The following is a 57,671-nucleotide window of genomic DNA, read 5'->3' as shown; positions in this document are numbered from 1 at the left end:
TAAAAACGATTATAAAAAAGTAATCGTAATTGAATTAGAGAAAACTGACGAAGGTTGGAAAATTAGTAAATCATAAAAAAACGGTCTAGAATTCTAGGCCGTTTTTTAGTTCCCTCAATCTTCTTCTTCGAAATCACGTAGACTTGCAAGCAATTCTGTAAATGTTGAGCAAACAGGATATAATGCTTCCTCTATGTTTTCCTCCTCATGCTCCCAAAATACTACTGTTGGTGATTCGGGATTGCTACGGTAATCAAAACACAGATGATTCCCAAATGAATCCTTACCAAAGGGATATACTTTATTTGCTAATCTATCTTTTATATCATCATAAACTTGAATGATTGAATTTCTACTTTCTAAATCAAAAGTTAAAAGTTTACTAAATACATTCTCATCCTGTCCAGGTACATCGAATATTTTTGGTCTTGGATAACCACTATCATATTTTTTTACACATTCTACAAAATCCATAGGGAATTTAATATTGAAATATTGTTCTACTTTCTGAATGTTTTCATCTGTAATTTCTTTTTTATTTACTCCAATCCAAGTAACGTTGCTCATATATACTCCTCCTTACTTATCGCTGTCTTTTCCCCAAATTTTATATCCACCAGTGTGACCTGTTTTCCTATGTGTTTCATAATCAACAAGTTGCATTCGTCCTGCTTCTTGATAATGATGCCATGTATAATTTTCTGGTACCTCGCCTAGCTTAAATAACTCTATTTCTTCTTCTGTGAATTTTGCAGCTAACTTAGGGTCTTTCATTATTTGTTCGTATAATGCTTTACTACATATTCTATCATGTGTTGGTCTAGATTTTTTAAAATCAGCTTCTTTTAATTTAACTTCAGAAACGGGTTTAAAAATAGGGAAACCATCTAAATCATACGGAATGCCTGTAACTGGATGTTTATTTCCCGCTAACTCACCCAATCTTAATCTTATTGTTTTCGGACCATTTGGACCCTCATAAGTATATGGAGCTGCTTTCCGCAAGTACTGTTGAATACTTCCGACTCCCGCATATGAAAGATGATTTCCAGCTTTGAATTCATAGTTGTTTAATATATGTAATGCATTTCTGTATGCCGGAGAATTAATTACAAGTGATTTTCCTTTAGTAAAACCTGTAATAGCAGCTACCTTCCCAACTTGTCCTGCTTTACTAAAACCCTTATCACCCAGAAGTCCGAGTCCTAACGTTGCTATACCATAAGCTACATAATGCTCTCTACTTTCCATATCTCCATTCCAAAGATTGTTTACAAATGAATCTGATAGAGCATTCAATGCAGCAGGAATAGTTTCCTCATAGTTTACAATCGCATCTCGCATATTCAGCCAGGTTTCTTTATCACCTAAGGATATCAGTCCTTCCCACGCATCCACTGCACCATCTATAAAACCGGTAGAAATACCAGTCCATGCAGCATTTAAATCCTTTGTATTCAAAAATGACTCTTCTGATTTTGGAGGAAGTTTTCCACACATGGCTCCTTCTTGAATATCAGAGTCAACTAAATTTCCGCCATACAACTCATCGGCTTCTCTGAACTTAACAGCTGCACGTTCTAATTCTACTGCAATTTTCTCTAATTCTTGTAAAACATTAAACATCATTGACTTCGTGTCATTAAACATATAATAGAATCGATCACTCGTTGCACCACTCCACTGAGAGGCTATGTATTCTGTTTGGTTATATAAATCTTTATGTATATACTCTAGCGCTGATCTCGCATCTCTTACGGTTCTTGCCGATTGTTCTAATTGTTCCGGTGTTACCTTAATTTGTGTGCTCATTCCATCCCTTCTTTGCAGATATATTATGAAAATTATAACATATCTAATATCAATACTAGTTTATCTTTTAAATATTGCTGTGGCTTTATAAAAAAGATTGATAATTTGTAATAAAGTTCGATAATTTTAAAAAAAGTTTGATAAAAATAGTTTAAATGCGATGTATGTTCCTATTTCATTTTGTCTAGACTATGAAAAAATTGTACTTTTCCAAATCAAAAGTAAAAACTTAAGCGTCAAATATTCCCCACCAAAAATTTGTAAATAACCTATGAGATAATCTCCTTACATATTACGTGTGGAGTTTTTTATATGAAAAGACACCTATTAATCTTTTGTAACAAAACAGATTTTTGACTGTTTTAATTTTATCAATTTATGTTCGAATATTTAAACAATAAATTTTTATACTTTTTTTGTATAAATTTTTGCATTATATATATATATATCAATTGTAAAATTGTTGCATTTTTGTAAATGGCGAATTATTATGCGGAAAATGAATATTTTGTATTTTTTTGTCTATAATTATATGTTGAACTCTTTATATACAAAATATACAATTTAAATTGATAAGAGAGAACTCTACAATAATATTGAAGGGGATGTTTAATATGAGAAAAATGAAAAGAATTAAAGGGGCAGCTTTAGCTTGTGCAATCGGTTTAAGTTCATTTAGTTTTATTAACGTAACAAGCGCTAGTGCGGCAGAAAACACCTATGCCACATCAAATAAAACAGCTAAGGGTCTTGCAGTCTGTAACGCACAATATGAAAATACTAAAGTACGAACTGAAGCAAGTACGAGTTCAAAAATAGCGTATAATGTTGCTAATGGAACTAGATTTACTGGTGAATGGGTAAAAGGACAAACTGTCAATGGAACTAATCAATGGTTAAAATTTTACGACTCAAACTGGAAAACCCATTTATACGTTTCAAAATCAGTATGTAACTAAGTACAAAATATAAGAAAAGGCACTTCATCAAGTTCCCCCAATAATTTTTTGGGGGTCTTCGTATATGCTTTAAATGGAAGTATGATCAGCTTGTTTATTGACCAAAAAATAAAAATATGGTATGTTTACTGTAGATTAGATATATATTGAGTGCATACTCAATATATATAAAGTATAGTACTTAACTGAATTGCATAAACTAAAAAAGACGAGATGCTGTAACATCCCGTCTGCTATGTAACTGCTGCTGTAAGGTGGTTGGTTGCAAATTTTTAGTTATTTTCTTTTTGAACCACCTTTTGTCTTGCCTGACGCGGTGGTTCTTTTACGTTTATTATTACTTTTAACCAACCTATTTGCATAAGCGGTTGCATAAGTTGTTACGAATACTGTTATGAATAGCTTCGTAGCATCTTGTAATAATTGAAGTAAAAAATCCATATCGGTTACACCTCCTTCCCCTCTTATATTAAGAGAAAGAAAGGGCGCAACCTCCCACCACACGTCTTCAGTTACTAACTATATTATACCATAATCCCTATAGTATTAGGATATTATCAAAGTAACACTTTTAATTTTGACAGTAGCTTTGTAGAATAACCTTTAATAAATCAATTAAATTATATATACCATTAAATAGTTTTTAATTTTAGTAAAATAATAGAAAGGAATATATATCATGAAATTCGAAAAAATGAAACTGCTATTGAAAACATACAGGTTATTAATTTTAAAAAGATACTATATTCTTCAATTTAAAAGAGAAAAACAAGATAAGTATGAACGTATATCCCCTGCACTTGTAATATCTAAAGAAAAGAAGATCTATATGAAATTTAAGCCTGATGCTTTAGCTGAGTTTCATAAGGATATAAACCTCGTAAAAGATGGAAAAATAGCAAACGACCTTGTTCAATTATTTTTATATGAACTAGATTTAGAGAAGATAAAAGTTAATAAAACTAGATACACAGATTATTCCATGCAAGTAAGTCGAATAGTGCTATTAAAGGTAATTAGGGTATTAAGAAAGGAAATGAAGATTCAATATATTGATTCGAAGACATATGGTCGTATGTCCCTAGAACAATTAGAGCATCTAAAGGAAAAAGTTAATAACAGCCATTTAGATGTACTTATAATAGAAAAACAAGTGAAAATAAAGAGACAAATAAAAGCAAGATTACGCTTAATACCACTAGATAAACTCCAAACTCTACATGAACAATTAAAAAGTGGTAAAGCTGAAGAGAAAAAGAAAGCAGCAAATATTATTAATAGAACCCATAAAAAAGTGGAAGTGGCAACAACAAGTATATACATGTAAAAATGATATTAAAGTAAAAAAGAACTAAGGTGTATACATAATTATGATACCTGAGTTCTTTTTAATATGTTGTTTCTTAAGGTGTATGCTGATGCTATACATCAATTAGTTTACTATAATTATATTATGACAAATTATTTCTTGGATCATGATATACATTTAAGAAATACATATTATGGTCCTCTTTCGAACAGACAAACTTAATTAAGTCATTTTTATGTTCCAAGATTTATTTTTGGGATTTTTACGATATGGCCTTGTATGTATAAGGGAAATGAAATTTTTATAGGCTATAACTAAAAAAAGGCTTTTCAGATTTGTATTTAAGAGAGATAAACGGACAAGTTAATGTGTTTGTATGCATTTTGATAAAACGCGTCATATAATCCTTTTAAATGCCTCAAAATAAAAACGCATAATTTAAAGAAAAAACCACATGAAAATATGCAGTTTTTAAAGTAACTATTATTCTATTTCTGATTTCACTTCTTTATGGATAATGTCTTCTAAAAATTTCTTGTATCCCTTGTACCCTTTTTTGCCTGCTTTCTTCTTAGCGGCTTCTACCACCTCTGCATTCAAATATAAACTTACATGTTCTTTGTTATCTGTTAGTTTTATTGCGTCATTTTTATGTTGTAGAACACCACAGATTAAACAGCTATTGAGGACCCTAAACATATAGGATTCATAAGGAATAGTGCCTAGCTTACATTTCATAAAGTACCCCTCATTTTTCTTAGAAACAAGGACATTTGACATACCTAAATGCGAGATTACATACAACATCACATCATATGCCGTATACAAAGGGAATAAGAAAGATAGATCACCTGGTCGCGTAATCTTCTTTTTTTGAATAGCGTCCTCAGAGAAATGATTCGACATTACCTCTTCCGGAATAGTAATCTGCTCTTTATGTGAGTTAATACCGAGTCGTTTTTCAGCATCAATCACTCTTGCTTCCTGGTCGTTAAATTCAACCATATCAAATAAAAGAAGATTCTTGGAATGTAACTGTAAATGGTTATATAATCTTTTATTTACCATTCCTACCTCATTCATTTTTCTTTTAAACTCTTCTAAATCTTTAAGGTGATATAGTCTTTCAGTTGTTTTACCTTTTGCTACTTCTTTAAATGGCAAGGAACCTTCTTTCGCAGCATTATGTACGTAAGTTCTGGATTTTTGTAAATATGCAGCTGCATCTTTTAGAGATAAGTAGTCCTTATATTCCTCCGCAAGTTGTTGCGCATCTTCCTGTTCAAAGCGATATCCCCCGTCAGCTTTCCAGGTATCTCGATTGATAGGTTCAATTTTCTTGTACTTAATTAGGTATCTCAATTGATTCCTACTTAAGTTTGCTTGTTCGCATACTTCTTCAAATGTCTTATAACCCAAATTAACACCTCATTTTCACGTGCTGTCTACCTTCGTTTGATTCCTTCTTCGCAATTCATATTTCGTTATACCTAGTTCCTCTACGATTAATTCTATAGGATATTCTTTATACTGCAAATACTCATAAGGATTATCAAGGTATAATTCCCTTACTTTATTAAAAGTATGCTGCTGTGATAAGGATTCTAATTTGTTGCCCCATGCCCGAATTGCATCATTTACGGGACAACCTACACATTGTATATTATTTCTTTGCTTTCTGCATCCACCTTTTCTTTTTTTATTAATATTTTCATTGAGTAGCGGACAATTCATACAGTATGTTGATTCAAGATAGGAAATTTCGTTAATAATTGCTTTTCGCTTATATTTCATAAGTGGCCCTCCTTTACTTTAAATTCAGAAAGTGCAATTAATATAAAATAGTTAAATAAACCATTTAACCAATAAGGTAATTATAATAAATAGTAAATGAATAGTAAAATAATTAATTTAACAATATAACTACATACCACAATAAATAACCTGTTTATTGTGGTATAATAAGAATCATAAAAATTTATATAAAATATAAGTGTGTCATTTCATTCTATTAAAGGGTGTGTTTAGATTTGAATATTATAAATTACGAACATAATAATCAACTTGTAAAATCCAAATCTGATTTTTTTGATAGCAGTCATTTTGAAAAAATTATGGGTATGGGTATCCGCAATATTGACTACTCCCAATTGAGTGAAGAATCTTTGGTTTACTTATTTTTACATGATGAACCTTCTTTAACGAAAAAAAGAAGTGACCGTACAAAAAAGATTTATCTGCATGATCTTTCTCATTTTCTACGCTACATAAAAGAAAAAACAGGAACCATTCAGGAGTTATCTCATAATGAGATGGAAATCTACTTCTATGAACTAAGTAAGAAGTATGCTGCCACTACATTACGTCGAAAGAAAACGGTAGTCCAGCAGTTTCTAAAGTACGTTTATGATAACAATGGTCTCTCAGATGACTATAGTAGTCGTCTCAAAAAAGTATCTGTAAAAAAAGAAGAGCTGGTCAACCGTGACCTCTTTCCTGAAGAAGTGAATGAAATTCTAGATACACTCAAGAAAACAAATTTCTTTATGTATTCCTTGTTTTTCCTTCTTACGACTACTGGACTCCGGATTGAAGAAGTTGCAAATGCAAAATGGGCAGACCTTGTATTCCATGCCTCTTTAAATGCTTATCTCTTACGTGTAGTTGGAAAAGGAAATAAAACTAGAGAAGTTCGTATCTTTGAAGATGTACTCGACGATATCTGTCGCCTTCGTCAATTGCGTAAACAAACAAGTGAATTGGATGTCTCAAGTACATCTGCTTTTCTACCCAAAGCAGATGGCTCACACTATCGAGCAGACTACTTATCAAAATACGTGGCAGAAAAAATTGTAGAAACCAATTTACCGTTTCTACGCCACCGAAAAGATAGAATTACACCCCATACCTGTAGACATTTCTTTGCGAATTATTTAATGGGCAAAGGTGTTGAACTTAAGAAAATACGTGACTACTTAGGGCATGAATCTATTATGACGACAGAACGTTATTTAAGAGAGCGTACAAGGCGTCAAAATCTGGCTACAATAGATATTGGGGATTCATTGTTTTAGCATCTATATAATAGGAAGATTCTCGATTTATCTTATCGATATCTTCCTATTTTTTTGCTGGTTCTGGTGCAAATATATGAAGAAGAATATGGATGATAGTAGATTCCTGACGGAATTACACCATAACTTACAAGTTATAGACGTAGAAGAACTTTCTACACATAGCACGCCTTACGATTATTTATAAAGTATATAAATAAAAATATAAAAATCAGTTCAAACGTTACGAAATTAATTCAAAAAGAAACAAATCATGAACTGCATAAATTAGATCGCTATCTTCTTTTTTCTAAACAAGTAGAACAATTGAAAATAGATATTCTGAAATTTTTCATTGAGGCAAAATCTTTAAATAAACAAATTATCGACTATAGTGCTCCAGCTAAAGGAAATACTCTTTTAAATTTTTGCAGGATTGGAAAAGAATTTCTTCCTTATACAGTAGATAAAAATCCTCATAAACAAGGTTTTCACTTGCCAGAAACTCGCATACCAGTTAAATCTCCTGAAGAAATTAAACAAACAAAACCTGATTATATTCTCATCATACCTTGGAACTTAAAAGAAGAAATTATAGAGGAATGCTCCTTCATTCGTGAATGGGGCGGGCAATTTTTAATTGTTATTCCGAAAGTAGAAGTGATTGAAGCATGAAGAAGGTCCTTATAACAGAAGGGAATGGTGGGATTGGTAAATACGTAGTACGTTCATTAATGCAAATGGGCTATGAAGTATATGCCACTTATAATAGAAATAAACCTTCTCACATTTTATGTCATTGGCATAAAGTAAACTTATTCATCATATCAAAGCATCTCACCTCTAATTCAGCAGTTTGTACCGTATGGTGGTCAAAGAATTGTCGTAGCTGGTACAAGTGCAGAGTACGAATGGATTAACAGTATGCTATCTGAAGAGTTTCCACTCCTTTCCTATAAAAATCCGTATTCATTATGTAAAAACACTTTACACTCTTGGCTACAATCTTATTCTGAGCAAACAGGACTCAGCATGTGCTGGGGAAGAATTTTTCATTTATACGGACCTTACGAACATGGCAATCGCCTTATTTCTAATATTAGTATTACTTCATTATTAAAAAATAAGGAGGCTTTATGTACACATAGGAAACAACATCGAAACTTCCTCCATGTAAGCGATGTTGCAGATGCTCTTTCTTCATTATAAAACAGTGATGTAATAGTTACTGTAAATGTCGCCTCTGGTCATTCTATTTAAATTAAAGAACTAACCTCTATTATCGTAAAAAGAATAGGGAAAGAACAATTAATCGAATTAGGTGCTTCCCTTCCCTAATAATGAACCTTTATTTGTTGGCGCGAATGTTGAACGGTTAAAAAATGAAGTACATTCGGAACTAAAATACGATATAAATACAGGAATCGAAGCAACTATTTTGTGGTGGGAAACATTTTTTAAGAATTCAAATTAGTACTTTATAAAAAAGCATAGCCATATGCATCGCTTAAACGTAGATCTTGTGTACCCGCTGCTAATTCTCTATACCATTCCTGCGGCTTTACCACCTTCAGAAAGCGTTGAACCAATCTGTAATTTTCTCTTTCGTATCGCATCATTCCAAGGACTAAATCCAAACCATAAAACACAAGCAAAATGTGGATAATTCTTACATTCATTCGCGGTTAAATGCCTGCCAACCCTATAACTTCAATGTTCATGATTATGAACAAATCTGCCTCTTCTCCATAATATCCAATTTTCTGGTAAGTATCCGTGAAATCTTTGTTTCATTAATGGGATAGAAGAGAATTCTTAATTACATTATAATCTTCTATTGTATCCACATCATAAAATAATTTAGCATCACTATATACAGTAATCTTACCTTGAAAAGACTTGTCAAAGAAAATGGAACGAGCTCCTTGGTCTCCTTTTAGTTTTTTCAAAACCGGAAAAATCCTCTTAGAAAATAAAATAGGTGGTTGCGGTATATCTTTATAGCTAGCAGCTATATAATCAAGCTGTGGGAAGTGCTGATAGTCATCTATTAGTGAATTTATAAGTTCAACTGTAACAAATGGCTGATCTGCAAGCATTACTAGCACTCCATCTGCATTCATGTTTTCTGCCTTCTCTAAACCGCAGCGAAGAGAATAAGACTGCCCAAAACATGCTTTTTTACAAGAAAGAATATGGATTCTTTCAACCTGGGTATACTGTAACAGCCAAGGCGTTTCATTAGAAACTATAACAATATCACTTAGATTTGAAGTAAGTGATGTATTCAATGCTATACTTCCAAGCGATGTATTTCGAATTGGAAGACACAGCTTATGTATCCCTGGACCTGTTCTTCGGCTCCTACCTGCTGCTAGATATATCCCTATTATTTTCATCATTTTTTCATCCTTATCATTTGTATCATTTCTGCCATAATGCTAACAGCAATTTCGCTTGGTCCCTCAGCTCCAATAGATAGTCCAGCCGGCGAACAAATCCAATTAGGTTTATCTATGCCCCCTAATAAACGTGAGGTTCGATGCCGGGACCCTAAAACTCCCAGGTAACGACAAGGACAGTTCTGCAAAATTTCCAGCAGTTCTTGGTCCCGTTTGAAATGATGCGTCATTATCATTATAAAATCCTGTTTCTTTATGGATATACTGGACATAATCTCTTTTGGAAATCCAATTATACATCTATCTGCTTCAGGAAACCGCACTGGTGTGCATAATCCCTCTCGCCAATCACAAACCGTAACAAAAAATCCTGTTTCTTTCGCTAAGGAGACAAGTGGTTTTGCGTCTTCTCCTGCCCCAAAAATAAACAAGGTGGGGCGTGGTTCGAAGCAATGTACATACAGATGGTCATACCAACCACTCTTCAAATTCGAGATATCTGGAATTTCTCCTATCCAATCCCCAAACGTATGTCCCTCTTCACTAAAAAAAAGAGTCTTTGACTTTGATAAGTCTTTAATCATCCATACAAGTAACCCTTTTTCTGTATACACTCTTACCTTCCGCAAATACTCCTGATATATATAATTCACTTGTTCCAATAATATATATATAATTCCGTTACATCCTACTCCCCATGATAAATCGTCTTCTTCTCTCATATCAAATTCATGTATGCTCCACTTTTCAATACTTACATCTTTAGTATAAAAATAAAGTTCCTCCTCAATGCACCCTGCGCTAAGCGTTCCAACCCTTATTCCATCCTCTCCAAACATCATCATTGAGCCTTCCTTCCGATATGACGAACCAGATACTCGAATGATAGTCGCAAGCGTGCAATTTTGTGGGATTGATATTGTCGCTTCTAAAATATCATGTATAGTAGACATCACAATTCACCTTACCTTTGATTTTGAAGTACTGATTTTACCGCTTCTCTAATTTCTTGATAACTTGTACATCGGCAAATGTTCGATTCTAACCATTCTTCAATTATTTCGTCAGTTGCTTTTGGATGGTTTGCTATGAGCGCATGGCAGTTTACAATAAATCCTGACGTGCAATATCCACACTGAAATGCCCACTTTTCTATAAATGCTTTTTGTACAGGCGATCCATGTAAACCTTCAATTGTTGTTATCCTTTTTTCTATTGCTTCTACTGCAAGCATAATACAAGATTTTATCGGCACCCCATCCACTAAAACCGTGCAAGCTCCACAGTCCCCATTTTCACATCCGCGTTTTGCTCCAGTTAAATCAAACTGATCTCGCAATGTATCTAAAAGCGTATCAGCTGTCCTCACTATTCCATGCCGATTTTCCTCGTTTATATGAAGAGTAACTTTTGTAATCAAAATCTCCCTCCTTCAAAATGCTCTAACATATCTCGTAATATATTTCTTAATACAAACAAACGGTAGTCTCTAGATCCACGAATATCATCTAGTACAGGTGCTGGAATATACAGTACCGTATTTTCTATCTTATCTTCAACTGACAACTGATTATTATTAATTGCTGTTTCCATAGCAGTAGAACGAAAAGGAAAAGCGCATAATCCACTAAAGGCCATACGAATTTTATTCCCTTTTTTCAAAGCAGCAAGCGTAATAACTGGATAATCAATTTTTTCAATTTTTCTCTTTTTCACACTATAAAAAGGTAATCCCACATACTCTATATCAGTTACAACTTGCAGAAGAAATTCTCCCTTGTTTAATCGTAGTCTTTCTATAAATAAGGAATGAATGGAAACGTAACGTATTCCTTTCATTCCTGCAATTACAAAAATGCTGTCCGCCAACAAAAAAGGAAGCACAGCTTCTCGATAAGGGATTTCACCTGCAATATTTCCGCCTAATGTAATTTTGTTTCTTGCTGTATGATCGGCCACTCTTGACGCTGTTTTACTTAGAAGCGGAAACACATTTGATTCTGAAACGCGAGTCAAGGTAAGTGCTGCACCGAAAATCACATAATTTTGATTTCTCACAATCACGTTGCATTCAGGGATTTCCTTTATATCGATTATAGAATTCGCAAAAAACTCTTCAAATCTACCTAGGGTAATAATCTCAGTTCCACCACCGTAATATAGTGAATTTTTCCCTTGTTGATAAAAATTAGAATATAACTGTAAAGCTTCTGTTATAAAATGAGGACGATAATATTCAAAGTCATTTGGAATCATGATAAAGGCTCCTTCTTTTTCAATTTTGTTCTCCAAATCAATTCTGGAGTAACTGGTAATTGATGCAAAGAAACCTGGGCTGCAACTGATAAACTATTAGCAAGAGCGGCTGGCATTCCAAGAATGCCATGTTCACCAAGAGCTCGGGAACCAAACGGAGAATCGTCATGAGGAGTTTCTATAAACTCTACTTTATATTCTGGTTGTTGACCGTAATGAGTTACTTTATATGAACGAAATTGATTATTTAATACTCTCCCTTTTTTGTCATAATTGAATGCTTCTCTTGTTGCAAAGCTAAGCCCCATACTCATTGCACCCATCATTTGAGTCTCGGCTCCTTTCAAATTTAACACCTTTCCAGCATCTATTACGCTGAAAGCACGAATTAATTTATACGTATAATCCCGCGTATCAAATTCAACTTCCACTGCTTGCGCTGCAATTCCCCATTCCGGGCCTGATTTTCCCTTCCCAGTTTCCTTATCAGGTTCTGTGATTCCTTCAAACGTATATGCTCCTCTTCCTACAATCTGTTGGTTAATTACTTGTCCGTTTGGAGCAACATATCCTAACGCAATCTGAGATATATCTATAGAAAGGTTTGGAGATTCTTTAACATATACTTGTTTGTTGGCAATTTCCAAATCCTCTATCGGATATCCTAATAAAATAGAGGCAGATTCTTTTAACTGTCTACTGATATCTTCTGTTGCAGCTAGCACTGCGTTCCCAACTAGGTACGTAGTTCTGCTTGCAGCTGTTTTCCAATGCTTTGGTGCAACCTGTGTATCTACTTCCATTTTGATATGTACATCTTCCATTTTCATCTTCATTTTTTCTGCTACCATTTGTGCAAGTACAGTTTTTGTACCTGTTCCAATTTCCACTGCACCACAATGAACATTTACACTTCCATTTTCATGAAACGTTATTACCGCACCCGCTCCTGCATCTGGTGGTGTTGTGGAGTTCTTCCATGCGAAGGAAATTCCCTTTGCATGAACTTTCCTATCTGAAATTTGGATATACTGCCCTTCATTCCAACTGATTAATTTTTTCAATCTTTCTAAACATTTTTTCGGATCTCCCATATTGCTTCTGGTTACCGGAACTTGTGTAGGTGTCGTATCTCCTGGTTTGATTGCATTTTTTAATCGAAATTCAAGTGGACACATTCCTAGTTTGTTTGCCATAATATCTACTGTCCGCTCCACAACGAAAGTATATTCAGAATGTCCAAATCCGCGGAATGCTGTAGCGTAAGGATGGTTCGTATACATACAGAGCGAATCGCACCATACATGTTCAATTGAATAAGGTCCTGTACAATCTAGACCCGCAGCTTTACTGACAACAACGGCTCGATCCGCATAAGCTCCACCATCAAATAAAAAGAGGAATTCCGCAGCCTTTAAGCTCCCATCTTTCGCACAACCCAGTTTGACTTTTGCTTGCAAACCAATATGAACGGGTGAAGTAATAAAATCTTCTTCCCTGCTATTACGAATTTTCACTCTTCTTCCACCTACAGCTTTAGAAGCAAGATAAGCTAATATTTCAATTTGTACCATAGTTTTTCCGCCATATGCTCCACCTACTAAAGGTACGCAAACATGTATGTTTCCTTTATCTATATCAAATGCTTCACTCAGCTGTTTCCTAATCTCGAATGGTGCTTGAGATGTAGAAGTAACAAGAACGACTCCGTTCGGCTTAATTTCTACTTTTGTACATCTCATTTCCATTGCCGCATGATCGGATTGTGGGAATGAAAAAAATTCTTCCACAATTATATCGCTCTCGTTAAACCCTTTCTTAACATCACCCTTCCGAACTTTTGTCCGCGTGGCAATATTTGTATTGGGCTCTGGTTGTGCTTCCTCTATGATTCTATATTCTCCTAACCGCTCATGAACAAGAGGAGTATTTTTTTGATATGCCTGTATAGGAGAATTGACAACAGGAATTTCTTTATACGTTACATGTATTGAAAAAACAGCTATTTGAGCAGCTGCTTCACTATCTGCGATTACCATGGCAATTGGCTCACCAAAGTATCTTACCTTCTCAAAAGCCAGAGGCGGTCGGTCAACTATACTACTGCCAACTAGATAAGGATAATCTTTACCTGTGATAATATTCCGTACACCTGTTACTTTCCAAGCTTTACTTATATCAATGTTCTCTATATATGCATGTGCATATTTACTAGTTACAAGCTTTACATGCAATGTTCCTATTTCATTTTCGTCGTCAATATACTTTGCTTTTCCCGTTACTTTATCCATCGCTTCTTTTCTTGGAATACTTTTTCCAATGATACGATATTGACTCATAAGCCCCCTCCTTTTGTTCCTACTCTATAGTATTAGTTTTATCCTACCTTTAGTACATGAAAAAACTCGCTCTATAGGGGGAATTTCAACATTTTTATACGTTAAGCAATTCTCAAAACGCATTACTAATAATTCCAATTGAGACTATAATTTAGAGATAAGTTAAGGGACATATTTCAAGTTATTTTATATATTCCTAAATACAATAGACCCTCCAAATCCACTCATCTCTTCTCCTCCTTATCATCCAAACGAATATCCATCAAATCAATATTCTTGATTACATCATCTAATGTTTTGATTTTCTTCGCATCAACCTTATACGGATGTGTAGTTCTAAAATATATACTATCTGTCTTTTTCACCGTTAATTCCTGTTCATCCATTATTCATCATCCTCCCCTTTTTAGGTGTCCAATTTTCCCCAAAAATAATAAAACTCCTTTCAATAGCACATGCTATATCTAAAAGGAGAACTCATGAAAATATTTAAATACATCTCACATACAATTGGATGGCTTGCGTTATTCTCAATTTGGTATGTAATGTTCCTATATCGCATTTTTTAGGTGTCCAGTTTTTCCAATAAAAAGAGAGCATCTATTAGCGCAGGTGGTTCTGTTGCAAAGTTTGAAAAAAGCATAAACAGGTTGGTAAATGAGGAACAATGTTTAGGAAGTAGCTAGTAATTGTTGAAGTTCATTGTACGTTGAAAAGGCGGAGTCTCTTTGAAGACTTCGCCTTTGTTTATATAGGGCATGAATGGTCTCAATACCTTTAATCGTACGTGAAGCATGACGAAGATTTTGAAATCCTGCGGATTTGGCAAAACATCTCTTTACATGCCTATGATCCTGTTCAATAAGATTGTTTAAATATTTGATTGTACAATGGATTGTAGTTTGATAAAATCCTTGTCTTCTTAATTTGTTAAATGCGCAAAGTAATGCTGGCGCTTTGTCTGTAGTGAGAACCGTTGGTTCTCCAAAATGTTTTACTAATCTTTTCATGAAGGCATAGGCAGCCTGATGATCCCGTTTTTTACGAAGTTGAATATCCAATGTGTGTCCATCTTTATTAATTGCACGATAGAGATAACGTCATTCTCCCTTAACTTTGATATAAGTCTCATCCAAATGCCAAGATAAGCATGCAGATTTATTTTTCACTTTCCAAATTTGATAGATGAGATTGCCATATTCATGAACCCATCGCATGATGGTTGTTGGGTGAACTGAAATACCACGTTCTTTCAGGATTTCAGACACATCGCGATAACTTAAAGAAAAACGGCAGTAGTAGCCGACAGCTACTAAAATAACATCTTTCTTGAATTGTTTTCCTTTAAAATATCTCATGTCTGATTCTCCTAGATTCTGTTTTCTAGAGTGTAGCTTCATGTAGAAAACTTTGCAACAGAACCCTTATAGCGATTCATTTTCATAACTATAGCCTAGTACCGCAATCGACGCTAGTTGATCTGAACTTTCTTGCCATGGATCCATTATACGATTACCTCCTATTAATGCAGGATAAATACCCGGGTTTTTCTGCTGCCAAATATGCCATAAGCGATCAACCTCAGCATGATGTAACCAAAAAAATGGATCTGTAGGGGAATATTGAATGTTATCCATGATTCCCCCTACCCATGCATGTACTTGATTATGGGCGGGAAGGTCAGAGCCATCTAATTTTTGACCATTACCTTCTAAGCCAATAGTGAATCTAGAATAATCGTCAAGGTTAAGGATAGGAAGTTGCTGTCGGAAATCATTAATGATAAAGTCAACATCACTACTTGAGGGCTTTAAACTCGAACCTGACAATGTACGAGGAGGCACTGAATTACCTGTTTGTGGATCCTGTGCAGGTAAAAAACCTTGTAACCATGCTGGGAATGGATCTACCCATCGCCAATAAGGAATGGTGACGAGTGTTTGTGCTTGTGGACGCAATGTTCGATCAGCCTTTTGTAACGCTTCTTCGAATGCTAGTAGGTAACGCCGATGCCATGACAAAAATCTTAGTGTACCATTTGGATTATCATTCATCGTATGCATATTATGTGACATATCGGCATGTATTTCTATTGTTGATTTATAAATCCCATCTCGAATCAACTTATTTACTGCATTTTTAAATGCTGTTTTTTCTTCATCATTAAAATTCTTTTGATCTTTACGTATAATTTGAACAGTTTTCTTAGTAGTAACAGTTATATTTTCAAACCTTTCTTCTTTCATGAAATTACTGCTAGTAATTAAAGCCTCTAGCTCACGTCCTACTTTGTCCATATCTACATTGGTTTCAGAAAATAAATTAAAGCGATGATACACTATTCTTCCCCCTTCAATTTAAAGTTTTCTTTCATTTCCCCCTTCACTCTATCCATTCAACAGAAAAATAGAAATCCTGTAAAACGAAAAATCTCTCTCCTCTATTAAAATCCCAATAGCATTAAAACATTCATGATAAGGGAGTCTTCTTTTGAAAAGAGACTCCCTTTTTATTATTGATAGCTATTTTAGTTAAAACTTCAGAGGCAATTCTTCTAATGACCTCATTAAGTAGTTTTCTTTCCATCTCACTTGCTCTTTATCGCCTTGTAGTTGAATAGTTGGCATACGTCGTAATAATGTAGGAATTGCAATTTTTGCTTCTAAACGAGCGAGTGGTGCACCAAGACAAAAGTGAATACCATGACCGAAAGCGATGTGACGATTGTTTTTTCTTGTAATATCAAATACATCAGCATTTGGAAATATTTTTTCATCGCGATTAGCAGATGCTACTGAAATAATAATCCTATCTTTTGGTTGAATATCTTGACCATGCAATGTGAATGGTTCTGCTGTCCAACGTAAAGTAGTTAACTCAACAGGGCTATAAAATCGTAATGCCTCTTCTATTGCTAAATTGATTAAATCAGGATTTTGACGAAGTTTTTGTAATTGAATTGGGTGTTCCAGTAATGCTAAAGTCATATTTGTAATTAAATTTACAGTTGTTTCATGTCCGGCAACGATAAGCAACGTAATTGTTGAATATAATTCTGATGCATTTAATTTCGTTCCTTCACTTTCTGCCTTTATGAGTGCACTTATTAAATCATCAGCAGGATTTGTTCTCTTTTTATGAACTAAATGCTGTATATACTCAGCAAATTCTCCTAATTTTTGATTGTTTTTTTTCATGTCTTCTAACGTATGTGGAGTAGCAATAATTGCTTGTGACCAAACTCTAAATTTATGTTGATCTTCAAGAGGAATACCTAACATTTCACTAATTACCATAATTGGTAGGGGGAAAGCATAATCACTTACAAGGTTTATAGATTGATTATGTTCCACTTTACTTAATAAAGTATCAGCAATATGTTGAATTCGGCCTTCAAGTTGTAAAACCATCTGAGGAGTAAATGCCTTTTGAGCAAGTGATCGTAAACGGCTATGATCAGGGGGATCTGAATTCAGCATATGATTTCTTAAGAGTTCTCTATTCTCTAGTGAGATAGGAACGTCCACTTCTTCTTTGTTACTGAACACGTTTTCAATATTTTTCATTAATTTTGCATCTTTTAATAAAGAGATTGCATCCTCATATCTTGTAATAAGCCAACTTTGACTCTGTTCCCCCGAAGATAAAGGATAAACAGGATGAAATGCGCGTAATTCTTCATAAATATCATATGCTTCCTGTTTAAATATAGGAGAAGATAATTGTGTTTCTAATAATAGCTTGAGATTTAGCTCATTTTTTGAAATCATTCATATAACCTCCATTATTCTTATTCAGATATTTGCACCAGAACCGTCCAAAGAGTATCTTTTTTATAACTATATTTTATATTAACGTAGAGTGGTAATATTGAATTATTTTATAATTAACCAGTTATGGAATCATAAGATTCTGTGATTTCTTTTATGGTGTCTTCATCCACTTTTCGAAGTGTAGCAAGTTTCTTAATATTGACCTTATTTGCGCCAATTTGTTGCGGTGAAATAAGTTTTTCAGATACTTCGGGCAAGTCTTTCCCTGCATAGATATAGAGTCCTACCCCATGAAAAGCAATCGCTTTTACTAACCAGCGTTGAATACTCGTATTAATATCAAAACTGTTCGGTTCAGCTATTGGATTGTTTTGGTTATTAAGTATCGGATGAATCTGGCTTAGTGGTAATCCATGTACAGTCACCTTAACTTCTACAAAGTAACCTATTCCCTAAAATTGATTCGCCATATCGGCTGCTGTTCCGCACGCTTATGCCAGAATTCCTCCATCAATGACATAATAGCTTCCTGTGATAAAAGAAGCATTATCTGAAGCTAAAAACAAAACAAGTTCTGCAATTTCTTCCGGCTGAGCATAGCGATTCATTGGTACCTTCGCTAACGCTCTTTCTCTCATCAGATTCACATGCTCTGGTCCTTTCCCCCCCTCGATGGCCTGCATCATTCGGGTGTCGACATATCCGGGGCAGATTGCGTTCACGCGAATCCCCATTCCTGCTGATTCTAAGGCAGCTGTTTTGGTCAACCCAAGCACTGCATGCTTAGAGGTAGCATAGGGAGCCAAACCAATGGAGCCTCTTAGCCCTGTAATGGATGCCGAATTGATGATACTTCCTGATCTTTGCTCCATCATGATAGCCATCACATGCTTTAAACCAAAAAAGACACCCTTGATATTGACATTCAGAACCTTATCTAAATCCTCGGAAGATGTTTCTGTAATCGGAGCAACCTTCCCTTCTATTCCCGCATTATTAAAGAAAACGTCAATTTTTCCGTACTTCTTCTTAGTTTGTTGAACAAAATTCTCAACTTGGTCCTCACTTGTCACATCAGCAGTTTGAAGTAAATAATCCTCTAATTCTAGTTCCTTAGCAAGTGACTCTAGTGCTTGATCATCCAAATCGACTAACGCAAGTTTCGCTCCTTGCTTGGCAAATAAACGCGCCGTCTCCTTGCCAATTCCTCCCGTAGCCCCTGTGATTAATACGACTTTCCCTGTAAGATCCATCTTTCTTCCTCCTCTTCCAAAGCTGATTTCTATTGCATATATCAAATCCATATTTTTAAGAACTGGATGGTACTTTGACCATATTAGGCATATTGGATTTTTCCTTCTTTCGATCTGGATTAACAAAGATCATAAATAGCAACCCAACAGTCAGAATGATGACTGAAATCATCAAAAATGAATAATTAAACCCTTGGGCCACATTATCTTTCCCAGCATATTGAATAATAAATCCAGTCACAATCGGACTGATCATCGCTGCCACATTCTGAAAAGCAACGATTATCCCAGAGAGAGTAGACGTCCGTTCAGGGAGCTGATGGCTCATAATAATATGAGAGGTCGAAAGAATTAGGTACGAAAGTCCATATGCCATAGTAATTGCGATGATCGACCATGCATGTGAGTGAATGACAAAGAGAGAACCTAAAAACAACGCGCCAACTACCATTCCAATTCCTGTTAGGCTTACTCGTGCTATACGAAAATTCTGTGTTTTTTTAAATATACGGTCGGAAATAGTTGCCATGATAAGGGAGAGAACAACCGATGATCCCCCAATTATTAATATGGAATTCGCCATCTGCATTTCTGAAAGTTTAACTACTTGTACGAAGTAAACAGGCATCCATATTTGCATCCAAGCAGCTAGGAAACAAAATCCAAATGAGGCGAATAAAGTAAATATGCAAGCTCGTGACAACAACACAGGATAGATTTCCGCCCAAGTAATTTTTGTTTTTGGCGTAGTAACGAGCTCTTGTTGCTTAATTTCTTGAAGCACTGGACTTTTCTTAGGAACAAATACTCCCCACAAAACTAACAGAAACAAGCTGAATAGTCCCATGATGGCAAATGTATGCCTCCAGCCAACCATTTGAGTTAGGAAGATAACCAAAGGAGCCACTCCATAAGCTCCAATTGTTGAACCAGCAATGAAAATAGTTGTCACTCGTGCTCGCATATCGCTAGGGAAGTAAGAAAACAAAAGCCTTAGAGATGCTGGAGCGTATCCTCCTTCAGAAACGCCAAGGAGCAAACGATACACTAAAATCGTAGAAAATCCAGAAATCACATAGCCTCCAACCAATTGAAGAATTGACCATACCAAAAGCATATAACTGATCATTTTCTTGGAACTGAATTTATCTGTAAGGGTTCCTACAACGATTGCGGCTACTGGGAAAATCCAAAAAAAGCTACTCCCAATAATCCCCCATTGTGCATACGATAAACCCAATTCTTTCATTATTGGAGCAGCAGCAATCCCAACAACACTCTTATCAGCAAAGTTAATTAAGAATCCAAAAAATAGGGTGATCAGCACAAACCAACGCATAAGCATTCCCCCAAATAATTGATTTAGACGTTTAAACTTACAATGATTTCCACTCCTGATAAGATATCAATGCTATATTTCACCTGAATCGATAATCCATTAAATCTGTACGGAAATCATTTTTATATTTAAATAATCGTCCAAGCCATACTTTCCGCCTTCACGTCCCATCCCGCTCTCTTTTACGCCGCCAAATGGAACTTGGACTGAAAAGGGAATAGCGTCATTTACTCCTACCATACCGTAATCCAATTGTTCGGAAACGCGGTACTTACGGGAAAGGTCATTAGTAAAGAAATATGAGGCAAGTCCATATTCAATGTCATTCGCTCTTTTAATCACTTCTTCCTCGCTTTGGAACCTTAAAAGCGGAATGACAGGTCCAAAAGTTTCTTCTCTGGTAATCAGCATATCATCCGTTACATCAGACAAAACAGTCGGGTCGTAAAAATTCCCATTGGAGTAAGCTCCATCTGATAGCCTTTTCCCACCGTTAAGGATACATGCCCCGAGGCGTACAGCATTATCCACCTGCTCTTGTATTTTTACGATAGCTTCTTCATTTGTCAGTGGCCCCATTTCATTTTGTTCATCTAATCCGTTACCTACTTTGATGTTTTGAACTTTTTCTTTCAACTTTTCAGCAAATTCCGAGTAAATACTTTCCTGGACATAAATGCGATTTGGACATATGCATTGTTGGCCATTGGAGCCAAATTTACTTCTTAACAAGCCCTCAATAGCTAAGTCGATATCCGCATCTTCAAAAACAATAAAAGGAGCATGTCCTCCTAATTCCATCGAGACGCGTTTAACAGTATGTGCAGATTGAGCAATAAGAACTTTTCCTACTTCCGTAGAACCGGTAAAGGAGATCTTTCTCACGATTTTGCTGTTCATGAGTGCGTTGGCTATGGGACCGGAACTTCCGATGACGAGATTAGCCACTCCTTTGGGCAAACCTATTTCATCAAAAATTTGAAATAAAGCAATCGAAGACAACGGGGCTTCTTTCGAAGGCTTCAGGACCACTGTGCAACCGGTAGCCAAAGCTGGTCCCAACTTTCTAGCTGCCATGGATAACGGAAAATTCCAGGGAGTAATGGCTCCTACAACACCGATGGGCTGCCGAATCGCCTGGATACGTTTGTTAGCTATTGATGGAGGAATGATATCTCCATAAATTCTGCGCGCCTCTTCGGCGTACCATTGAAAGAAGGCAATAGTCGACCCTACCTCTTGCCGGGCATGGTGAATTGTTTTTCCCATTTCTTTTGTAATGATTTGAGCCAATTCTTCCTTCTTTTCTTGTAGCTTCTCGACAATTCTCCATAAATAGGAACTGCGCTGTTCTGCTGTGAATGCAGCCCATTGAGGGAACGCCTCCTCTGCGGCTTCAATGGCTCGGTTTGTCTCTTCTTCACCCACAAAATAAACGGTATCCACCATTTCCCCTGTAGCCGGATTCTTCACTTCAAATACCTTATCCGTTTTCAACCATTCTCCGTTGATATACATCATCAACGCTCCCTCCGCGATTTTATATCTACAGGAAAAAACGAACTAGGTATAGTCGACTTTTCCTGAGTAATGAAACTTATTAGGACGCTATCATGAATGTTGCGCCTACATCTGTTCACAACCTGCAGTACAATTGAACTATTTCTTTTTTTCGTCATCTATCGATACACGGCGTAGCATTTTGTCAACAGCCGATTTTTGAAAATCTTTTCGAAGTTAAACGCACGAGGTTCTAGTTGTGCCATTCAATTAACTTCGCTTCAGTCACCATTAGGATTTTTCGGAACGATAACCGTAATTCACTGTTTCCTCGCGATAGGAATCTGGTTTCCTAATACAATAGACACCTTACGTATACCTTATCCGTGTATATATAGTTTTTTAGGAAACCGGCTCTTTAGGGCACGAAGGTGTTAAAGTAAACCCTTCGTAACCTTTAGCTGTTACGTCGTCACAAATCTTACGGTATTCCCCAACTCCCCCAACATAAATGAGGAATCCACGCGGCTTATCTTCAATATTTGCGCCTGTGTACCAAGAGTCAACCTTAGTAAGAAGCGTGGATTCAGCCAACTCTCTGCAATGTTTACTCCAAGCCTCTTCCGCATCTGCGCTTGCCTCAATCGTTTCGATATCATACTCACGAAGATACTCGATACAATCACCAATCCATTCAACATGTTGCTCTATAGATACAGGTACATTCGACAGTACTGAAGGACTTTCAGGGCCGGTAATCATAAACATGTTAGGGAAACCAGCATTCGCGATACCGAGGTACGTTCTCGTTTGTGTTCCATCAGCCCATTTCTCTTTTAGTGACACCCCATATTTACCGCGGATATCAATCTTAAACAGCGGGCCTGTTATCGCATCATAGCCAGTAGCAAAAACAATGACATCCAGTTCATATTCCGCTTCCGAGGTTCTTATCCCCTTAGGCGTGATTTCCACAATTGGCGCAGCCTTTACATCTGCCAAGGTAACATTATCGCGATTAAACGTCTCATAATAATTGATGTCCAGGACTGGCCGTTTTGCAGAATAGTAGTAGCTTGGCTTTAGCTTCTCGGCCACATTTGGGTCTTTTACAATTCCATCTATCTTAAAACGGATAAATTCACTAGCAGTTTCATTGGATTCTTCGTTTACCAACAGGTCATTGTAAGTTTGGCTAAACCCTAATCCCCCTCTTTCCCAGACCTTTTCGTATTCCCGCTGACGTTCTTCTAGTGTATCTTCCAGGGCGGACCGATCATTGATCACCGTATGAAGATAGCCCATTTTGGACCAACGTATTTGCTGCCTAATCTCCTCATAGTTTGCTTTCGTTTGACGTATAAACTCTGGGTCATATCGATAGTTTCTCGCCGGAGTACTGTACGCTGGAGTCCGCTGAAAGACAGTAAGATGACCCGCTTCTTGCGCAATAACTGGGATAGCTTGTATTCCGCTTGAACCCGTACCAATCACACCAACACGCTTTCCGCTGAAGTGTACCTTTTCATGTGGCCAGTGCCCGGTGTGGTATGCCTTACCTTCGAAACAATCTAAGCCCTTAAAGTTAGGTATATTGGAGGCCGATAGACAGCCTACTCCTGTGATAAAATACTTAGCAATCAAGGTAGTGCCATCGTGCGTTTGAATCTTCCAGTTTTTATTTTCTTCGTCGTAATGAGCAACCGTAATGCGTGTATTAAATTGGATATTACGGCGAAGGTCAAGCCTATCTGCTACGAAATTAAGATAGTTTAATATTTCCGCCTGTTCTGGAAATCTAGAAGTCCATGTCCATTCCTGAAGTAGCTCATCAGAGAAAGTATAATTATAAATGATGCTCTCAGAGTCGCATTTTGCTCCAGGGTATCGATTCGCATACCATACACCCCCGACTTCAGGTGCGGACTCAAAAGCACGGGTGGAAAAACCAGCCTCCCGCAAGCGGTATAACATGTATAATCCCGAAAAACCTGCTCCGACAACGGCTGCATCCAAATGTATATTTTGATTTATTTTGCTCATTTTATCCTCCCCTTTATAAAAAATTAAGTACTCAGGAAACTATCGATCTCAGAGACTGACAAATGAGTCATTTACTAACGGGTATTTGTTCATGAAAGGCTGTATGCAAATAGCGGGCCACTTGTTCGATTGCCTGCTTACCTTTATCCATAATTCCCGCCATCCAGAAGAATCCATGAATCATTCCTTGGTAACAAGTGGATTCTACTTGAACACCTGCTAGATGCAATCGGTTGGCATAGGCCAATCCTTCGTCACGAAGTGGATCATATTCCCCAGTAATGATTAGCGCAGGAGGAAGTCTTCTAAGATCTTCGGCAAGTAAAGGTGCTGCATAGACGTTTCGTTTATCTTCCTCCTTATTAAGATAATGTCGAGTAAACCACACCATGTTCGCATATGTTAGGAAATATCCTTCTCCATTCTCTTTGTACGAAGGCGTACTAAAAGAGAAATCCATGACCGGATAGATCAAAACTTGTGATACAAAGGTTGGTCCTTCCAGATCCCTTGCTTTCATCGTCACGGATGCAGCGAGATTTCCACCGGCACTGTCCCCACCGATAGCGATTCTCGTAGAATCTCCCTTCCATTCTCTTGCATGATTTGCTACCCACGTTGCTGCTTCATAACAATCTTCAAGAGGGATAGGAAACTTATTTTCAGGAGCCAAGCGATAATCTACGGACACTACAATGCACTCTGCCTGATTGGCAAGGCTACGGCAGGGCGTATCTGCCGTATCAAGATCTCCCAAAACCCAGCCTCCTCCATGAAGATAGAAGAAAATTGGAAAGAGTCCTTCTCCTTCTGGGGTATATATCCTTACCTTAATTTCTCCATTTTTCACGGGAATCATATATTCTTCTACCCTGGCTACCGATTCTGCTGGACCTGCTAGTTTTTGAAATTCTGCTGTTCTGGCACGGTTTTCTCCAAGTGTCAGAGCGAAAGGCGGTTCTCTTCCCTCCAACATATCTAGAAAAGCTTTCGCTTGATGATCTAACATAGTTGAACTGTTACCTCCTTTGATTAGGCTATTGATTGACCGTGCTTAGCTTAATTCCGGAAACTTCCTCCGTCACTTTGCTAATAATATCCACCGAGATGAGGAATTTTCCGGAGGCAGGATCACTTTGCACATCAGTTACTATAGACTGAAGCGCATCGGCATCAAGGTTAAATTCAGCAAAAGTATCCGGTAACTCAATTTGATGGCGTAGATTGCGAATAAAGCTAATCACTTCCGATAAACATTCTTCCGGCCGTAAAGAAGAATTTTCAATACCTAATTCTTTAGCAAATCGCTTAATTTTTGGTAAATAGAAGGAAGGCAGAGCAGCCATCACGTTTGGCAGAAGCACCGAATTAGCCAGGCCGTGCGGAATTCTAAACTTGGCCCCAAATACATGCGCCATATTATGCACGGGCACTCCATTGTTGCCAAATCCGAAAGCCGTAATTGCCATCGCACTTGCCATCAACATATTGCCTCTTGCTTCCAAATTAGTTCCTTCCTTGACTACGATAGGCAGGTTCTCTGCAATCAATTGAGCGGCATACAGTGCATAGGAATCCGTAAACGGAGTGGCTGTTGTTGAAAAATAACCTTCCACCGCATGCGTCAGAGCATCCATTCCCGTAAAAGCTGTTATCCTCGGAGGCAATCCAACCGTTAACTCAGAATCTAAAATAGCCATGTCAGCACTGAGATACGGAGTCCTTACTACAACTTTCAGGCCCAGTTTTTCATTAAAAATGACAGCCATTGGCGACACTTCTGCACCCGTTCCTGCTGTAGTAGGAATCGCTACATGCGGGATGCCAGTCGGTTGAGCTTCCGGCAAAAATTCTCTGATGCTGGTATGTAGTACTTCTTCCATGTCGTTATACCCTTTGTTTAGCATCCACTTGATGCCCTTTACAGCATCCAGAACACTGCCACCACCAAGAGCAATCAATGCGTCTGCCCGCTTATCCTTAAAAAACCGGACAGCCTTGGTAACGTTTTTCGCTTTGGCATCCTGTTCAATCTCGTCAAAGATACCCACAAGCTCTACGGATACCTGTGTACTTTTAAACAAGTCAATGATTTGAGAAGCAACACCCGCTTTGGTTAATCCTTTATCCGTAAACAGGATGGCCCGCTTTCCACCTAATCCCTGAATCATTTGCGGAAGCAAACTTCTTGTCCCCGCTCCGCTGGATATGGATGTTCTCAAATGAAATTCAGAAAAAGAACTGTTCATTTCCATCACCTGCTTTCCAATATAACCATTTAATTTAGAATTGACTTTAATCATTCCTAAACTTTCATATTGACTTATCATCATGTAAGTGTTTACAATTACAATAATAGTCTGATCTTTCAAATATATATATCCCCTAAAAATAGGGGGTTACTTCCCATAAAGCTTTCTCTTAAACTCCCAAGTTAGTCAAAGGTTATTCTTCCTTAACCTTATAGTCATCAATATTATTTCAATGCAAATGTTTATAGTATTTATAATCGAGAGTTTCTTCGTCATTATGTGAATATTCAAACGAATAATTTGGAGGATAATAATTATGCTTAGTACAGCCATAAAAAAGCAAATTCAATCCATTTCATTAGCTCCTTCCCATGATGAAAAGCAAATTCTTGCCGCCCGTGGCTTTATAGATCTTTTTCAATTTTCCCGTGTTGGTCTCTATTTCTATTCAACTTTAAGCAAAGTCGGTGAAGGCATATTGCGAATTGATAAACAAGGGATATCTTCCTTGCGGGAATGGAGAGAAGATGTTCGGAACATGCCACCTATCTATTCGGCCATTCAAGAGAGAAAGCCAAAACATATCGATTCTCAATTAATTCACCAAATGCCGATAAAATACACCAATGGTATGACAACTGAATTGCTGGTAGTTCCCTTTAGCTATGGCTCACACGTTGTTGGCTATGCCTGTATGGGGAGTACAGATTCCTTTACTGTTAGAGATAGTCTTATACACTCTCTAAGTGTATATGGGGAACATTTAGGGCAAATATTCGGAATAGATGACTACCATTGCGCCCCCAAAAGACTTTGCAAGCGGGAAATTGAAGTATTGCAGAAAATGTCTTGGGGTGAAAGCACGAAGGAAATGGCTGTATCTCTTGGTATTAGCGAATTTACCGTCCAGGATTATGTCCGATCCGCCATTCGAAAACTCGAGGTGTTCAATCGTGTACAAGGAGTGGCCGAAGCCTTGCGTAGAGGTATCATCCAATAAAAACGCCTCACCAACAACAAAGGGGCTGCCCGAAAAGAAATTTTTTAGCCTAAATCTTAAAAAAGAAAAACCCAAGAATGCTGTTATATCAACATTCTTGAGTTTTTCTTTTGGACAAATTTCACCCTGATCTGTTTAGATACAGTGCCAATTTGCACTATATTTATGACCATAATACACCAGGTACAGTGTAACAAAATATGTAACAATATTTAGTTCAAACCCTTTGTGATACATCTAAAATCACTTAGAGTTTAGCTATTCAGTTTTTTTACTTTTCCCCTCATACCCAGAATCGTTTCCATACCCCATGTAGTGCCTTTTATTTTAAGATTATTTAGGGATTTAAGTTTGATAACGTACAAATTTCCCGAAATGGTATAGTGCCCCTACAAGGTTATTTGCACACGAAATAAAAAGTTTTTTCTTTTCGAATACAGTATTTATGATGACCGATAAGGGGTGGTTTATTTATTTGTTTCTGAAAGCTTCAGTGTTGGAATGGTTCTTTGTAATGACGCCGATATTTGGTCCGATGGGATTTCTAATTGTGCTATTTCATTTTTGGAGATCGGAGAGAGAAAAGAAAAAAGGTTCTGTTGCAAAGTTTCCTACATGAAGCTACACTCTAGAAAACAGGATCTAGGGGTACGGAAACGATTCTGGGTATGAGGGGCCACTCTTGGATTTAATTACAAATTAAAAAAGAACTTTATTCAAGTTCTCTTAATCTACGATATAGAGCGACCTGATTCACTCCTGTAATCCTTGTTTTTGAGCTTCTTTCTAATATCTATAAATGCTAGGATCATTATTATCGTGCATAGCAATTTGAGCCATCGAAACTCTTGGTGGAACATTAGTCCAGAGAAGAATTCATAAGCATATAAGAAACCAATGATTGGGAACAACCAAAGCATAAACTTCAAATCTTTTAAATGATATTTATAATTACTAATCTTTTTCCACATATATATTTATTCACTCCTTACTTGTTGAAGTTCTATAGTTTTTCTTGATGATATCTTTCATGTCTCTGATAAAGAATAGAATAAATAGAACACCTAAGATACCATTAATCCAAAAATATGTATTCCCTGTTGTGAATTTGTCATAGAAGGAAAAGGCATTACAGATGATAAGGATTAATGAACCTAAGCTTCTCATAATTGTCACCTCAATTTAGCATGTTATGATCTTTTATATAATTATACATTTAGATGTAAGGATTTAAAAGGGGATTAAAAATATATAAAGAGATTATAGCGAGGTGGTGAATATGACAAGGTAACGATTTGTTTTTTCGGGCCAAACCTAGTTGAATTCATTTCAAAAAGTCAACTGATGGCCCCTCATACCCAGAATCGTTTCCGTACCCCATTATCACAAAACGGATTCTCAAATCATTTGAAAATCCGCCCAGTGACAACGTGCTCATTTATATGTGTAAACGATTAATACCCTAAGATGTCTATTTCTCCTGCTGAAGCATATCCATTTACTCCGTTTACTACCTCTAATTTCACATATTTAGCAGTTACAGGATTAAATGTTGCAAATTGTTGTTTCTTACTATTTTCCCATGTTCCAGAAGTTACTTTTTGATAGTTTACACCATCTGTACTTGTGTAAATGTTATAGCTTAAAATACGACCATTTGGAGATTCATCTTGTCTCGGAAGATATGATAGCTGTGTAATGGTACGAGTTTCACCAAGGTCAATCGTTAAATTGGATGGATATTTGTTTGGTTCACTCCATTTACTATGCCATCTTGTATATGGATTCCCATCAATTGCATTCGTTGCAGGTTCAACCCCTAATTCTTCACTACTTGCAATTACCTTCATGTTTTGTTTAGGTAATGTATTTAGCTGAACAGGTTTAGAATCAGTTCCTTCCCAAATAGGAGCAGTTACTGTTTGTAAATTCAAAGCTTCTATTTTTTGTCTTGTTTCTGACGATGCTTTCAGTCCCCATTTATCAAAGAATGGAAGTAAATTTTTCTGTGCAACCTTAGAAGTGTTATAAATGAAACCTTGTATTTGCTCGTCATCCGTTTTAGGTAACTCTTCGTTCGGCATTGCACGGTATAATTGATGTAATTTCGGATAAAAATCTTCCCCAAAAGCTAAATCTAATTGCCAAAACATTACTAATTTTATAAATACATCATCAATTTTATTATAATCTTTTTCTGATTGAGGCTTATTCAAATAAGTGAATGCACTTTCATATCTTCCATCATTCTCTAAGTTCGATGGATTTCCCCAAGCACGTTGTGAAAACATACTGTAAATGTTATTAGTAACTTCTCCTAATCCATCCCACTTCCAAGGAAGTTGTTGACGTTGGTGACCCATTTCATGCCAAGGTCCCCATCCGTTTTCTGTAAATTCTTTCACGTTTAGTACATGCTGAATCGCGTCTCCGACATATGCTGTTGAATAATTAGTGGCATACATATAATAATCAAGAGAGTGATTATCCTCTGCAAAGCTTATGTAATGTTTGTCTGCTTGTTCCTCAGATAAACCAGCAAGTCTATCTTGAATTCTAACAGCTTCATCTATCTTTTTTAAGAGTTCTTCAGGGTCTGTATTAGAACCTAATAAATATTTTTTTACTCTTTCTGGACTGGCAGTTATTAAGGAACGCTCTCCTTTTAGTTCCACTGCATGGGCATTAGGGTACATATCTAGCATATTAACTAAATCTTGTTTCGTATGTTTTCCTAATTCAAAGAAAGGTATAGGTGTTCCTCCGGTTTTAATCTCAGCTTTTACTGTGCCGCCTTGTTGTGAATTATAAAAATAAATCATTCCGCCATTTGTATTTTCGATTGTATTTTCTCCTGGCTTTAAAGTAAATGACTTTACTACTGGGTTTTGACTATAAGAATCGTTCCACCATCCGGCATCGTAGGAGAATGTTCCTATATAAGCTTGAATGTTCTGTGTTCCTTCTACTTGAATGGTTATTTTTTCATTTGGACTTGCATATAGTCCAGTTGGTTCATAGGGACTAAACTTAAATTGTCGTCTATCTCTATCTCTGATTTGTTCTACATCTCCCTTGCCTATTACATTAAAGATACGTTCTGTTGATACTGGAGTTTGGGATTCAGCTAAGACTTTTGTTACTCCCATCTCTACCCCTATAAATGGAGCAGTAAGTACATTTACAGCTATAAATGCTTTTGCAATTCTATCATTTCTTTTTCGACTATTCTTTTTCATTCTTCATCACTAACCTTTCTATAGTTTGATAAAAAAGGGACAGATGGATTTACAGAATCAGTCTATCCAAAATCAGAAAGAGTTCATCCACCAAGCGTTTGGACTTCTAGCATAAAATACGACTCCGTTAGGAATCTACTATCATCCATGTTCTTCTTCGTATATTTGCACCAGAGCCATAAATCACTCCAGAAAAGACTGGATATTTAGTCTTTTCGATTCGCTAATCCCTTTATTGAATTTTATAATATTAGGATATAAATATTGCTCAATAGAAAGTTATTTATCAATCTCTAACTATAATTGCAAAATTAGTAAAAACTTATTCTATTTCTTTTCCCTCTTATACGCTGTAAGGACCTTACACCCTTATTAAAACACTATGATTTTCCTACGTAAATCATAAAATTCAACTCTTCATATCCATTTATAAGAAATACTAAATATGTGTATTCGAAAAATATTATACTAGAAAATATAATATAAAGATATTTTTATCAAATGGAGTAATACAAATCGAATTTATACAAGTATACCGATAAGATTTTAATTTTCTTGTGTAAATTGGGGAACATTATAATTTAGTGATACTATATATATTTTTTTCCTTATTTGTATATGCATAATTGCATCTTTAGACCGAAGAGAAGTAAAAGAGCTTGAATAAAGTTCTTTTTTAGATTTGTAATTAAATCCTAGAGTGGCCCCTCATACCCAGAATCGTTTCCGTACCCCGAATATGCGCATTAAAAAATAATCGACCATTTTGATACGACAAGTGCAAAATCAAAATTTAATATGTGATACGATTTCATTATATTAATATTTTAGGGGGGTTTACGATGATAGATGCTAAGAGACAAGATATTATTTTGCGCAAAACTATCAACGATGACTGTTATCAATTGATTGTTGCAAATGACGGACCAGGATTCAATCATTTCGAGCTATATGTGGATCACATCAATAAAGTATTTCATATCTTTGATCCTATTACTCTCGAATGCTTAGACTACGCTCGCGGAACAGCTGCCGATCAACATATTGCGTGTCATAATCTAAAGCAAAGAATTTGTTCTTCTTTAGAATTAGATTACTCAACATACAACAAAGCATTAATCTACATCCCATCTTCAAACGATTCCGGAATAGAATTTCAACCTCACGGTGTCGGAAATCCTGTTCCGGAAACAATTAAATATGAACCATTTGTTAAAAAGACGAAAATTATCAGCAAAGGTATGAAATAATAACATTCATTTTCTTTATCTTGCTACAAAAGAGCATTTCTTGTTATTACAGCAAGAAATGTTCTTTTTTCACTTCTCCCTATTGAGCTCTAGAAGTTTCTTAACGATAGATTATACACGAAAGAAAAGTTAATCGACTTTAAATCGCAATCTCGGCGACATCACTTTCTTTTTTAGCCAAAAACAACACATTGTATTCCCTATCCCAAAATCAATACTACTGTATGAAAGGCGATGTATTTTCTACAATCTTCATACACGGCGATACTCGGGTGTTTTTGCCCAAATCCCCGAAAAGGGGAAAATTAGTTTAATTCATTAAAAAATTATACGCTGTGTCAAAAAGTGTACCTTTTGGAGCGCTTTAAATACTTATGTAGAGTTCCCCTAGGTTTTATTTTACTAATCAAACGTTTGTTTAAAATTTATAATTGAGTAATCAATTTTCAAACTTTAAAAATTATGGGAACGAAAATAATTTCGTTGAAATACATTGAACTACTCACCACTTAACATCCTTACGGACTGTTTGAAGTGTTTTTTATTTTAAAGTACGATATGTGAAATTATAAGTGCGTGCGTTAACTATTTGCACCTTTTCTATAAATCCGGCTCCTTTGTGATATCATTCCCTTATAATGAATTAAATGAAAGGACGGAACAAATATATGGAGAATCAACCAAATTGGCAACCTATCCAAAACCTGCCTATCATTGCAAATCTAATCGATGGTCAATCTGCAGATGCTAAAGAACAATATGGAAATCTTTTAGAAGCCCGCAACAAACCTCATGTGTTGAATGATGCAATCCTACAACGTAACATCCATGTTTACACAGAACAACTTGAATTTATATGGATATTCAAAGAACAGCTTTCCAAATGGATAAAAGAAGAGCGTTTAACACCTATCGAGCAAAATGAAATTGAACGCCTTCAAGGACAAGTGCAACAGTTACACAGTATTTTGACCGATATTTTAGCTCTAACAGAAAAATTAAAAGAAGGAACCTATGAAAAAGTAATGGCAAAAAGTGATTGGCAACTTGGAATAGAATCTTTGTAAAAGATTAAATGATCCGTTTATTGAGAAGAAATGCTTACACGAAAACGGATTCTGCAAGCAAATGCTTATTTCCTCCTTTCGAGGGAATGGGCAAGAACAACCAACATGAGGATTTGTACATTTCTAGTAAAAACGTTATAATGGCTACCTAAAATCAATCATTACCTGGAGGTTTACATATGAATAAAACAGAACTTATCAAACAAGTTGCTGAACGAGCATCCTTATCACAAAAAGATGCTAGTGCATCTTTGCAAGCTGTCGTGGATCAAATCACACAATCTCTTCAAAAAGGAGAATCTGTACAGTTAATTGGATTCGGTACATTTGAAGTGCGTGAGCGTTCTGCACGTACAGGACGCAACCCTCAAACGGGAGAAGAAATGCATGTCCCAGGAGGTAAAGTACCTGGATTTAAAGCGGGGAAAGGTCTAAAAGAGGCTGTAAAATATCCCGTTTAGGAATAAAAACTTTATATTCTGACGATTTTGTTGTACTATCAATACGTGAGAAACAATACATTCATACAAAAGCTCCCTTCAACCTAGAAATGAAGGGAGCTTTTGTATTCACACTACATGGGGTCACCATATCACCTTCCTTATTAAATTCCAACTAAACTAAATGAATATGGAGTTCATTCTATTTTTTGAATTTGTCCATAAAAAAAGACCCACCTAATTAAAATTATTTTTTGACAATTCCTTTCATAACGTGAAAATCAACGTTATATTTAAAAAAGGAATCATAGCATCTATATATTTATAATGAGGAGCGAATGCACAATGGGAAATGTACAGGTAAAAGTAGCCGATAAAGAAGGACTCATTCAAGAATCTACAGGAGACTTTGTATTAGCTATCAATGTCAAAGAAGAGAAAAGCCAAGTAATTGTACAAGGGGAGTTTAATCTTGAAAATTACGTTAAACTGGTTCAAGCAACTGTTAAAGCATTAGTACAAGTAGGGCATTCCAATCATATCCCCCCAATTATTCTAGACACAATGATTCAAGAAACTTTTCGATTAGCGGTAAAAGATATATTACTTGAAAATGGTTATGATGAATTAGATATAGAAGAAATTGAAAAGAGAACCGACGAAATGTATGAAGAGGAAACTGAAGAAATATCTGAGGAAATATCTGAGGAACATAAGGGATTTGATCTAGATTCCTATTTAGAACGATTTGATTTATTAAAAGATGACATTCGCTTAAAAGCATTTCGCAAGTTGTGTTCAAGCTACCATGTTTCAATGGGTCGTGCTGAAATACAAAAACAATTTGAGATAAATATTTTACCAAGGGCAAAAGAGATTATATCTATCATTTCTCCTGATCTTTTGGAATCTGATTTATTTATTAACCGTATAATAGAGTATGGAGTACAAACCATTGAATTAGAGACTATGTTAGAAGAAATGAAGGAAACACTTATAATGCTTCATGAATTGTCTATTGTTCTAGAGGTTTCTACATTGGCAGACGTTCTAACAATTCAAAAAGAATATCATAATGCTAGAAGTATATAACATATATAGGCTTGCTTGATTACATAGCAAAGTGAAATATAAAGAAGATATGCTATAAGAACACAAGAAGAGACAATCCTTTATTTGGATTGTCTCTTTTTTATTAAATATCTAAATAAAATAAATAGAAAAGGAGCCTTAAAAAAATATAGACTATGTCAAAAAGTATACTTTTTGACATGACTAAAAACTAAGTTTTTCCGTTTCAAAATTATAACTAAATCAAATTTGAAACATTTCAATAGAATTCTAGGTGTTTTGACATACTTATTTTGAACAGTACCCAAAATCTTTAGTTTATAAGGTTTTATTACAATACTTTTTGTTATTCCCCCTTTTCGAGGGGATGGGCAAAAATACCCTCGAAATGGGGTTATCTCGGTTTTGTTAGCTTGATGGTGATGTTGCCGTGCCCCTAATAAATATTATCAGGTCTCCTTACACTACTGAGTTGTTCCTATGATTAAATTTTAATACATTTAAGCCAATTCTAACTTCCATAATCCACATGGATTATGGAATGGATCCTCTTGTTCATAACGATAATCTGTGTAGAAAGATAGTCGATATACGGGGGAGCTTTCTGTAAAACTAATTGTATCTCCATTTCTTAATTTGGGCTGCTCGACTATATTATATAAATTAAAATCATTTAATAAGTCCCCAGCCACTTCTGGTTCTATCTCTCCATGTATAATTACATCTGGTAGAGCGAATGCTTGCATTCCACATGAATAATAACCATCTTCATCTCCCACTAAAGTTACAAAATGCGAATAAATAGGGAATATTTCCTTATTTTCTGCAAGCTCCTGCCATTCATCTTTAGAATACGCTACACCTGCTGTTTCAATTTTTAAAGCAAGTCCGCCTGCATTTAACAACCCGTTTCCTACATCAATAACTTCTTTTAACTCCTGCATATTTTGCACATTAACAACAACATATACAATATAAGTATGCTCCTCTAACTTACTAAGTAAATCTTGCCCAAAACGATCACCACTCGCATATAAAAAAGCTTCCTCTAAAGATGGATCTTGTTCATAGACATCCGCTTCAAAAACAAGTTCTCTCTCTTTATGATGTATAACATTCCCTGCTAATATATAGTTACTTTTACTGACAACCTCTTGTATCAATTCTGTTTTACTCTTCCATAGTCCAGGTACTCCAATTATTATTTGCGACTCCATGATTATAAATGCTCCTTTTCTCTTTACTTTAATCTTTTAAAAAGCCCTTTTTATTAAAAGGGCTTTTTCTTCTAATTTATTTTATAATTTTAAAACTCTTCTCCACATTTGCGAATTTTCTCCTTCCGGATCAATCCCGTTTTCCCCTAGAAAAGGTCGGAGATTCCAAGATTCCCCTCCTACAAATCCTATTCTTGACCATTTATCCATAAAATCTATGAAATTCTCACCCAATACACTCCCATGTAATTCATCATCATCAGCATTCAAATACACAACAGGTGAATCTTCTTTATCAGACATTAAATCAAAAGCTAACAAATTTCCATTTCCCACATCAAAAAAAGCTAACTTATTTCCCCAAATTTGGTCGTAAAGATTTTCTGGTTCATTGAAAATATCTCTTACTAGCTCTCTCCGCCTATTTTCACAATTAATTAGTTCTCTTAGTCCCAATACGCCTCTACTTCCATAGATTTCTTCAAACATCTCATCTACTTCTATATCCTCTGGCATATCCCATCCCCATTCAAAATAAGAGAAACATTCTACTAATACCTTTCTATAACTTAAAGGAATTTGAATACCTAAAGTTTCTTCAATCTCTATAATTTCTTTTTCTTCTAATGGGGCTTCTACAATTATTTCTTCTGATTCTCCACCTATCTCTTTTACATTTGTTATGATGCGATTCATAATAGTAATCCATTGCTTATTTTCCATATTGTCTTTTTCCTTTCAAATCAAAATTTATCATCTCTTACGATTCCCAGGAATTCTTGTTTTTGTAGATCCTGTAACTCCTAATTTAGCAAAATGTTTATCAGTTTGCCTTATCATTTTTCTAGCTTTCCTTTCAGACACACCAGATCTCCGTAATGATTTATAAGCAATCCTTCTTTCAGAGGCATATGTTCCTCCACCTTTTTGTCTCTGCACTGCAAATGTTTTTTTATGTGCAGCTTTACTCAAAGAAACTGTCGGTGCTTTGCCGCGACTATAGCCTTTTAAATTTCTCACTGCGGCATTTTGTATGATATGGTGAGCCTCATTTCCCTTCCGTTGCAATTTCCTAACTTGGGTGTTTTTGCCCATCCCCCGAAAAGGTGGATTAAGACAAAATATTCCAAATTTCATTTGAATTACACTTAAAAATATATATTTCAAATCCTCTACAACTGTATCGACATGTGTCGAATATAAATAAGTTGTATTTTTGAAATGAAAAATTCTACATTTTTAGCTATGTCACAAAGTACACTTTTTGACATAAAGCTTAATTTTCTTATGAATTAAGCTTATTCCCCTTTTTCGGGGGATGGGCAAAGTTATCCAGAAAGAGATTTTAACTGATAGAATAAATTATCAGTTCCGGTAGATACCCTTCGGGTAACTGTAAAATGAGTGAGAGCTAATCGGTGTGCGTCGCTTCGGTCTGTCTTATGAATCCGCAAGGAATCACATTGTATTTTGGCTTCTAATGGGTTTAATAAACAATATGTATACTGGTTATTTTGCATAAATCGTTCTAGCTGTCTGGAATAGATCCCTGTTGCTTCGAACACAATTTCAGGTGATTCACCGGTTTCATCTGTAAGCTTATGTATCTTTTCTTGTAGCTTTTTAAAATCAGGCTTAGAATGCTTGATTTCACTTTCGAATACGCATTGTTTTTGTGCATTATAAATTACCATATAACTTTTACCCATACTGACATCAAATGCAATAACGTGTTTCATATAGCGCCTCCTCAGGTGGAATTGAAGTCTTCAACTTACACTTATCGATTCTCATTTCTTATACACGATCTCGAAGACCAACATACTAAAAACTGATTCAAATAAGGTAAGTGAAGAAGGTCAGTTTTGTATACGGATTCAGGATCCCAAAACACCCACGACCTCCTCTTCACTTCTACTATATAAAAAATAGTAGTGCGAACCAATGCCTTGGTCTGCACTACTAATCTTAGTATGTTTTGTATAGTTTGGAATAGAAGAAGAAAATAGTCTTTAATCATATATATGGCTTTATACTCACTAAGCTCTCGTTTTTTCTTCATGAGGAGCAATTGGCGCATCTGAAACATGATAGAAGAACAGAGTAGAATGGCAATCAACTGACCATATAAATGGCACTCCAATCGTTCTGGTTTTATCTTTTTACAATGATGAATTTGAAAGAATGACTTCCACGTTTTAAATAAAATTTGTCGGGTAAAGAGCTGGCGCGGTATCAGTTATGACCCGTTTCCAACCCCTCCCCATAAGAACTGCTCGTGAAGTTTTCCCTCAAGCAGCTCACCCCATAAACTTCATCAAAAGGGTTATGAGACCTATCAAATGGCAGAAACTTCCATCGGTATCCCTCTGCACTTTTAAGGGAATGGACTTTCCAGTCCCAGTAGAGCCCCAGTACACCATAGAGATATTCATTACTCCATCTCTGCCATCCGATGCTACGCTTTTGTCGCCGTTTCCTTCTTGTCAGTAGTGTACGGATTTTCATCTCCGTATAGTCACGCACTTCGCTAAATGCTCCGCTGGAGTTTCCAACTCGAAAGTAGTTCACCCATCCTCTTAGTACGGCATTGATTTGTTTTACTAAGTCTTGTGCTGGTTTGGCTCCTGCGTTTTGAATGAGTTCGCGGATTCTTGTTTTCACTGTCGTACGGGCTTTCTTCTTTGGGGTCATGCATATGAAGTGCCGGGTCTTATTTCGGTTCAGACTTCGCCTTTTGATAGATTCGTCGCCTTAGTTCCTGCAAAGTAATAGGTGTTTTTGTCATGGCACCCTTGCCTCCTTTGGTCGTACGAAATATTTACAGGTTCGGACCCTTCCCTCCCCGCGCGTTTTGCTGCACGCAGATCTCTGGTACTACGATCCGTTCCGCCACCCTGACACCTACCGTTCTCACTTCCCGATCGCGGTTATAGAGACGGTCTCCTCGATGAGGTTTCTTCATCGGGTGTCGAGGGCTTCTCCAGTTTCCACATTATCTTTCTCTCCATGTCGCCGCTGATACCCCGCCGGTGAGAACTGCCGTTCCAGACTCGTTTCGGTCAGTTCTTGCTGCTTTCGCACGTTATCGACCGTCTCAGCCACCGGAATTGCGTGTAACGAGGCTACGTCTACGTTCACTGTACGTTACAACCTGGAGATTTGCCCACATGCCTTTCGCATGTGATGTCAGAGGGCTTCGCCATGTCGCTTTCACTTCATGGCGCCTCTCAGGCTACGGGAGTGGAGTCTATTCTCCCGATTGGACTTTCACCAACTAGATAATGTGTCCTTATCTGGACACGCCGATTTGCCAACGCAAAGAATACCAGTCATGTACCTGTCCCATCGGGACAATATCTGTAGGGGTGTTTGTCATATATACATTGATACCACTGAGTCGTTTACTACGAGTAGAATACTTCATTCCTTTCTTTTTTTCTCTTACAGCTTGATCTTGTAATCGTTTTTGTTGCTGTTGTTTTGTTAATCGAGGAACAATTACACGAGCTGGCACTTTATCAATCATTCCTACATAAGCATCAGCTATTTCACATGTTTGTCCTGGTTGAAGGGAGTTCATTAACGTCTCCATATCTATCTGTATATACTCTGTACCTTTCTTAATTCTTCCATCTTGAAAATAATCAGGGCTAGGATTTTTTTGATACATACGTGTATTCGACTTGATACGAGAGATATAGTAGGCCTCTTTATCTTGTATATATTGAAGGTCTTTTAAATGAAAATAACCTAAATCTCGGATACATAAATCATTCGCTGTCACAGTTGGGGCACACAGAGAGCCGTAAGTGCGATCATGTTGTTTACCTGGACCTGTATGAATATGTAAGAATTGTCCACTTAACAAATCATACTCAAGTTGAATTTTTATCCCAGCTGTATGGCTGCATCCTCCTGCACCTGGATAAACCGATGAAAATACATCCGGGAGTTGAAATGCAGTTGAATCTAAAATACGAATACGCTTGAAAACAGAAGTGTATGGAGAAGAAATCGGCATAGATGCGGCCAATTTTTTGCTTAGTAGTTCGGCTAGTAGGTGTTGTAAAAGTTGGACGGCCGCCTTATTAAACCGTTGATTCAGTCCTTCAGGACTGATGAGTACTTCCGTTGATGCTTCTAAACAGCTAGATAACTGAGTTAAAGAAGTCATAGCTACATTTTGGCTCACCCATACACATAAAGTAAAGCTACTAAATCTTTTGCTTGGTACTTACTGGTTCGTTGTACAAAACCAACATCTCTAGCAAGATCCCGTAAGGTATTTGGAGATAAAAAACTTTGAATCTCTTGAGCAAATAGTTGTAGTTCATCAGATACAGAAATAGACATAAAAAACGCCATCCTTTCCTATAATTCTACAGAAAGGATAACGCCTTTTTTGCTTTATGGATAGTGCAAAACCTTAGCTTTATAGCGATGTAATGCTACCCTATATACACCTTTTTTATATTTTCTTCATTGATTTAGCGATTGTAATTAATTCTTCTTTAGAAATTCGTGAACTAAACAATGTAATTATTGTTCCGTCTTGTACCCAAGTTAATTGACCACCCTTAACATCTTTAATTCTTTTTGTCGGTATTAAGGGATGAAATACACCATCTATATTTTTTACTTTTACCCTTTTCTTATGATCACCAGATTGAATATCATTTCTTTTTGCTGTTTTTTCAATAACCGCAACTTTTAATTTGGTACCAGTTCTATCTAGAAAGTGTATTTGTACTTTTCCCATATTTTCATGTACATGCTTTGGATATTTTAATTCAACATTCCAGTCTTTTGCAATCTCAGTAGGAATGAAACAATTAAAAGATGTTTTCCCTTTTAATTGTTTCACAGAAAAAGTTTTATTACTCATTTCAGTACTTTCAGCGTAAATACTCGTAACAGAATTACTACATATTGCAAATAAAAAAAGTGATATAATTACTTTTAAAAAAATATTTTTCATGTGTTTTCTCCTAATTGAATAATTTTTACTAGTAGTATTAAGTTTCCTTGGAATTTTTACTCTTTTTTAAAGAAGGGGTTCAGCCGTGATATACACGTTATCTTAACTAAGAAAATACACGTATCTTGGTCGAACCCCCTTATAGCGTGATTGGGTTCCATTGCTACACAAACCCCATGCCCATCAACTTAAGAAAAATAAACGCCCTAAAACGAAAAAAATGAGCTGACTTCTCAAAGTAACTACCTGTAGAGAAAGAAAATTTTCGTTTAGGGGGTACTTCAAAACCTTAGCTTGATGGCGATGGGGTACCGCCAGCATTTTGGAAAAAAACCACGCTAAGCAAAAAATAAAATAAGCCATCCATTTGGACAGCTCATTTACATAATTATCGTTATCGATAGTTAATTAAATAAATTATGATAGATCCCATCACAATATCATCGCCTATAGTTAGGGGACCATATAAAACACGATCAGATAGATCATCTGTTTTATGGGGGTAGCAGCTTATCGTTATTCATATTTCTCTGACTGTATCCTTTATTTATCAGAGTCTTTTAATATATTCCTTTCTTTAGGAGGGAAGAATCAAGCTAGCCACAACTCCTGCATGGTCAGAAGGCCATAGTGCCGTTGGTGTACGATCATCTTGCTCTTCTCCTACAACGTCCACTTTTTTAACTTTAAAATCGCCTCGAAAGAGAATTAAGTCTATTCTAACAAATAGTTGCGAGATCAAATTTAATACATCAGCATCTTGGCAACATGTTAATCCATTGTCTTTTCCTGCGATAGTCCATGTATCTTTAAATCCAGCATTTATCAAAAGGTTGTAAGATGGACCACTGCCGTCAGAATTTGAGTTGAAATCCCCTATGAATACTAAGGGAAGATCAGTCGCTCCCGGGCCAGTTAAAAGTTCGCGAGCTTGAGCGAGTTGTATTGGAAGTGTTTGGGGGATTTCAGGTGTAACGGGTTGTAAATGAGTATTTACGAGTCTAAATTTCTTTCCGGATATTTTGACATCAACAGATATAAAACCAAACAGGAGTTTTTCAACATTACCGCCAACTGGAACGGGAAGAAAAGCTTCAAAAATCTTTGTTTGTATATTTGAGAAATTAAATCCTGAATTTTTTCGCACCAAAATCGCATCTCGATCTACAAATCGAACGTTGAAGCCGGTGCTACTAGGTAACGTAACATCCGTAGTGTCTACTATTGCTAAAACTTCATAATGCAATCCTCTTTTTTCTAACTCCTTGAGAAGGATCGAAACAAAATCATACTCTACTGCTACTTCAGAATTTTGAGGTAACAAAAGTTGCCATATTGCTGCTTCTTGAAGACCTATTATATCTGGTTTTTTTCTTGCAATTTGATCAGCAATAGCCCCTGCTCGTACCGAAAAATTTGTTGCTTGAAACAGTCTAAAGACCTCAGTAACACGTTGTGGGAGTTGCTCTGGAGTGGTTCCTACTAAAGGCGATAAAATAGTTCCAAAATAGATGTTCCATGTCATGATGGTTAGTGGTCCTTGGGGTTCTGGGATCGGAGGGGCAGCAGGTGGAAAAGCAGGAAAAAGTCTACGACAGCATCTTTGTTTTGAAAAATATGAGTTCAAAACAATTCATCTCCTTTTTTTCGAAATTTAATATAATTATCTATATTCGAATCTAATACTTTGGCTTGTATGCTTGTTTACGCTCATCTAATAAAATTCATGATGTATATCTTATACATGATTGGTTAACATAACGTCTCATTATCGGTAGTAAATGTTTTGATATAATCCTTGTTTTTATGGGATTCTTTCTTCTTTTCTATATCAACTCAATATGCAAAATTTTATACATGGTTGATATAGCCGGGATTCTAGGGATCCTTGCTATTCTTTTTTTGCATAAAATCTTGTATAAATAAAAAAGAATTTGAAACAAGTGATACGTGAATTATTAGGAAAAAGGGTATATCATTGCTATAGCGAATATATTTTTGAGGTGAGACGCTATGAAGACGTTATATAGTCCTGGCGAAGTGGCAGAGCAATTAGGTATCCAATCTAGTACATTACGTAAGTATGCTGATGTACTAGAAAAAGAGGGTTATACTTTCATAAAGAATGAACGTGGGCATAGGAAGTATAGAGAAAGTGATGTAATGGTGTTTCGTAAGGTTATCAACCTAAAGAACGACACAGACATGACATTAGAAAACGCCACAAAACAAATAGTATCATGGCATCAAGGCATTGAGGTATTGCCATTAGAGCGACACGAAATTGAGCGCTATGAAGAACCGGATTTCAACGCTACAACGCTACAGACGATGCTTCAAGATCAAAACGAGGTCATTGAAAAGCAAAATGAATTACTACAAGAATTAAACAAATGTTTAGTCGAACAAGACCAGCGATTCGTACAAAGAGAATCAGAGTTATTGAGCGCTATACAAACGATACAGGAATCCCAAACGCTTATAGCGACGAATACTAGTGAAGACGTAGCGAAGAATCAGGGACGCGATGAAATGCTCATGCAAACAATAAGGGAAGTCCAGGAAGTTAAGAAGATGATTGCAGCAAGTAAAGATAAGAAATGGTATGAGTTTTGGAAATAATCTTTTGAAATTTGATTAATTATCTTTTGCCTCCTCTAAAAAATATAGGAAAATGAATACAAAAGTAAAGCTTAGAGTTATATGGGAACTCTGAGCTTTTTGGGATACTACTGATAATTGGATTTTATGTGAACTAAATCTTAGGAAGAAGGAATTGAAAATGAATAAGAAATGTCCTAATTGTGGTTCTAGAGAAATCGGGCAAGATTCATTAAATGCCCAAGCATGTTTAAGACTTATTAGTACGAATAACCTTTTTAATCAATTTTCAAGAGTGATTGCTGATGTTTGCACGGAGTGTGGTAACATTTTATCTATGAAAGCAGAACATCCAGAGTATTTTAAAGTAGATAAATAAAAATTACTGATAATACAGATTATGTGAACGAAAAATCCCTTTATAAAGAAGATCTGAAGGGATTTTTTTATAGATTTTGAGATATATGGACTGCTGATAAGTGGTGTTATGTTAATTAACACCACTTATTGTTTTATAATGTAAAGTTTGTAATGAAATAGCTAAATTCATAACCTGTTTTTACTACTCCAGCTCCTAATATTACATATAGGGAATATTTAACAAATAGGTTCTCTTCTAAGAAGTTTTTTAGATTATTCATGTTGAATCCTCCATTTTGATATTTATTAATTAAAATATTAACATGGATATGTAGTTATTGATGAATTTAATTTTATTAATAGGGGTACAGATCGCAAATCAGAAAAAAACAAGTTGGGGTGCTGACGTTATTTCGCGGATTTTATACGTTAAGACATTTATTGTAAATTCATGTAACCAAAAACGTTGATTACTTATTGTTTTGGTGATTTGTTTTTGGGTTGGCTATTGGATATAAAAATCAAACGAAAAAATAGAAAATAAAATCATGGTTTACAATCACCAATAACGTTCGTTTTCGGTAAAATCGTACTTAGAGTAAAGAATTTGTGGTTTTAATTGATGAAAAGTTCCTTAGCGTATAATTTTCGCGTTTTGTCGTCAGCACCCCAATAAGTTGTTTAGAATAATAGAAAGATAAACAAGCTGATCCCTTATGAAAAAAGAGATGGGCTTTTTTGTCTGCTACCGATAATGATAGGTTATGTAAACTTATAAGAATAATGTCGAATTTATCAGAATTTTGTATATTTTTGTTGTTTTATTTTATTTTTAATGTTAAACTCATAATTACAAAGAAAGAGTATATAAAACCCTTTTAAAGTTAAAATTTTCAAAATATTAAGTTTTTTAAAGTTCTCCACTTGTACCCTTAGCGATATCCGTGTGTATTTATTATTCTTTCTTTGTTACTGTTATACCAAAAACCCTAATTATGTAAAAAAAGCCCCTTCATGAAATCTGAAGGGGCTTTTTTTATATAATTAGAGATACATTGACTGCTGATAAGTGGGGTTATGTAAACCTCACATGAATATGGTATACAATAAAATTTCTTCATTGCTTTCTTATTTCACTCAAGCTAAAGCATTTGTTAGTACAATAATATTAGCTAAGGTGGACAGAATAATTTTAGGTGATGTTATGAAGAAAATTATAATTGCACTAAGTTTCTTAATGTTCATCGTTTCTTACTCTACATTCTCTTTTCAAGCAAATGCAAAAGAACCAGATAATGATATGGTGAGATATGCTTTAATAAGAAGCCTTAGTCCATCGATTGATAAGGCTTTAACAGAAGTTTATAAAGATGCTACAGAAGGTATCCCATCCTGGGCAGGATGGGATACTGAGATTGTGAACATTAAACAGTTATATGGTATTGGAGGAGCTTATGATGTGAAAGTTCGAGTTCATCCCTATTATGGACCACATATTGGCTATGGTATCGATGAGATTACTGTTAGAGTGGATGCTAGTGGCCAACAACTTATTGAATATAAGCACATACAGGATGTTTAAGACAAGCACCTCTGCTTTGGCAAGGGGTTAACTTTTTTGAATGGAAACATAAACGTTTTTGATAACATTAAATTAATATTAGACTTTCGATAATCCCTAATTATGTAAAAAAAGCTAGCATGGATCTAGCTTTTTCTTTTTTTGTCCATGATGCCCTAACCTCTTTATTTGTCACGTTTTGAATGTATACTTTCGTTAGTGTTTTTGAGGGGAATGAGTAAAGTGTTATAAATCAAGTAAAATCAATAAATTGAATGTAAACTAATATGTAAAAGTTTACATTGAGGACAAAAAAAGTACGAAGTCTATTAACAGACTTCGTACCAACAACAGATAGAGTATAGCCCCATAGAGGACCGGAAGGGTGTTTCATTCATTTATTATAACTCATTTGTTTACAATTTCGGAAATCAATTAGAAAATATGCACATTTTCATATCATATAATAGATTCTGTTTAAATTTTGAATTTTCTTTCTTTTTATGATATGCTCAATCATAGTACAGACTAATCTCCTTAAACCAATAATGCACACCAAAAAAACCAATTCCCGTGTAAAAGAATTGGTTTTTTTGGTGTGCATTTCATTCAAACAACAACTTGAACCCACTTCCATTTTCAATATAATTGTATCATGAAAAACTCTCATTCATTATATTTTTCTAACAAATAACTAAAAATCCAACAATTGTATTTTTGATTTGATATAATAATTGTGTACATGTAAAATGGTTTACAAGTTAATACTTCCTTGTTACAAAAAGACCAATTCTGATATTATCCCCTTTAGGTAGACAGTGTGAAAAAGACCATGTATACACATGGATGTTACACTATTACTTGGAGGGGATTTTTCATGGCAAAAAAAGGTGCAACATTTAATACATACTCAGAAGAAGTAAAGTTATCAGCTGTTCAAAGTTATTTAAACGGAGAAGGAAGCTACGATATGATAACGGAGAAATATCAGATTAAAAGCTCTACACAACTTAAAAATTGGGTAAAAAAATATAAAGAATGTGGTGAAATTACAGATACTCGTGGGAAAAATAGTGGAATGAAAGGTATACCAAACCCTTTAAAAGGCAAACGTGTTCATTTTAATACCGTTGAAGAGGAACGTGACTACTATAAGGCTCAGGTCGAATATTTAAAAAAGCAGTATCCAAATCTGTAAATGGAGGCGTACTAAAATATAAAGAAAGATATCATATCATTGAATCACTAAAGAGAAAATATCCCGTTATATGGCTTACTAATTTTGCGAGTGTACATCGCTCAAGTTACTATAAGTGGATTCATACAAAAAGTATGAAAAACATGCGACTAGAATCCGATAAACGATTAAAAAAGGTAATTCAATCTATTCACGTAAAGCACAAAGAATATGGTTATCCACGTATGAAAATCGCTTTACAAGAGGAGGGTTATTTTATAAATCACAAAAAGGTATATCGCTTAATGAGTGAGCTTAACATTCAGTCTATTATTCGGAAGAAGCGTCGCTTCTTTAAAGGGAATTACTCTAATACTTTTCCAAATGTTTTAAACCGTGAATTCAAAAATCGCCAACAAAATGAAGCGCTTGTTACAGATATTACCTACCTACGATTTCAAGAGGGATTCCGCTATCTTTCTGTTGTACAAGATATTTATAACAACGAAGTTGTTTCTTGGAAAATTTCCAAGCGTAATGATAATGAACTTGTATTAGATACAATTGAAATGTTGGCACAAAAAAGAGATGTGTGTGGAACCATTCTCCATTCAGATCAGGGATTCCAGTACACATCTCATGCCTACAACAAACGACTTTTAGATTTAGGTATCATTGGCAGCCACTCTCGCAAAGGAAACTGTCATGATAATGCCTGTATCGAGTCATTTTTCTCCCATTTTAAATCGGAGATGTTGTATTTGAATCATTTTAAAACAGAAGCCGATTTAATACAAGCAATTGAAGAATATATTTACTTTTATAACTATAAACGTTTCCAAAAACGACTCAACCATCGAGCTCCGATAGAATATCGAATCTCGATGGCTGCTTAGTCTTTTTAATACTGTCTACTTGACAGGGATAAGACCAATTTAGAATAGTCTTTCTTTATATATTACTCTACAATTTGTGTTTCCCACCCATCATAACTATTACATGTTCCACTATATAAAACTGCTAACTCCGCCATGTGTTTTGTTTCTTTCCAAACATTTTCTTTTGTTGGTATACAATTTTTCCCCACTATAAATATATAGTAACTTAACCCATCTTCTGCAATTTGTTCAGATGGTTTATAAATATCATAACCTTTTACATGTAGTACATCTGCTATTTTCTCTGCTATTTCTATAGTATCTACTAAGAAATAATGTTCTAGGTAATGTACTTTTGATAAATTAGATCCTGCCTTCTTCAAAGCTGTTAGCGTTTCTATATCCTGTTTTTCTCGTTCCTGTCTTTCATGAACTGTTTCTAACATTATAAATCTCCTTCAGACCAATTTATATTGTGTTTCTTCGACAAATCCATGTTTCTTTTCTAATTTGTTGTTTTTCTATTAAATAACTTACTATATATATCTTCATTTGTTTTCATTCCTAAATTCTTCCTGTGTATTTTTGAATTCTTGTTCATATTTTTTTATTTTTTCAACGTCTGTCTTTGAATTAAGGAAAGGTCTTTTTCTACCAATCATCATTATATCCTTTCCTTCTGTGGACTCCATGCGTACATATGGTTTAAAAAATTCACATTCTGTATTGTGTAATACCACCGATAATTTGGCGTATTCTTCCATAGGGAATTGATTAGATAAATTTAATTTCTTAAGCCTTTTCAAATTCATTAATGGCTCTAAAGAACGATCTTTAACCTTTATATTCATTAAGGTTAAATCACTTAACTTCAATAAATTACCAATCGGATTCAAAGTTTTTACATTAAGTGCTTTTACTATCCCTCCTCCTAAATAGAGACCCTCTAAATTTTGTCCATCTTTTATTGGTGTCAAGTCTTCTAATTTCGAGAAATCTTCTATTAATAGATAAGAAAGGTTTTTATTATAACTAAAATCCCATAAATCAGTATTTTTAGTATTCCAACATAAATATAATGCCCTTAAATTAGACATCATTTGTAGTATCGATAAATTTTCTACCCTCATTTCATAAACATATAGTAATTCAGGATTAACATGCATCATAATTTTATCAAACTGTTTTTGATTCACTGCAAAAACCCATAATTCCTTAATTTTCAATTCACCTAATAGTTCTATATTCTTTGTTTTACCGCTAATAGCTAACTCTTTTACATCATTATTTATTCCAACTAAATCTTTACGAATATTCGGCTGTTCACCTATCGGAAACATTAAATTCACTCCTTCAAATATTATTTAAATCCAAAATCAATTCAATATAAATAAAAATAAATCATTTTACAAAATATCCCTCTAATAAATTTAGAGGGATATTTAATGCTATCCTGTGACAAAATAAAAACAACTTTCACAGTTACTTCCACTTTTTATATTTCGCACGACTTTGCTGCATATAGAATTTATAGTTTTTATTTTTTTTACTTATTGGTCTAATTCTATTTCGCAATCCTTCCTTTCCACCATATTTTAGATAGAAACGCTGTTCCATCCCCCTTGCCTCAAAATAATTTAAATTACGTCTTACACGTGTAAATTTCAGATCACCATGTACTGCTTTGTGTGCTAATTTTCTAGCAGCCGGATTAACGGTTCTTCCAACATATTTAACTTTTCCTGCACTATTTTTCAAAACATAAACCGTATGCCTTTTAGCCAAATGCTTAGCTGTTACACGCCCAGCATATCTCATAACATGAGGTGCAGCCATTCTCGCTCCATGTATAGCTATTGGAATTAAAAACTGAGCAAAATGGCCATCTGGATCTGTCATCATCGCCGGATTATTATCTGCATACGTATACCCATTCTGTGTAACAGGATCATCCTCATCACCCGGGTCTGGATCTGCTGAGATGAATACACCATGGTCTGAGGTATAGTAACGAGCCATTAAGTAATACATGCCAATTTCTTTATCATACATGTATCCTGCATAGCCAAATGGATTGTCTGCTGCAATTCCTTTTGCGTCACTCTTTAAGACGTTCCCCCATGCGTCATATTCATAGTTTGCGACTATTTGACCCCTTTCATCTGTCATCGCTACTACATCACCACGGGAGCTGTAGTGGTAAAATAAGGTTTGTCCTTGGGATTTCATCGCGAGACGTGCACCGTCTATGGAGTACACATATTGACGAAGGACGTTACCATTTCCATCTGTTTCATATAATGGATTAATGCTGTCACCATCGTAGAAGTAACGTGTGACTGCACCGTTGACATTCTTTTCAATACGGCGTTTATCATCGTCGTACTTATATGTTGCGAACGGATTGCTTTCACCTTTTTTCGTTAAAGCGACAAGTTGGTCTGCTTCATTCCATGTGTATGTGAATTTGTCATCAGATGTTCGGTTTCCATTTGCGTCATAAGAAAGAGATTCGCTTCCGAACTTTACAAGCTGATTTCCTTCGTTAAATGTTGCGGTAATCGATTTTGTTTCTTTTCCATTCTCTGTTACTTTTACACTTGTACGGTTTCCAAATCCATCATACGTATAGTCTTTTACCGTTCCATTTGGTAAAGATTCTTTCAGTAACTGATTAATTGGGTCATATACGTAATTTGTTTCTGTTACTTTTCCACCCGTACCTTCATGTGTAATTTTCGTACGGTTGCCCGTTTTATCATACTGATATCGCTCTGATAACAGGATTTGATTCGGTGTTCCAATGACTAGGTCAGACAATTTCCCTATATGATCATAGTTAAATGTCGAACCTGTTCCATTCGCAGCTGTATACGTACGCACATGACCTGCTTCATCATAATCAAATCGGTACGTAGATGCACCATCTGTTACTTTAATGTTTTGATCCGCAGTATTGTAATCGTATGATACTTTATTGCTGTATCCACCATGCGTAAGGGCTTGTTCTCTTAATTTTTCTGATTTACTATTTGTTTTATCATGATACGCCCAGTCTACTTTTCCGCCTCGGCTATCTGTCATACTTGTAATACGATCTGCAGTATCGTATGTTTTTCCTCGTTCCATGCCATTGACATGGTCTTTCACTTTTGTTTCTTGCCCATTTGCGTCACGTTCGAACGTAAAAGCGTCTTTCCCGTTTCGTTTTTCACTTACCATACGATCTGCGGTATCGTAGCTCCATTCAATTGTTGCGCCGCTCGGCATTTTTGTTTTTGTCTTGTTTGCATTTGCATCATATTCATGCTCAATACGACGATTTAATGCATCCATGAATAGTGTATTTTTATTATCTACGTCATATTCATATTTGTGCGTTTGTGTTTTTCCACCAAACATCACGGATTTTTCCGTTGTATTTCCATTATGATCGTAACTATACCCAACAGAAGTTCCATTTTTCAGTGTCACTTTTTTCAGCTGATTATCCTTGCTGTAATCGTATGCTTTGGTATTTCCTTTTTCATCTGTTTCACTTGTCTTATTTCCAGAAGTGTCATATGTGAAAGTATTTTTATTGCCCTCTTCATCGTATGTTGCGGTTACATCGCTATCTTTATCGTACTCATTTTTAACAAGGACATTACCTTCTAATAATCGTACATCATCAAACCATACTTTTCCTTTATTATTGTTTCTAAATAAAAGATACACTTGAATATGCTTAATTGGTTTTTTCGCTGGAATGAATACTGCGCTACGGTTCCAATCATTTGTCCCACTTGGGAATTTTGCTTGATAATTTTCACCACTACCATCTTGATAATAAACATCAGCCCAAACAGAATAATCTCTGGAAAGTTTATCAGGGGCATCATTTTCTACATTTTCAGATTTAGACATCCCCGTCAATGTTAAAGGTGCCGCTGTTTTCTGATTTAAAGTTACTCTTGTACTATAACCAACATCTGAGCCACCATATTGACTACGCTCTAATACAATAGATGATTCTCCTGTGAATCCTTCATGTGCTGTGTCTTTCTTATCACAACTTGTGCCATCTCCTCTAATCCATCCTGGAATACAATCATTTCCCATCATATTCTCTAGGCTACTGTTCGTAATAGGATTAAAACTAGAAGATGTTTCTCCTTTTTCAAGCTGCAATTTATCAAACCAAGCTGTACCACTTGTAGAAGCTCCACCGTTTTCTACTTGTAAGTAAATTCTTGCTTTTCTCGTTTGATCTGTTGTTTTAAAGGTAACTTGGCGATTTGTCCAATCCTTTTCACCCTGTAATTTATTGTAGCGATTATCGTTCCAACCGCCACCATCAACAGCTGAACCATCTTCTTTCAATAACTGAACGTTAAAGAAAGCTCCAATCCCTGGTGATAGTGCTGTTTTCAGCATACCACTCAATGTATACGTTGTATTTGGTTCCAAAGTAACATCTTGGATTGCGGCGATATATCCCCAATCGTTGGTACTTGCTTTGGTTGTAATCTTTAGCGAAGATGTGCCGCCCAAACCGCCAGGTGCTGGAACAGCATCCTTTGCTAAATTCCCTTGGTTATTGCTTCCAGTTTGGGTCCATTTTTCTACTGTATCTAGCTCAAAACTTGGATTTTGCAGGTGATTCTCTCCTGTTCCAATGTCTTTACTTGTTTCTGTTGGATTCCCATACTGATCGTGCTGTGTAACAGACGCGGTATGAGACGATTGATCCGTGACAGAAACCTCTGTATTTGCTGCCTTATAGGCAACTGTTGTTTTACGATCCTCATTATCTGTCGCACTTACAACACCATTGTTTTTATTATACTCAAATTTCTCAGTCCCCATTGCATCCGTCGCAGATGTTACGTTTCCATTGTTATCGTACGTAAAGGACTCTGTTTGATTTTTAGGCGTTGTTGTTTTCACTAAATTATTTGCACTATATTCATACGTTGTTGTTAAGTTCAGACGCCCAGCATCTACAATGGTTTTCACTGGATTACCAGCATCATTATAACTATAAATTGCCTTACGGCCTTTCGCATCCACCACAGAAACTTCTTTTGCATCTGTATTGTATGATAATGTGGATGCTTTTCCTAACGGATCCGTTACTTTTACTAATCTATCATTCTCGTACGTGTAAATCGTTTGATATGGTTTTTCATCTGTATGCTTCGGATCATATACATGAGTCAGTAAGTCATTCTCATACCCATATCGATAAGCTTTTCCTTCTGGCGTTGTAGAAGAAACGAGTAAATCTCCTTTGTAAGTAAACGTAATGACTTTATTATCTGGTCCCGTTACTTTGGAAACTTTTTTATTTGCTCCTTCATATTGTAATATCAATTCTTTTCCAGATGCATTCTTTACTTTAGATAATCGGAATTCACCATCATATTCATACTTCGTTGTATTTCCATACTTATCTTTTACATATTCCATACGACCAGAATTTTCTTTTTTGGTATAAAACGTAATGGTTTGATCTTTGTCTTTGATTTCATACCCTTCCGTTGTTTCCTTCATATCTAAATACACACCCGTAGGTGCTTGGTACGTTCCATCTCCCGTGCGGGTAAATGTAATTTGGGCGCCATCTGCAGAAGTCAGAAGTAAGTTTCCTTCTGCATCTTTCCAAATGCGTTCTTCTAAACTGCTATACCAACCCTTACCAAATAAACCAACTTTTTTACTTTGACTATTATAGGTTCTTTCAATCGATACATCTGGTCCACGTCCTGATAAGGACATATCTTTTTCATCCATCAGGAAGTTACCATTTGTAGCATTTACCTTCCCATTTAATACATCAATCGATGCCCAATAGTCTAACATACCTAAGAATCCAAAGTCTTGAGAAAACCTAGGCATAAATTCTTGTGAAATGTCACTTTCAGTGTGACCCACTTTACTATACGCTGTTACACGGAACCAATAGTTTGTAGATCCACCATAAATTCCACCGGAATTTCGATAAACAGGAGATGGGTCTAAGGCAAGCTCTACACCTTTTTTATCATGATGAAAAAGATATTGACCTTTTGCAATTTCATCTTTTGTTGGCCAAATATTTTGCCCTTGCGTCGTCCATGTTGTTGCATTCCCTACATCAAATGCTTCATAATCTTTTCCGTTATACACCCATACTTTATAACCAGCAGCCTCAGGAACGCCGTCCCATTTTAATGAAACATACCCTGTTTGTTTATCGGTTGCATTGATATAAGCCGAACCTGTCGGTTTCTTGACTTGTTCTAACGAGATATAGGAAATAGCTTCATCAGAAAGCGGACTGTCTCCAAATGGGTACTCAGCCACGATACGAATCCAATAGCCACGTGCTCCACTATAATCTCCATACGGACTACCTGCTAAATGTGCATTTTTGTATAAAGGACCTGGATTTACTGCTAATTCAGTTCCTTTCCCACCCTCATGGAACTCAAAATGCCCTTGGGCAATTTCGTCTGGTGTCGGGAATATTTTTTTATCCTTTGTACTCCAGTTTGTTACATTACCAACTGGAATGTATTCATAATCATATCCATTAAAGATTGCTACTTTATAACCTGTTGCTCCTGGGACTGCATCCCACTGTAGGTTAAAGTGACCTGAACTACTACCACTTCCATTAGAATACGCCTGTACTCTCGGTTTATTTGGTTTTGCATAAGAATATGTTACTTCTAAATAAGGTGCATTGGATCCGTTTTCAGCTGCAATAAACTTCTTCCAATGGTTTTGTCCATTTCCATTTGTATGTAACCTAAATCCATTGTTTGGTCTTGCGCCTTCTACCCATGCTTTAACTGTATTTGTTACATTAAAACGCGCCCATTGCCCGCGTCCTACATCTGCATGAGCGATATTATTAGAACCAGGCTTGTTATTCCAATTAACTCCTCCAACATTCCAGCCACCTGTTACTTCATCTAACCAGACACCATTTGGCTGATTTCCATAATAATGCCATAATGCATACGCATGGAATGTTGCACTTTGAATTTGTGCACCTTTTAAATCGGAGATTTGTGGTTTAATAAAAGCATAGTTGGTCCCAGATGCCCCATCATAATACCCTACTTTTAATGTATAAGCATTCTGACCACCATCCCAGAGAGCTCCGCCTGAATAATTCACATTTGGATACGCACTGGAAGCATAAGCATTTTCGAAATCCTCTACATTGATAGAAGGGTCAATATTTACCGGATACTTACGTTCTGGTGCTTGTAACCACTTCGGATCTGCCGTAACCGTTAATGTATATGTTTTCTCATCTGTCTTTTGGATATCATAACGAACATCCTGTGAAGTGACAGCTTCTCCAGATTCTTGATTTACATTCGCATCCGTCATATACGGTTTCGGTAATGTAAAGATACTTTCTTTTTTCTCATCTTGGAAACTAATAGAACCATCTTTCACCAAGTTTGGAGTTAAATCTGTCTGTAATGCAAATGTAAAGATGTGATGTCCTGTATATTCACTTAGTACAAAATCTTCTTTTACATTTTCATTGAACGTTGTACTTTTTAGATCGATATGAGGGAAAATCCCTTTATACCATACGGTGTTATTTTCATGTGTGGCAGTTACTGGTGACGGTTTAATTTCACCTTTCTCACCACTTGCCCCGATTAACTCATATTGAATGGTATGTCCGTCCGCTTGGAACTGAACATACTTTCCATCCGTCACTGTTTTTTTAAACTCTGGTTTTAATTTTGTGTTTTCCGTCACAATTTTCTTATCTGGCGCTTCTACTAAGGTCGGCGAAACTTCTTCTAACTTTCCATTCTTTTCTGTATGAATCGGTTCTGTATATACCTTTTTTGTAAAAGTACCATCTTGGTTATCGAAGACTTTTTCTGTTTCTGTCCGTTCTTCTACAACCTCAGTGGGTTTTGCTTGTGATTTTAACTTCTTCTTCACCTGATCCGGATGTGGCGCAGGTAATTCTTTCTTCTCTTTCTCCTCCATTTGTGGAGTTTGTTCTGAATTTGGAGACGGCGTAAACGGTGGTGCCGTTTCTGCCAATCCATTCATCGGTATAGATGTAATAATTAATGCAACTACCATTAGCTGTATTAAATATCTGTACCATCGTTTTTCACCTTTCTTCTTTTCCATACATTCACCTCGGCATCATTTTATAAATCTTACCAAATAATAGTATTTAAAAAGAAGAAACAAAGTAAATCATTATTTCTAATTTTAGAGAAAATGTGACAAAAAATGTGTAGGTTTTTCGACAAAACTTAAAATCATCTTCCTTGTTTATAAAATTTACATTATTATTAATTATGTATAATATAAACTACATGTGATGTAATATTTACATAGTGATACAAGTACCTACAAACATAAATAATAGGTCTAATGTTCCAATTTTAAATTTACTTATTCAGGAAATCCATACTTTATCAATACCCGTTTTTCATCTCAAATTCTAAAATAGAGTTACCCTTTCAAAATATACTGACTCCTTTCACAATCGTGAAGGGATTTTTTTATCTATTGATTTCTTAAAAGAATCTACGTTACTTTTTACCCCAAAACGAAAAAGCTAACTTTTTATCTGAAAAAGATAAGAAGTTAGCTTTTTGGGATACTACCGATAATGAATAGAATTTTCGTTATGGGGGGATTTTGATTCTTTAGGTTGATAGCAATGGGCTGTACCCCAAAATAGAAAATCCTAGGTGAATATGTTTTTTTGGAAAGTATTCTCATTTCCATGTTAAAATATATCATAATAAGAAATCTAGTTAGTGCAGATAGGTGATCCCCCTCTGTACTAGAAATTGTTTTTCTTGTTCCTTTCTTATGTTTTAATACCCCAATGGGGGAGCGCTAGTCTAAGCTAGAACTAGCGCCTTTTTTTGTTCCTAACAACCAAACTGGATTAATTATTGTAAAATTAACTATAACTATAACTATATAAATCTGATTTTAATTATAGTTTTTTTACTATTACTCTGTTAATATACGTGTACAGATGTCACTTTGATATATGAATCATACCTTTCATATGCTTAGGACTATCTTACAGCCAAGACGCAAAGAAAGTTTTCTTCATTCTTTTGTTTCTTGTCTTGTTCTTCCGTCTAATATCTTACTTACACCAAAAAGGCTAGTCTCAAATGAGACTAGCCTTTTTATATACCGCCATACATATTACCTAGCGAAGTTACGTTGTCTTTGCTGCAGGTACTTTTTCTTTTTTCGTTCCGAGCTCCAAAAATGAAACACTACACAAACCCCTACTAGATATACACGAGATACATAAGAGCCGTTTAAAAAGACGTACATTCATTTCTTGACTAGAATGTACGTCTTTTTACGTAATTTCCAGTCAACAAAGCATAAAAATAGGTATTATTTGCGTCACAATTGTTTTGACCCAACTTGAATTGTGATATTTCTTTTAGGCTGTTTTGGTTTCATTTGATTATAAAAATTAGCAATAGAATCAAATTGAAAGATACGAAAGTTCACACTTGAAACATCATATATTTTCTCGGTTATAATCAAAATCGAAGGGGAAATTTTTGTATCTTTAGGCTGCCAAGATTGATCTTTCCATTCATCACTATGAAAATACAATTCATATCTTTCCATTTTATTTTTCATAACTTTATTACTGTAAACTGACTTTTGAAACTCAACAAAGAAAGGTGCTCTACGCCATATTACAAATGCATCTGGTTCCATAAATTCTTTACCATATTTCGGCTCCACTTTAAAAAGTTTCGGTTTTTCATATTCTATAAGTTGTTTATACACATCTACGATCGCAAGGAAATGAGGAATCTTTTGACTCGTCTTTCGAATTGTATTTGGCTGCGGAAAGTAAATGTATGGCTGCTGTGACACATTCGCATCCACATGGCCATCCCTTCTTAATCGCTTCATTACTGTATTACAGCAAGTGACAGCTTTCTTTAAATCTTTAAAATGCAAATCTATAATATCATCCCTGGACATACATCTAAAACGGTTCAAATCGTTCAGAATTGCTTCATCTCTATTCTTCATCATCTAACACCCCGAACAATGGAATCTCTTCTTGTAGAGGATTCCGAAGCGTCATATCCTCTTTTGGTGTGCAATACGGTTCAATAATTTGTTTTGCCTTACTTAATCCCAAATAAGGAGCTTGCACTTTCTTTAATCCATTTAGCTTTAAAATCATTTGGCCAGATTGCTCTAAATGTTCTGATCCAGGTGTACCCATGATATTACTATTGATTGTATTATCACATTTAAAGCCCATTCTTACTGTCATATTGAGTTTTAACTTACCATCTAATACTTTTGCATCGGGCCTCTGCATACTAAGTATAAGAAACACCCCAAGTGATCGGCCGACTGCTGATATTTTTCCAACTATAGTCATACATTCTTTTTCATCCTGGAGCATTGCTACTTCATCGATAGCAAGTAAGATATATGGTTTCTGATTATCAGGATTCATTTTGTTGTATTCATCAATATGATCCACTTCATACTCTTCCATTAGTTTTC

At 35.7% G+C, this 57,671-nt stretch carries 46 protein-coding genes and 11 pseudogenes (2 of these 57 running past the window's edge); 17 read left to right on the top strand and 40 right to left on the bottom strand.

The genetic code is table 11. From position 1 onward, the window contains the following. On the top strand, window positions 1–76 hold the final stretch of the coding sequence (locus MKX77_RS29040) for a DUF4878 domain-containing protein (protein ID WP_002139602.1). It extends 317 nt beyond the left edge of the window; only the last 76 of its 393 coding nucleotides appear in the window; its start codon lies beyond the left edge, outside the window; its stop codon occupies window positions 74–76. Window positions 77–114: 38 nt separating this feature from the next. Here the strand turns inward: MKX77_RS29040 and MKX77_RS29035 are convergent, their stop codons facing one another. Both MKX77_RS29035 and MKX77_RS29030 read right to left on the bottom strand, forming a co-directional pair. After that, entirely contained in the window at window positions 115–567 is a 453-nt protein-coding gene (locus MKX77_RS29035) for an SMI1/KNR4 family protein (RefSeq protein WP_002166944.1), read from the bottom strand. Between the two features lie 12 nt (window positions 568–579). Beyond that, the gene (locus tag MKX77_RS29030) at window positions 580–1,812 is read right to left on the bottom strand and encodes a WXG100 family type VII secretion target (RefSeq protein WP_341308550.1); all 1,233 of its coding nucleotides are present in this window, start codon (window positions 1,810–1,812) and stop codon (window positions 580–582) included. A 614-nt stretch (window positions 1,813–2,426) separates the two neighbouring features. Here MKX77_RS29030 and MKX77_RS29025 point away from each other — a divergent pair. Then, the gene (locus MKX77_RS29025) at window positions 2,427–2,771 is read left to right on the top strand and encodes an SH3 domain-containing protein (protein WP_002139605.1); all 345 of its coding nucleotides are present in this window, start codon (window positions 2,427–2,429) and stop codon (window positions 2,769–2,771) included. Between the two features lie 276 nt (window positions 2,772–3,047). Here MKX77_RS29025 and MKX77_RS29020 read toward each other — a convergent pair whose 3' ends face one another. Then, window positions 3,048–3,212 carry a hypothetical protein gene (locus MKX77_RS29020; protein ID WP_002139607.1) on the bottom strand — a complete coding sequence of 55 codons (165 nt, stop codon included), beginning with the start codon at window positions 3,210–3,212 and terminating at the stop codon, window positions 3,048–3,050. A 238-nt stretch (window positions 3,213–3,450) separates the two neighbouring features. Here MKX77_RS29020 and MKX77_RS29015 point away from each other — a divergent pair, with 238 nt between their 5' ends. Then, the gene (locus tag MKX77_RS29015) at window positions 3,451–4,098 is read left to right on the top strand and encodes a hypothetical protein (RefSeq protein WP_341308549.1); all 648 of its coding nucleotides are present in this window, start codon (window positions 3,451–3,453) and stop codon (window positions 4,096–4,098) included. Between the two features lie 864 nt (window positions 4,099–4,962). On the opposite strand, the pseudogene MKX77_RS29010 reads toward MKX77_RS29015, so the two are convergent. Then, window positions 4,963–5,499: pseudogene (locus tag MKX77_RS29010) on the bottom strand (helix-turn-helix domain-containing protein); the annotation flags it as partial. Window positions 5,500–5,514: 15 nt separating this feature from the next. Next, complete coding sequence (locus tag MKX77_RS29005) at window positions 5,515–5,874, bottom strand: zinc-finger domain-containing protein (RefSeq protein WP_341026750.1); 360 nt, start codon at window positions 5,872–5,874, stop codon at window positions 5,515–5,517. A 236-nt stretch (window positions 5,875–6,110) separates the two neighbouring features. Here MKX77_RS29005 and MKX77_RS29000 point away from each other — a divergent pair, with 236 nt between their 5' ends. The 3 genes and pseudogenes from MKX77_RS29000 to MKX77_RS28990 all read left to right on the top strand — a co-directional run bounded on the left by MKX77_RS29000 (window position 6,111) and on the right by MKX77_RS28990 (window position 8,607). After that, window positions 6,111–7,154 carry a tyrosine-type recombinase/integrase gene (locus tag MKX77_RS29000; RefSeq protein WP_341308548.1) on the top strand — a complete coding sequence of 348 codons (1,044 nt, stop codon included), beginning with the start codon at window positions 6,111–6,113 and terminating at the stop codon, window positions 7,152–7,154. A gap of 127 nt (window positions 7,155–7,281) precedes the next feature. Further along, window positions 7,282–7,808, top strand: a pseudogene (locus MKX77_RS28995) (methyltransferase C-terminal domain-containing protein); the annotation flags it as partial. Beyond that, window positions 7,805–8,607, top strand: a pseudogene (locus MKX77_RS28990) (NAD-dependent epimerase/dehydratase family protein). The pseudogenes MKX77_RS28995 and MKX77_RS28990, both read left to right, overlap by 4 nt. Before the next feature lie 4 nt (window positions 8,608–8,611). On the opposite strand, the pseudogene MKX77_RS28985 reads toward MKX77_RS28990, so the two are convergent. From MKX77_RS28985 to MKX77_RS28905, 17 genes and pseudogenes are all read right to left on the bottom strand, one after another. After that, window positions 8,612–8,936 (bottom strand): annotated as a pseudogene (locus MKX77_RS28985) (glycosyltransferase family 2 protein); the annotation flags it as partial. After that, entirely contained in the window at window positions 8,927–9,535 is a 609-nt protein-coding gene (gene pucB / locus MKX77_RS28980; RefSeq protein WP_341308547.1) for a xanthine dehydrogenase accessory protein PucB, read from the bottom strand. The gene pucB and the pseudogene MKX77_RS28985, both read right to left, overlap by 10 nt. Next, window positions 9,532–10,488, bottom strand: a complete 957-nt coding sequence (locus MKX77_RS28975; protein WP_341308546.1) for an XdhC family protein — start codon at window positions 10,486–10,488, stop codon at window positions 9,532–9,534. The genes pucB and MKX77_RS28975 overlap by 4 nt, the downstream gene beginning before the upstream one ends. An 11-nt stretch (window positions 10,489–10,499) precedes the next feature. After that, a complete protein-coding gene (locus tag MKX77_RS28970; RefSeq protein WP_341308545.1) occupies window positions 10,500–10,955 on the bottom strand; it encodes a (2Fe-2S)-binding protein in 456 nt (151 codons plus the stop codon). Then, on the bottom strand, window positions 10,952–11,791 hold the full coding sequence (locus MKX77_RS28965; RefSeq protein ID WP_341308544.1) for an FAD binding domain-containing protein: 840 nt from the start codon (window positions 11,789–11,791) through the stop codon (window positions 10,952–10,954). Before MKX77_RS28965 ends, MKX77_RS28970 begins: the two co-directional genes overlap by 4 nt. Then, a complete protein-coding gene (locus MKX77_RS28960; protein WP_341308543.1) occupies window positions 11,788–14,130 on the bottom strand; it encodes a xanthine dehydrogenase family protein molybdopterin-binding subunit in 2,343 nt (780 codons plus the stop codon). The genes MKX77_RS28965 and MKX77_RS28960 overlap by 4 nt, the downstream gene beginning before the upstream one ends. Before the next feature lie 224 nt (window positions 14,131–14,354). After that, complete coding sequence (locus MKX77_RS28955) at window positions 14,355–14,516, bottom strand: hypothetical protein (RefSeq protein ID WP_341308542.1); 162 nt, start codon at window positions 14,514–14,516, stop codon at window positions 14,355–14,357. Between the two features lie 285 nt (window positions 14,517–14,801). Beyond that, window positions 14,802–15,488 (bottom strand): annotated as a pseudogene (locus tag MKX77_RS28950) (IS6 family transposase). A gap of 66 nt (window positions 15,489–15,554) precedes the next feature. After that, window positions 15,555–16,427, bottom strand: coding sequence for a tyrosinase family protein (locus MKX77_RS28945; RefSeq protein ID WP_341308541.1), 873 nt, complete (start codon window positions 16,425–16,427; stop codon window positions 15,555–15,557). Window positions 16,428–16,661: 234 nt separating this feature from the next. Continuing rightward, window positions 16,662–17,900, bottom strand: a complete 1,239-nt coding sequence (locus MKX77_RS28940) for a cytochrome P450 family protein (RefSeq protein ID WP_341308540.1) — start codon at window positions 17,898–17,900, stop codon at window positions 16,662–16,664. A gap of 152 nt (window positions 17,901–18,052) precedes the next feature. Next, window positions 18,053–18,349 (bottom strand): annotated as a pseudogene (locus tag MKX77_RS28935) (Sak single strand annealing protein); the annotation flags it as partial. Between the two features lie 45 nt (window positions 18,350–18,394). Continuing rightward, the gene (locus tag MKX77_RS28930; protein WP_341308539.1) at window positions 18,395–19,156 is read right to left on the bottom strand and encodes an SDR family NAD(P)-dependent oxidoreductase; all 762 of its coding nucleotides are present in this window, start codon (window positions 19,154–19,156) and stop codon (window positions 18,395–18,397) included. Between the two features lie 55 nt (window positions 19,157–19,211). Further along, the gene (locus MKX77_RS28925; protein ID WP_341308538.1) at window positions 19,212–20,495 is read right to left on the bottom strand and encodes an MFS transporter; all 1,284 of its coding nucleotides are present in this window, start codon (window positions 20,493–20,495) and stop codon (window positions 19,212–19,214) included. Between the two features lie 99 nt (window positions 20,496–20,594). Beyond that, window positions 20,595–22,013, bottom strand: coding sequence for an NAD-dependent succinate-semialdehyde dehydrogenase (locus tag MKX77_RS28920; protein WP_341308569.1), 1,419 nt, complete (start codon window positions 22,011–22,013; stop codon window positions 20,595–20,597). Between the two features lie 384 nt (window positions 22,014–22,397). Then, window positions 22,398–24,038, bottom strand: coding sequence for a flavin-containing monooxygenase (locus tag MKX77_RS28915; RefSeq protein WP_341308537.1), 1,641 nt, complete (start codon window positions 24,036–24,038; stop codon window positions 22,398–22,400). Between the two features lie 67 nt (window positions 24,039–24,105). Further along, entirely contained in the window at window positions 24,106–25,047 is a 942-nt protein-coding gene (locus MKX77_RS28910; protein ID WP_341308536.1) for an alpha/beta hydrolase, read from the bottom strand. A 28-nt stretch (window positions 25,048–25,075) separates the two neighbouring features. After that, window positions 25,076–26,410 carry an iron-containing alcohol dehydrogenase gene (locus MKX77_RS28905; protein ID WP_341308535.1) on the bottom strand — a complete coding sequence of 445 codons (1,335 nt, stop codon included), beginning with the start codon at window positions 26,408–26,410 and terminating at the stop codon, window positions 25,076–25,078. A gap of 196 nt (window positions 26,411–26,606) precedes the next feature. Between MKX77_RS28905 and MKX77_RS28900 the strand changes: the two genes are divergently transcribed. Continuing rightward, window positions 26,607–27,290 (top strand): LuxR C-terminal-related transcriptional regulator, encoded by a 684-nt coding sequence (locus MKX77_RS28900; protein WP_341308534.1) that lies wholly within the window; start codon window positions 26,607–26,609, stop codon window positions 27,288–27,290. A 475-nt stretch (window positions 27,291–27,765) separates the two neighbouring features. Next, the gene (locus MKX77_RS28895; protein ID WP_341308533.1) at window positions 27,766–27,909 is read left to right on the top strand and encodes a hypothetical protein; all 144 of its coding nucleotides are present in this window, start codon (window positions 27,766–27,768) and stop codon (window positions 27,907–27,909) included. 112 nt (window positions 27,910–28,021) lie between these two features. On the opposite strand, the gene MKX77_RS28890 is transcribed toward MKX77_RS28895, so the two are convergent. The 3 genes from MKX77_RS28890 to MKX77_RS28880 form a co-directional block, all read right to left on the bottom strand. Further along, entirely contained in the window at window positions 28,022–28,261 is a 240-nt protein-coding gene (locus MKX77_RS28890) for a hypothetical protein (protein WP_341308532.1), read from the bottom strand. Between the two features lie 10 nt (window positions 28,262–28,271). Then, window positions 28,272–28,457, bottom strand: coding sequence for a hypothetical protein (locus MKX77_RS28885; protein ID WP_341308531.1), 186 nt, complete (start codon window positions 28,455–28,457; stop codon window positions 28,272–28,274). 287 nt (window positions 28,458–28,744) lie between these two features. Further along, window positions 28,745–30,439, bottom strand: a complete 1,695-nt coding sequence (locus MKX77_RS28880) for a M60 family metallopeptidase (protein WP_341308568.1) — start codon at window positions 30,437–30,439, stop codon at window positions 28,745–28,747. Window positions 30,440–30,554: 115 nt separating this feature from the next. Here MKX77_RS28880 and MKX77_RS28875 point away from each other — a divergent pair. From MKX77_RS28875 to MKX77_RS28855, 5 genes and pseudogenes are all read left to right on the top strand, one after another. Further along, window positions 30,555–30,644 (top strand): annotated as a pseudogene (locus MKX77_RS28875) (IS6 family transposase); the annotation flags it as partial. Between the two features lie 727 nt (window positions 30,645–31,371). Further along, window positions 31,372–31,779 (top strand): hypothetical protein, encoded by a 408-nt coding sequence (locus tag MKX77_RS28870; protein ID WP_341308530.1) that lies wholly within the window; start codon window positions 31,372–31,374, stop codon window positions 31,777–31,779. 668 nt (window positions 31,780–32,447) lie between these two features. Continuing rightward, window positions 32,448–32,846, top strand: a complete 399-nt coding sequence (locus MKX77_RS28865) for a hypothetical protein (RefSeq protein WP_341308529.1) — start codon at window positions 32,448–32,450, stop codon at window positions 32,844–32,846. A gap of 179 nt (window positions 32,847–33,025) precedes the next feature. After that, window positions 33,026–33,307: an HU family DNA-binding protein gene (locus MKX77_RS28860; RefSeq protein WP_341308528.1), complete on the top strand. Its 282-nt coding sequence runs from the start codon at window positions 33,026–33,028 to the stop codon at window positions 33,305–33,307. A gap of 324 nt (window positions 33,308–33,631) precedes the next feature. Next, entirely contained in the window at window positions 33,632–34,378 is a 747-nt protein-coding gene (locus tag MKX77_RS28855; protein WP_341308527.1) for a hypothetical protein, read from the top strand. Window positions 34,379–34,857: 479 nt separating this feature from the next. Here MKX77_RS28855 and MKX77_RS28850 read toward each other — a convergent pair whose 3' ends face one another. The 9 genes and pseudogenes from MKX77_RS28850 to MKX77_RS28810 all read right to left on the bottom strand — a co-directional run bounded on the left by MKX77_RS28850 (window position 34,858) and on the right by MKX77_RS28810 (window position 42,182). Beyond that, window positions 34,858–35,574, bottom strand: coding sequence for a DUF4261 domain-containing protein (locus MKX77_RS28850; protein WP_341308526.1), 717 nt, complete (start codon window positions 35,572–35,574; stop codon window positions 34,858–34,860). An 81-nt stretch (window positions 35,575–35,655) separates the two neighbouring features. Next, window positions 35,656–36,297, bottom strand: coding sequence for an SMI1/KNR4 family protein (locus MKX77_RS28845; protein WP_085313526.1), 642 nt, complete (start codon window positions 36,295–36,297; stop codon window positions 35,656–35,658). A 30-nt stretch (window positions 36,298–36,327) separates the two neighbouring features. Next, the gene (locus tag MKX77_RS28840) at window positions 36,328–36,711 is read right to left on the bottom strand and encodes a hypothetical protein (RefSeq protein ID WP_341308525.1); all 384 of its coding nucleotides are present in this window, start codon (window positions 36,709–36,711) and stop codon (window positions 36,328–36,330) included. Between the two features lie 197 nt (window positions 36,712–36,908). Then, window positions 36,909–37,313, bottom strand: a pseudogene (locus tag MKX77_RS28835) (IS110 family transposase); the annotation flags it as partial. 238 nt (window positions 37,314–37,551) lie between these two features. Continuing rightward, window positions 37,552–37,786 (bottom strand): annotated as a pseudogene (locus MKX77_RS30805) (IS4 family transposase); the annotation flags it as partial. 146 nt (window positions 37,787–37,932) lie between these two features. Further along, a pseudogene (locus MKX77_RS28825) lies at window positions 37,933–38,310 on the bottom strand (group II intron maturase-specific domain-containing protein); the annotation flags it as partial. A gap of 565 nt (window positions 38,311–38,875) precedes the next feature. Beyond that, window positions 38,876–39,930, bottom strand: a pseudogene (locus MKX77_RS28820) (IS4 family transposase); the annotation flags it as partial. A gap of 115 nt (window positions 39,931–40,045) precedes the next feature. Beyond that, the gene (locus MKX77_RS28815) at window positions 40,046–40,555 is read right to left on the bottom strand and encodes a DUF4367 domain-containing protein (protein ID WP_341308524.1); all 510 of its coding nucleotides are present in this window, start codon (window positions 40,553–40,555) and stop codon (window positions 40,046–40,048) included. 577 nt (window positions 40,556–41,132) lie between these two features. Continuing rightward, the gene (locus MKX77_RS28810; RefSeq protein ID WP_341308523.1) at window positions 41,133–42,182 is read right to left on the bottom strand and encodes an endonuclease/exonuclease/phosphatase family protein; all 1,050 of its coding nucleotides are present in this window, start codon (window positions 42,180–42,182) and stop codon (window positions 41,133–41,135) included. A gap of 386 nt (window positions 42,183–42,568) precedes the next feature. On the opposite strand from MKX77_RS28810, the gene MKX77_RS28805 reads away from it, so the two are divergent. Then, a complete protein-coding gene (locus tag MKX77_RS28805; protein WP_341308522.1) occupies window positions 42,569–43,177 on the top strand; it encodes a DUF3967 domain-containing protein in 609 nt (202 codons plus the stop codon). 160 nt (window positions 43,178–43,337) lie between these two features. Further along, window positions 43,338–43,535, top strand: coding sequence for a hypothetical protein (locus MKX77_RS28800; RefSeq protein ID WP_172555814.1), 198 nt, complete (start codon window positions 43,338–43,340; stop codon window positions 43,533–43,535). A 133-nt stretch (window positions 43,536–43,668) separates the two neighbouring features. On the opposite strand, the gene MKX77_RS28795 is transcribed toward MKX77_RS28800, so the two are convergent. Further along, the gene (locus MKX77_RS28795; RefSeq protein WP_341308521.1) at window positions 43,669–43,797 is read right to left on the bottom strand and encodes a hypothetical protein; all 129 of its coding nucleotides are present in this window, start codon (window positions 43,795–43,797) and stop codon (window positions 43,669–43,671) included. A 923-nt stretch (window positions 43,798–44,720) separates the two neighbouring features. Between MKX77_RS28795 and MKX77_RS28790 the strand changes: the two genes are divergently transcribed. Both MKX77_RS28790 and MKX77_RS28785 read left to right on the top strand, forming a co-directional pair. Further along, a complete protein-coding gene (locus MKX77_RS28790; RefSeq protein ID WP_341308520.1) occupies window positions 44,721–45,098 on the top strand; it encodes a DUF3888 domain-containing protein in 378 nt (125 codons plus the stop codon). A gap of 856 nt (window positions 45,099–45,954) precedes the next feature. Beyond that, a protein-coding gene (locus MKX77_RS28785) for an IS3 family transposase (protein WP_341308519.1) occupies window positions 45,955–47,150 on the top strand; the annotation gives its coding sequence in 2 pieces (ribosomal slippage) (window positions 45,955–46,261 and window positions 46,261–47,150; 1,197 coding nt in all). 62 nt (window positions 47,151–47,212) lie between these two features. Here the strand turns inward: MKX77_RS28785 and MKX77_RS28780 are convergent. From MKX77_RS28780 to MKX77_RS28760, 5 genes are all read right to left on the bottom strand, one after another. Continuing rightward, window positions 47,213–47,578: a ribonuclease E inhibitor RraB gene (locus tag MKX77_RS28780; protein ID WP_341308518.1), complete on the bottom strand. Its 366-nt coding sequence runs from the start codon at window positions 47,576–47,578 to the stop codon at window positions 47,213–47,215. Window positions 47,579–47,680: 102 nt separating this feature from the next. Beyond that, on the bottom strand, window positions 47,681–48,472 hold the full coding sequence (locus MKX77_RS28775) for an internalin (protein WP_078181727.1): 792 nt from the start codon (window positions 48,470–48,472) through the stop codon (window positions 47,681–47,683). Window positions 48,473–48,614: 142 nt separating this feature from the next. Next, window positions 48,615–55,274 (bottom strand): DNRLRE domain-containing protein, encoded by a 6,660-nt coding sequence (locus MKX77_RS28770; RefSeq protein WP_341308517.1) that lies wholly within the window; start codon window positions 55,272–55,274, stop codon window positions 48,615–48,617. A 1,257-nt stretch (window positions 55,275–56,531) separates the two neighbouring features. Continuing rightward, window positions 56,532–57,182 carry a replication-relaxation family protein gene (locus tag MKX77_RS28765; RefSeq protein ID WP_341308516.1) on the bottom strand — a complete coding sequence of 217 codons (651 nt, stop codon included), beginning with the start codon at window positions 57,180–57,182 and terminating at the stop codon, window positions 56,532–56,534. Beyond that, on the bottom strand, window positions 57,172–57,671 hold the 3' end of the coding sequence (locus MKX77_RS28760; protein WP_341308515.1) for an FtsK/SpoIIIE domain-containing protein. It continues 667 nt past the right edge of the window; the window shows 500 of its 1,167 coding nt (coding positions 668–1,167); its start codon lies beyond the right edge, outside the window — the gene reads right to left on this strand; its stop codon occupies window positions 57,172–57,174. Before MKX77_RS28760 ends, MKX77_RS28765 begins: the two co-directional genes overlap by 11 nt.

It is taken from the genome of Bacillus sp. FSL R9-9410 (assembly GCF_038050385.1).
Taxonomy (GTDB): Bacteria; Bacillota; Bacilli; order Bacillales; family Bacillaceae_G; genus Bacillus_A; species Bacillus_A cereus_U.
This window is presented reverse-complemented; position numbering and strand designations above follow the sequence as displayed.

Coding starts and splice junctions, on each gene's coding strand:
- MKX77_RS28960 (WP_341308543.1), bottom strand. CDS start 14,130: ATGAGTCAATATCGTATCATTGGAAAAAGTATTCCAAGAAAAGAAGCG.
- MKX77_RS28955 (WP_341308542.1), bottom strand. CDS start 14,516: ATGGATGAACAGGAATTAACGGTGAAAAAGACAGATAGTATATATTTT.
- MKX77_RS28860 (WP_341308528.1), top strand. CDS start 33,026: ATGAATAAAACAGAACTTATCAAACAAGTTGCTGAACGAGCATCCTTA.
- MKX77_RS28800 (WP_172555814.1), top strand. CDS start 43,338: ATGAATAAGAAATGTCCTAATTGTGGTTCTAGAGAAATCGGGCAAGAT.
- MKX77_RS28880 (WP_341308568.1), bottom strand. CDS start 30,439: ATGGGAGTAACAAAAGTCTTAGCTGAATCCCAAACTCCAGTATCAACA.
- MKX77_RS28915 (WP_341308537.1), bottom strand. CDS start 24,038: ATGAGCAAAATAAATCAAAATATACATTTGGATGCAGCCGTTGTCGGA.
- MKX77_RS28870 (WP_341308530.1), top strand. CDS start 31,372: ATGATAGATGCTAAGAGACAAGATATTATTTTGCGCAAAACTATCAAC.
- MKX77_RS28845 (WP_085313526.1), bottom strand. CDS start 36,297: ATGGAAAATAAGCAATGGATTACTATTATGAATCGCATCATAACAAAT.
- MKX77_RS29035 (WP_002166944.1), bottom strand. CDS start 567: ATGAGCAACGTTACTTGGATTGGAGTAAATAAAAAAGAAATTACAGAT.
- MKX77_RS29015 (WP_341308549.1), top strand. CDS start 3,451: ATGAAATTCGAAAAAATGAAACTGCTATTGAAAACATACAGGTTATTA.
- MKX77_RS28865 (WP_341308529.1), top strand. CDS start 32,448: ATGGAGAATCAACCAAATTGGCAACCTATCCAAAACCTGCCTATCATT.
- MKX77_RS28855 (WP_341308527.1), top strand. CDS start 33,632: ATGGGAAATGTACAGGTAAAAGTAGCCGATAAAGAAGGACTCATTCAA.
- MKX77_RS28965 (WP_341308544.1), bottom strand. CDS start 11,791: ATGATTCCAAATGACTTTGAATATTATCGTCCTCATTTTATAACAGAA.
- MKX77_RS28775 (WP_078181727.1), bottom strand. CDS start 48,472: ATGTTTCCGATAGGTGAACAGCCGAATATTCGTAAAGATTTAGTTGGA.
- MKX77_RS28945 (WP_341308541.1), bottom strand. CDS start 16,427: ATGGACAAAGTAGGACGTGAGCTAGAGGCTTTAATTACTAGCAGTAAT.
- MKX77_RS28910 (WP_341308536.1), bottom strand. CDS start 25,047: ATGTTAGATCATCAAGCGAAAGCTTTTCTAGATATGTTGGAGGGAAGA.
- MKX77_RS28925 (WP_341308538.1), bottom strand. CDS start 20,495: ATGCGTTGGTTTGTGCTGATCACCCTATTTTTTGGATTCTTAATTAAC.
- MKX77_RS29025 (WP_002139605.1), top strand. CDS start 2,427: ATGAGAAAAATGAAAAGAATTAAAGGGGCAGCTTTAGCTTGTGCAATC.
- MKX77_RS28890 (WP_341308532.1), bottom strand. CDS start 28,261: ATGTGGAAAAAGATTAGTAATTATAAATATCATTTAAAAGATTTGAAG.
- MKX77_RS28795 (WP_341308521.1), bottom strand. CDS start 43,797: ATGAATAATCTAAAAAACTTCTTAGAAGAGAACCTATTTGTTAAATAT.
- MKX77_RS28900 (WP_341308534.1), top strand. CDS start 26,607: ATGCTTAGTACAGCCATAAAAAAGCAAATTCAATCCATTTCATTAGCT.
- MKX77_RS29030 (WP_341308550.1), bottom strand. CDS start 1,812: ATGAGCACACAAATTAAGGTAACACCGGAACAATTAGAACAATCGGCA.
- pucB (WP_341308547.1), bottom strand. CDS start 9,535: ATGATGAAAATAATAGGGATATATCTAGCAGCAGGTAGGAGCCGAAGA.
- MKX77_RS28770 (WP_341308517.1), bottom strand. CDS start 55,274: ATGGAAAAGAAGAAAGGTGAAAAACGATGGTACAGATATTTAATACAG.
- MKX77_RS28940 (WP_341308540.1), bottom strand. CDS start 17,900: ATGATTTCAAAAAATGAGCTAAATCTCAAGCTATTATTAGAAACACAA.
- MKX77_RS28920 (WP_341308569.1), bottom strand. CDS start 22,013: ATGTATATCAACGGAGAATGGTTGAAAACGGATAAGGTATTTGAAGTG.
- MKX77_RS28885 (WP_341308531.1), bottom strand. CDS start 28,457: ATGAGAAGCTTAGGTTCATTAATCCTTATCATCTGTAATGCCTTTTCC.
- MKX77_RS28790 (WP_341308520.1), top strand. CDS start 44,721: ATGAAGAAAATTATAATTGCACTAAGTTTCTTAATGTTCATCGTTTCT.
- MKX77_RS28850 (WP_341308526.1), bottom strand. CDS start 35,574: ATGGAGTCGCAAATAATAATTGGAGTACCTGGACTATGGAAGAGTAAA.
- MKX77_RS28930 (WP_341308539.1), bottom strand. CDS start 19,156: ATGGATCTTACAGGGAAAGTCGTATTAATCACAGGGGCTACGGGAGGA.
- MKX77_RS28780 (WP_341308518.1), bottom strand. CDS start 47,578: ATGTTAGAAACAGTTCATGAAAGACAGGAACGAGAAAAACAGGATATA.
- MKX77_RS28815 (WP_341308524.1), bottom strand. CDS start 40,555: ATGAAAAATATTTTTTTAAAAGTAATTATATCACTTTTTTTATTTGCA.
- MKX77_RS29020 (WP_002139607.1), bottom strand. CDS start 3,212: ATGGATTTTTTACTTCAATTATTACAAGATGCTACGAAGCTATTCATA.
- MKX77_RS29005 (WP_341026750.1), bottom strand. CDS start 5,874: ATGAAATATAAGCGAAAAGCAATTATTAACGAAATTTCCTATCTTGAA.
- MKX77_RS28765 (WP_341308516.1), bottom strand. CDS start 57,182: ATGAAGAATAGAGATGAAGCAATTCTGAACGATTTGAACCGTTTTAGA.
- MKX77_RS28805 (WP_341308522.1), top strand. CDS start 42,569: ATGAAGACGTTATATAGTCCTGGCGAAGTGGCAGAGCAATTAGGTATC.
- MKX77_RS28840 (WP_341308525.1), bottom strand. CDS start 36,711: ATGAAATTTGGAATATTTTGTCTTAATCCACCTTTTCGGGGGATGGGC.
- MKX77_RS28975 (WP_341308546.1), bottom strand. CDS start 10,488: ATGTCTACTATACATGATATTTTAGAAGCGACAATATCAATCCCACAA.